53 protein-coding genes, 2 tRNA genes, 1 riboswitch and 2 other annotated features (2 of these 58 cut by a window edge) are annotated in these 57,671 nt (G+C 48.2%); of the genes, 9 read left to right on the forward strand and 46 right to left on the reverse strand.

From position 1 onward, the window contains the following. Positions 1-101, reverse strand: the start of a protein-coding gene (locus FD01_RS01105; RefSeq protein WP_054713777.1) for a ribosomal-processing cysteine protease Prp. Its footprint begins 244 nt before the window's first position; 101 of the gene's 345 nt are visible here — the first part of the coding sequence; the start codon lies at positions 99-101; the stop codon falls past the left edge of the window. 18 nt (positions 102-119) lie between these two features. After that, positions 120-431, reverse strand: a complete 312-nt coding sequence (gene rplU, locus FD01_RS01110) for a 50S ribosomal protein L21 (RefSeq protein ID WP_056962314.1) — start codon at positions 429-431, stop codon at positions 120-122. A 30-nt stretch (positions 432-461) separates the two neighbouring features. Beyond that, positions 462-531 (reverse strand) — a sequence feature (ribosomal protein L21 leader region). Between the two features lie 132 nt (positions 532-663). Between rplU and FD01_RS01115 the strand changes: the two genes are divergently transcribed. Beyond that, on the forward strand, positions 664-924 hold the full coding sequence (locus FD01_RS01115) for a hypothetical protein (RefSeq protein ID WP_054713779.1): 261 nt from the start codon (positions 664-666) through the stop codon (positions 922-924). Positions 925-974: 50 nt separating this feature from the next. Here FD01_RS01115 and FD01_RS01120 read toward each other — a convergent pair whose 3' ends face one another. The 4 genes from FD01_RS01120 to FD01_RS01130 form a co-directional block, all read right to left on the reverse strand. After that, on the reverse strand, positions 975-1,196 hold the full coding sequence (locus tag FD01_RS01120; RefSeq protein ID WP_054713781.1) for a hypothetical protein: 222 nt from the start codon (positions 1,194-1,196) through the stop codon (positions 975-977). Positions 1,197-1,313: 117 nt separating this feature from the next. After that, positions 1,314-1,436 (reverse strand): hypothetical protein, encoded by a 123-nt coding sequence (locus FD01_RS16795; protein ID WP_263853882.1) that lies wholly within the window; start codon positions 1,434-1,436, stop codon positions 1,314-1,316. A 177-nt stretch (positions 1,437-1,613) separates the two neighbouring features. Further along, positions 1,614-1,687 (reverse strand) — tRNA-Pro (locus FD01_RS01125). 84 nt (positions 1,688-1,771) lie between these two features. Continuing rightward, positions 1,772-1,845: transfer RNA gene (locus FD01_RS01130), tRNA-Arg, on the reverse strand. Between the two features lie 116 nt (positions 1,846-1,961). Here FD01_RS01130 and FD01_RS01135 point away from each other — a divergent pair. Continuing rightward, complete coding sequence (locus FD01_RS01135; protein ID WP_056962315.1) at positions 1,962-4,340, forward strand: Xaa-Pro dipeptidyl-peptidase; 2,379 nt, start codon at positions 1,962-1,964, stop codon at positions 4,338-4,340. A gap of 584 nt (positions 4,341-4,924) precedes the next feature. Here FD01_RS01135 and glnA read toward each other — a convergent pair. The 4 genes from glnA to miaA form a co-directional block, all read right to left on the reverse strand. Beyond that, positions 4,925-6,268, reverse strand: a complete 1,344-nt coding sequence (glnA, locus tag FD01_RS01140) for a type I glutamate--ammonia ligase (RefSeq protein WP_056962316.1) — start codon at positions 6,266-6,268, stop codon at positions 4,925-4,927. A 27-nt stretch (positions 6,269-6,295) separates the two neighbouring features. After that, a complete protein-coding gene (locus FD01_RS01145) occupies positions 6,296-6,655 on the reverse strand; it encodes a MerR family transcriptional regulator (protein ID WP_054713784.1) in 360 nt (119 codons plus the stop codon). A 254-nt stretch (positions 6,656-6,909) separates the two neighbouring features. After that, on the reverse strand, positions 6,910-8,169 hold the full coding sequence (locus FD01_RS01150; RefSeq protein WP_082611640.1) for a methionine gamma-lyase family protein: 1,260 nt from the start codon (positions 8,167-8,169) through the stop codon (positions 6,910-6,912). A gap of 2 nt (positions 8,170-8,171) precedes the next feature. Further along, positions 8,172-9,095, reverse strand: a complete 924-nt coding sequence (gene miaA / locus FD01_RS01155; protein ID WP_056962318.1) for a tRNA (adenosine(37)-N6)-dimethylallyltransferase MiaA — start codon at positions 9,093-9,095, stop codon at positions 8,172-8,174. Positions 9,096-9,200: 105 nt separating this feature from the next. Here miaA and FD01_RS01160 point away from each other — a divergent pair, with 105 nt between their 5' ends. After that, positions 9,201-9,380: a DUF3042 family protein gene (locus tag FD01_RS01160; RefSeq protein ID WP_054713788.1), complete on the forward strand. Its 180-nt coding sequence runs from the start codon at positions 9,201-9,203 to the stop codon at positions 9,378-9,380. A 768-nt stretch (positions 9,381-10,148) separates the two neighbouring features. Here the strand turns inward: FD01_RS01160 and FD01_RS01165 are convergent. The 5 genes from FD01_RS01165 to FD01_RS01185 all read right to left on the reverse strand — a co-directional run bounded on the left by FD01_RS01165 (position 10,149) and on the right by FD01_RS01185 (position 14,738). Continuing rightward, complete coding sequence (locus FD01_RS01165) at positions 10,149-10,556, reverse strand: rhodanese-like domain-containing protein (protein ID WP_056962352.1); 408 nt, start codon at positions 10,554-10,556, stop codon at positions 10,149-10,151. 17 nt (positions 10,557-10,573) lie between these two features. Next, positions 10,574-11,533, reverse strand: a complete 960-nt coding sequence (locus FD01_RS01170; protein ID WP_056962319.1) for an ROK family glucokinase — start codon at positions 11,531-11,533, stop codon at positions 10,574-10,576. Positions 11,534-11,550: 17 nt separating this feature from the next. Beyond that, entirely contained in the window at positions 11,551-11,757 is a 207-nt protein-coding gene (locus FD01_RS01175; RefSeq protein ID WP_054713836.1) for a YqgQ family protein, read from the reverse strand. Positions 11,758-11,779: 22 nt separating this feature from the next. Then, on the reverse strand, positions 11,780-12,463 hold the full coding sequence (locus FD01_RS01180; protein WP_056962320.1) for a rhomboid family intramembrane serine protease: 684 nt from the start codon (positions 12,461-12,463) through the stop codon (positions 11,780-11,782). A gap of 151 nt (positions 12,464-12,614) precedes the next feature. Then, a complete protein-coding gene (locus FD01_RS01185; protein ID WP_056962321.1) occupies positions 12,615-14,738 on the reverse strand; it encodes a peptidoglycan D,D-transpeptidase FtsI family protein in 2,124 nt (707 codons plus the stop codon). 160 nt (positions 14,739-14,898) lie between these two features. Here FD01_RS01185 and FD01_RS01190 point away from each other — a divergent pair, with 160 nt between their 5' ends. Then, the gene (locus FD01_RS01190; protein ID WP_056962322.1) at positions 14,899-17,520 is read left to right on the forward strand and encodes a YfhO family protein; all 2,622 of its coding nucleotides are present in this window, start codon (positions 14,899-14,901) and stop codon (positions 17,518-17,520) included. Positions 17,521-18,102: 582 nt separating this feature from the next. Here the strand turns inward: FD01_RS01190 and FD01_RS01195 are convergent. From FD01_RS01195 to FD01_RS01245, 11 genes are all read right to left on the reverse strand, one after another. Beyond that, positions 18,103-18,747, reverse strand: coding sequence for a response regulator (locus tag FD01_RS01195; protein ID WP_056962323.1), 645 nt, complete (start codon positions 18,745-18,747; stop codon positions 18,103-18,105). Continuing rightward, positions 18,740-19,804, reverse strand: a complete 1,065-nt coding sequence (locus FD01_RS01200; protein ID WP_056962353.1) for a sensor histidine kinase — start codon at positions 19,802-19,804, stop codon at positions 18,740-18,742. The genes FD01_RS01195 and FD01_RS01200 overlap by 8 nt, the downstream gene beginning before the upstream one ends. After that, positions 19,804-20,514: a cell wall-active antibiotics response protein LiaF gene (gene liaF / locus FD01_RS01205; RefSeq protein WP_054713802.1), complete on the reverse strand. Its 711-nt coding sequence runs from the start codon at positions 20,512-20,514 to the stop codon at positions 19,804-19,806. The genes FD01_RS01200 and liaF overlap by 1 nt, the downstream gene beginning before the upstream one ends. A 142-nt stretch (positions 20,515-20,656) precedes the next feature. Next, positions 20,657-21,130, reverse strand: coding sequence for a transcription elongation factor GreA (greA, locus tag FD01_RS01210; protein ID WP_056962324.1), 474 nt, complete (start codon positions 21,128-21,130; stop codon positions 20,657-20,659). A gap of 66 nt (positions 21,131-21,196) precedes the next feature. Continuing rightward, positions 21,197-21,826: a uridine kinase gene (udk, locus tag FD01_RS01215; protein WP_054713804.1), complete on the reverse strand. Its 630-nt coding sequence runs from the start codon at positions 21,824-21,826 to the stop codon at positions 21,197-21,199. Continuing rightward, on the reverse strand, positions 21,826-22,959 hold the full coding sequence (mltG, locus tag FD01_RS01220) for an endolytic transglycosylase MltG (protein ID WP_056962325.1): 1,134 nt from the start codon (positions 22,957-22,959) through the stop codon (positions 21,826-21,828). Before mltG ends, udk begins: the two co-directional genes overlap by 1 nt. Before the next feature lie 96 nt (positions 22,960-23,055). After that, positions 23,056-25,467: a phenylalanine--tRNA ligase subunit beta gene (pheT, locus tag FD01_RS01225; RefSeq protein WP_056962326.1), complete on the reverse strand. Its 2,412-nt coding sequence runs from the start codon at positions 25,465-25,467 to the stop codon at positions 23,056-23,058. A gap of 3 nt (positions 25,468-25,470) precedes the next feature. Continuing rightward, a complete protein-coding gene (gene pheS, locus FD01_RS01230; protein WP_054713806.1) occupies positions 25,471-26,517 on the reverse strand; it encodes a phenylalanine--tRNA ligase subunit alpha in 1,047 nt (348 codons plus the stop codon). Between the two features lie 645 nt (positions 26,518-27,162). After that, the gene (locus FD01_RS01235) at positions 27,163-27,528 is read right to left on the reverse strand and encodes a winged helix-turn-helix transcriptional regulator (protein WP_054713808.1); all 366 of its coding nucleotides are present in this window, start codon (positions 27,526-27,528) and stop codon (positions 27,163-27,165) included. Between the two features lie 156 nt (positions 27,529-27,684). After that, positions 27,685-28,185 carry an HD domain-containing protein gene (locus FD01_RS01240; protein ID WP_054713810.1) on the reverse strand — a complete coding sequence of 167 codons (501 nt, stop codon included), beginning with the start codon at positions 28,183-28,185 and terminating at the stop codon, positions 27,685-27,687. A gap of 85 nt (positions 28,186-28,270) precedes the next feature. Then, on the reverse strand, positions 28,271-29,029 hold the full coding sequence (locus tag FD01_RS01245; protein WP_056962327.1) for a TrmH family RNA methyltransferase: 759 nt from the start codon (positions 29,027-29,029) through the stop codon (positions 28,271-28,273). 74 nt (positions 29,030-29,103) lie between these two features. Here FD01_RS01245 and FD01_RS01250 point away from each other — a divergent pair, with 74 nt between their 5' ends. Further along, positions 29,104-29,385 carry an acylphosphatase gene (locus FD01_RS01250; RefSeq protein WP_054713812.1) on the forward strand — a complete coding sequence of 94 codons (282 nt, stop codon included), beginning with the start codon at positions 29,104-29,106 and terminating at the stop codon, positions 29,383-29,385. Between the two features lie 57 nt (positions 29,386-29,442). After that, the gene (gene yidC / locus FD01_RS01255) at positions 29,443-30,417 is read left to right on the forward strand and encodes a membrane protein insertase YidC (protein WP_082611641.1); all 975 of its coding nucleotides are present in this window, start codon (positions 29,443-29,445) and stop codon (positions 30,415-30,417) included. 44 nt (positions 30,418-30,461) lie between these two features. Here the strand turns inward: yidC and FD01_RS01260 are convergent, their stop codons facing one another. The 5 genes from FD01_RS01260 to rpsO all read right to left on the reverse strand — a co-directional run bounded on the left by FD01_RS01260 (position 30,462) and on the right by rpsO (position 36,257). Continuing rightward, positions 30,462-31,133, reverse strand: a complete 672-nt coding sequence (locus FD01_RS01260) for a type 1 glutamine amidotransferase (protein WP_056962328.1) — start codon at positions 31,131-31,133, stop codon at positions 30,462-30,464. A 405-nt stretch (positions 31,134-31,538) separates the two neighbouring features. After that, complete coding sequence (gene tuf, locus FD01_RS01265; RefSeq protein ID WP_056962329.1) at positions 31,539-32,729, reverse strand: elongation factor Tu; 1,191 nt, start codon at positions 32,727-32,729, stop codon at positions 31,539-31,541. A 204-nt stretch (positions 32,730-32,933) separates the two neighbouring features. Continuing rightward, positions 32,934-33,848, reverse strand: a complete 915-nt coding sequence (locus FD01_RS01270; protein WP_056962330.1) for a hypothetical protein — start codon at positions 33,846-33,848, stop codon at positions 32,934-32,936. Positions 33,849-33,928: 80 nt separating this feature from the next. Next, positions 33,929-35,611, reverse strand: a complete 1,683-nt coding sequence (locus tag FD01_RS01275) for a ribonuclease J (protein ID WP_056962331.1) — start codon at positions 35,609-35,611, stop codon at positions 33,929-33,931. 376 nt (positions 35,612-35,987) lie between these two features. After that, on the reverse strand, positions 35,988-36,257 hold the full coding sequence (rpsO, locus tag FD01_RS01280; protein WP_054713817.1) for a 30S ribosomal protein S15: 270 nt from the start codon (positions 36,255-36,257) through the stop codon (positions 35,988-35,990). A gap of 270 nt (positions 36,258-36,527) precedes the next feature. On the opposite strand from rpsO, the gene rpsT reads away from it, so the two are divergent. Then, positions 36,528-36,782, forward strand: a complete 255-nt coding sequence (gene rpsT, locus FD01_RS01285; protein WP_054713819.1) for a 30S ribosomal protein S20 — start codon at positions 36,528-36,530, stop codon at positions 36,780-36,782. A 331-nt stretch (positions 36,783-37,113) separates the two neighbouring features. Here rpsT and holA read toward each other — a convergent pair whose 3' ends face one another. From holA to FD01_RS01330, 9 genes are all read right to left on the reverse strand, one after another. Beyond that, positions 37,114-38,136 carry a DNA polymerase III subunit delta gene (gene holA / locus FD01_RS01290; RefSeq protein ID WP_056962332.1) on the reverse strand — a complete coding sequence of 341 codons (1,023 nt, stop codon included), beginning with the start codon at positions 38,134-38,136 and terminating at the stop codon, positions 37,114-37,116. 3 nt (positions 38,137-38,139) lie between these two features. Then, complete coding sequence (locus tag FD01_RS01295; RefSeq protein WP_056962333.1) at positions 38,140-40,293, reverse strand: ComEC/Rec2 family competence protein; 2,154 nt, start codon at positions 40,291-40,293, stop codon at positions 38,140-38,142. Continuing rightward, a complete protein-coding gene (locus FD01_RS01300; RefSeq protein WP_054713828.1) occupies positions 40,290-40,946 on the reverse strand; it encodes a helix-hairpin-helix domain-containing protein in 657 nt (218 codons plus the stop codon). The genes FD01_RS01295 and FD01_RS01300 overlap by 4 nt, the downstream gene beginning before the upstream one ends. Before the next feature lie 116 nt (positions 40,947-41,062). Beyond that, positions 41,063-42,097: a SepM family pheromone-processing serine protease gene (locus tag FD01_RS01305; RefSeq protein ID WP_054713830.1), complete on the reverse strand. Its 1,035-nt coding sequence runs from the start codon at positions 42,095-42,097 to the stop codon at positions 41,063-41,065. Beyond that, on the reverse strand, positions 42,090-42,587 hold the full coding sequence (gene coaD / locus FD01_RS01310; RefSeq protein WP_054713832.1) for a pantetheine-phosphate adenylyltransferase: 498 nt from the start codon (positions 42,585-42,587) through the stop codon (positions 42,090-42,092). Before coaD ends, FD01_RS01305 begins: the two co-directional genes overlap by 8 nt. Further along, on the reverse strand, positions 42,584-43,138 hold the full coding sequence (gene rsmD, locus FD01_RS01315) for a 16S rRNA (guanine(966)-N(2))-methyltransferase RsmD (RefSeq protein WP_056962334.1): 555 nt from the start codon (positions 43,136-43,138) through the stop codon (positions 42,584-42,586). Before rsmD ends, coaD begins: the two co-directional genes overlap by 4 nt. Beyond that, positions 43,138-43,425, reverse strand: coding sequence for a YlbG family protein (locus tag FD01_RS01320; RefSeq protein ID WP_082611642.1), 288 nt, complete (start codon positions 43,423-43,425; stop codon positions 43,138-43,140). Before FD01_RS01320 ends, rsmD begins: the two co-directional genes overlap by 1 nt. A 13-nt stretch (positions 43,426-43,438) precedes the next feature. Further along, positions 43,439-46,888: a pyruvate carboxylase gene (locus FD01_RS01325; RefSeq protein ID WP_056962335.1), complete on the reverse strand. Its 3,450-nt coding sequence runs from the start codon at positions 46,886-46,888 to the stop codon at positions 43,439-43,441. A 2-nt stretch (positions 46,889-46,890) separates the two neighbouring features. Next, positions 46,891-48,069 (reverse strand): FtsW/RodA/SpoVE family cell cycle protein, encoded by a 1,179-nt coding sequence (locus tag FD01_RS01330; RefSeq protein WP_056962336.1) that lies wholly within the window; start codon positions 48,067-48,069, stop codon positions 46,891-46,893. A gap of 375 nt (positions 48,070-48,444) precedes the next feature. Then, positions 48,445-48,696, forward strand: a binding site (T-box leader). A 110-nt stretch (positions 48,697-48,806) separates the two neighbouring features. Between FD01_RS01330 and FD01_RS01335 the strand changes: the two genes are divergently transcribed. Further along, positions 48,807-50,093 (forward strand): O-acetylhomoserine aminocarboxypropyltransferase/cysteine synthase family protein, encoded by a 1,287-nt coding sequence (locus FD01_RS01335; RefSeq protein WP_056962337.1) that lies wholly within the window; start codon positions 48,807-48,809, stop codon positions 50,091-50,093. Between the two features lie 731 nt (positions 50,094-50,824). Here FD01_RS01335 and typA read toward each other — a convergent pair. From typA to FD01_RS01360, 5 genes are all read right to left on the reverse strand, one after another. Further along, positions 50,825-52,666: a translational GTPase TypA gene (gene typA / locus FD01_RS01340; RefSeq protein WP_056962338.1), complete on the reverse strand. Its 1,842-nt coding sequence runs from the start codon at positions 52,664-52,666 to the stop codon at positions 50,825-50,827. Positions 52,667-52,794: 128 nt separating this feature from the next. Beyond that, a complete protein-coding gene (locus FD01_RS01345) occupies positions 52,795-53,571 on the reverse strand; it encodes an inositol monophosphatase family protein (protein WP_054719261.1) in 777 nt (258 codons plus the stop codon). Continuing rightward, entirely contained in the window at positions 53,568-53,849 is a 282-nt protein-coding gene (locus FD01_RS01350) for a UPF0223 family protein (RefSeq protein ID WP_056962339.1), read from the reverse strand. The genes FD01_RS01345 and FD01_RS01350 overlap by 4 nt, the downstream gene beginning before the upstream one ends. Position 53,850: 1 nt before the next feature. Further along, entirely contained in the window at positions 53,851-54,717 is an 867-nt protein-coding gene (locus FD01_RS01355; protein WP_056962340.1) for a hypothetical protein, read from the reverse strand. A 139-nt stretch (positions 54,718-54,856) separates the two neighbouring features. Beyond that, a complete protein-coding gene (locus FD01_RS01360; RefSeq protein ID WP_056962341.1) occupies positions 54,857-55,636 on the reverse strand; it encodes a hypothetical protein in 780 nt (259 codons plus the stop codon). A 231-nt stretch (positions 55,637-55,867) separates the two neighbouring features. Continuing rightward, positions 55,868-56,029: riboswitch (M-box (ykoK) riboswitch) on the reverse strand. Between the two features lie 261 nt (positions 56,030-56,290). On the opposite strand from FD01_RS01360, the gene def reads away from it, so the two are divergent. Continuing rightward, positions 56,291-56,845: a peptide deformylase gene (gene def / locus FD01_RS01365; protein WP_056962342.1), complete on the forward strand. Its 555-nt coding sequence runs from the start codon at positions 56,291-56,293 to the stop codon at positions 56,843-56,845. A 760-nt stretch (positions 56,846-57,605) separates the two neighbouring features. Here the strand turns inward: def and FD01_RS01370 are convergent. Beyond that, positions 57,606-57,671 carry the 3' portion of a hypothetical protein gene (locus tag FD01_RS01370; RefSeq protein WP_054719156.1) on the reverse strand. The gene runs 381 nt beyond the window's last position, so 66 of the gene's 447 nt are visible here — the last part of the coding sequence; its start codon lies beyond the right edge, outside the window — the gene reads right to left on this strand; the stop codon is at positions 57,606-57,608.

The following is a 57,671-nucleotide window of genomic DNA, read 5'->3' on the forward strand; positions in this document are numbered from 1 at the left end:
CAAACAATATCTTGTCCATACTCACCTGCATCGGCGTGCCCAGTCAACTTGAATTTGACCAAGTTCCCATGGCTATCACGGGTAAAGCGTGCTTTGATCATGTATTTTGCCTTTTTTAATTAAGCGTTGATCGCGTCAATGACAACTTTGGTATAAGGTTGACGATGACCCTTCTTTTGATGGGAATGCTTCTTAGGCTTGTATTTGAAGGTAACGACCTTCTTTTCACGGCCTTGCTTCTCAACTTTACCAGTAACAGTTGCGCCGTCGATCGTTGGTGTGCCGATCTTGGCGTCGCCTTCGCCTGCAACCAAGATCACTTGGTCAAAGGTAACTGTTGCACCTTGTTCTGCGTCCAGCTTTTCAACGTAGAGAGCTTCGCCCACCTGCGCTTTGTATTGCTTACCGCCAGTTTTGATAATTGCGTACATCTTGTGCACCTCCTGTTTTGCCCGTAGGCTTAATCCCCTGATGACTCGCCAAGTTAGGTGCTGTGCTTTGAAACCTAACGTTGTGCGGTTGCAGATGAGGGGTGACAAATACAACAGAAAGATTGTATCAAATAATGACCGGTGATTCAACCCTGCAAAGAAAATTCTCTTGACACGTGCTTGTCGAGTTTCGTAATCATCGGTATACTATAAGAAAAAAAGGGGGCGCACCATGCTTATCGCATTGATCGACATCTTGATCTTCGTGATCACCGCTGGGTTGTTAGTGACGATCATCGCCCGCATCCCAACGCCACTTAATCTCATCACCGGTTTGTTTACGGCCTTGATCCTCGCGTTGATTGCAGGCGCCATGTTCACTTGGCATAGCACGTTTATGATTTTATACATATTATGGATGATTCTCATTATCGCTGGGTTGTTCGGCTTGCGCTATTGGTTGCGCAGCGGACGCTCCGCCCATTCACGTTAAATCATTCTAAAATAGGAGGCTCAGATGGCATTCATCTGGGCCTCCTATTTTTAATGCCATTCAAAGCGGATCAAGTCAGAAAAATCATAATGATGGCCATCACTGGTATCAACACTGCCTTGCTTATCCCGCAATTGCTTGAAGATCTCATCATGATCCGCAAGCTTGAAGCGGTGTTGAACCGTGGTGCCATCCGTGAAGGTCAATTGCCAAGTTTCATATTGCGGTTGTTTGGCTTTTAAGAGTTTGCGTAACGCCTTTTGTGATTTCATGATTGCGCCTCCAAGTACTGGTTTACAAAAACCGGCGCGAAAGATTCTCGCGCCTGCCCCTGCCAAGGACCTTTATTTTACCGCATAAAAAAAGACCGGACAAGTCCGGCCTGAAGCTTAAGCTTTAAGTTTGGCCACAGCTTGTTCGATCGTGCGCCCAGTACCAGTGTGATGTTGGTTTTGGGTGTCGATAGCGATGAATTGTTGTGTGGTCATATCGAGTTGAATTCGATAAGTCATAAATATTACCTCCATTCGGTTAATACGTGAATGGTCTTTCGGTAGCGATGTACTTATAATACTTTATAAAAGTAAGACCGTCAAGTATTATTCGTTTAATTAACGACAAGAATCAGTTTAACAAATTTTGGCGACAAAAAAATCAGCCTGAAGTCTCAGGCTGATCTCGTTCATTAGTCGGGAAAACAGGATTCGAACCTGCGACCCCCTGGTCCCAAACCAGGTGCTCTACCAAGCTGAGCTATTTCCCGAAAAGGTCTTGGCTTATCGCCGAAATCTATCTTACCAGCTATTCATGAAAATGCCAACAACAATTTTCATGAAACCGGTAAAAATGTGCCAGGCGGGATTCGAACCCGCGACAAATGGTTTAGAAGACCATTGCTCTATCCAACTGAGCTACTAGCACGTTTTCATCATATTAGTATAAATATTCAAATCACCGCTGTCAATTCAAATCGCTTGCACCACGCCTAGGCGTTCGCTACACTAACAGTATCATGTGAACGAAATGAGGAACATGCAATGAAACTCAATCAATTCGGCCGCCTGACCCCGAATACGGCCACGCAACTTAAAGAACTCGATCTGATCGGCTTTGACGCGGATCCTGACTTACCTTTTGCCCAAAGCCTCGCCAAAAATTATCGCCTGTTGTTTCCAGAAGCGTTGAATGCTACCCAACAAGCTCAAGCACTGAAAGCTGTCGCTGTCGACGATCACCAAACCTTGGCCACTTGGTTAGACACTGAACCCACCAGCATGACGCGTACCCAATTTTATGCCGTCGCCTTGCAGTTGCTGGGCTTTCATCCTGAGTTCAAAAACTTGGCAAAGTCAATCGCCCAAATGCAAAACGCCCAATTACCAACGGTTGACGCGGATCTTGCCACCACAACGACTTTTCTTGAGGCGTTATATCTTCTATTAAATACACGCACGCCAAAACTGGTCACTTACCTCGATGATCTCGCCAACCGCGGGTTCTTCGAAGATTTTCAAGCTGACAAACAAACCCCGCAATATTTATTTTTCAACGGTAAAAGTCAAGCCGTGTTTGATCCGCGCCAGTTGATCCGCGAAGTCGTTTGGGTGGAATCCGATCTAGATACTGATGAAGATGGCCAACGCGACTTACTCGAAACCACCATTTTTCGGCCGAAAGCCACTGATCTCGGCACCAAAATGCCGGCCTTGTTCACTGCCAACCCTTACTTCCATGGCACCAACGATGAGCAAGTTGAAGCCGCAACGCATATTCCTGAACCAAACCTCGTCGTCAAAACGCAAAGTCACACTAAAGCAGACGTCACTTATCATGAACCTGAGCCTTTGGATCTGCCTCGCGCACAAGCAAGTGGTGAAACTCAAACTGCCACCAGCTACGCCAGTGAAAACGGAATCTATAGCTTAAATGATTATTTCTTAAGCCGCGGCTTTGCGACGGTTTATTCCGCAGGCGTCGGCACCCAAGGCTCTGACGGCTTGCGCAGTGTCGGCGGCCCTAGTGAAACTGCTAGTGCTGTCGCAGTGATCGAATGGCTCAATGGCTCACGCCGCGCGTTCACCGATCGTACCCGCACGACGACCATCAAAGCCTGGTGGTGCAACCACAAGATCGCCATGACTGGGAAATCTTATCTCGGGACGCTGGCCATTGCCGCTGCCACCAGCGGTGTTGAAGGACTAAAAACCGTCATTTCTGAAGCCGCTATTTCCAGTTGGTACGATTACTACCGCGAAAACGGTTTGGTCGTCGCCCCAGGCGGTTTCCAAGGTGAAGATGCGGATGTCTTAGCTGTGGATACTTTTTCTCGTTTGAAACAAGCTGGTGATATGTTAGGCATTCAAGCGAAATGGGAAGCGTCTTTGCACGCCATCAGTTCGGCCCAAGACCGCACCACTGGCGATTACAACGCCTGGTGGGATGCGCGCAACTATCGCAATCACCTCAACGATATTCGCTGTGACATTGTTTCTGTGCATGGTTTAAATGATACCAATGTCAAACCCGCCAATGTGATCCGGTTGTTCAACGGTCTCAAAAATTTACCAATCCAGAAAAAGCTGTTCTTACATCAAGGTCAGCACGTCTATTTGAACAATGTGCAGTCACTTGATTTCACTGATCAAATGAATCTGTGGTTGACCAACAAGCTGCTTGATGTCGATAACGGTGCCAACGATACGATTCCTAATGTGCAAGTGCAAGATAACGTTGAACCCCAAACTTGGCATCAATACGCCGCTTTTGGCCCTTCTCAGACACGCACTTTGAACTTGGCCAGCGACTGGACCAGCGAACGGTCCAGTTTTGCTGACAATGCCACTGCCACTTTCAAATCCGAGCACGACACCAGCGCTAGTTTTGAACAAGCAATCATTCAGCCTACCAGTGCTTATGCCGATAGTCGCTTGTGGTTGACGCAAGTGCCACTTGATCACGATTTAATCTTGGATGGGACCCCTGAAATCAGCCTGAAGCTTTGGATCGATGCGCCAACCGCCATTTTAAGTGTGCGGTTGATCGACTTAGGTGAGGCCCAACGTTTTGGTGAAACTGCCAGCATCGTTGCACGTGACGGCTATCAACTCGGCTATGATTTCAAAACCCAAGATATTGTCGAATTTGCGCCGGCCAAAGCCACTGCGGCCAAGTTGATCAGCTACGGCCACGTCAACGTCCAAAATCCTGTGAATGCTTATGAAATTCAAACTGTTACGCCAGGCGAACCCTTTAACGTTCACTTCGCCTTGCAACCCACACATTACGTGTTACCGGCAGGCCGCCAATTGGCCTTGATCATTCATGGTGCCGACATGGCGCAAACCATTCGTCCGACTGCCGTGGTCAACTATCATTTAGATTTCGCCAATTCTTTCTTGAAACTACCTTTGCGTTAACTAGTCAAACCGCTGCTCAAAAAATTTGAGTGGCGGTTTTTTTAATGCCTACAGCTGAAAGCACAACAAATCCACGAAACAGTTGCCTATTTCGTGGATCTGCGGCGTTGATGCCGATTCAGTTACGTTCATGCAGTCATCTCATGTATCCAAGCCCGTGTCTGCGTAAGCCTGGGGGATTGGCCCTAACCCACTTTAACGCCTAATCAGCTCTGCATTGCCTTTCGGATACAGGCGTCACTTGCTTCCCATGTCACCATGGGGAAATCGATCCGGTGTGATCAAATGAGCTCCTTAAGGAACCCCTCAGTGCCGGCACTTCTGATGCTAGAGATCCAATGACTACCAACAATTAAGCTGGGCCACTGCGGATCAGTCTCACGGGGTTTGCGGGGATCTGCCCCCCGTTGCGAAGAGTTTCAAGCAGCGTGCGCTAAGTTGCTTTCTCCACCTTGTTAACGCGTTTAGTTTACCACCCGCGTTCCACCCTGACAAGACTAACAGTTATAAACGTTTTTCATAAAAAATAACCTGACTGCAGCGCAGTAAAAAAGCCTCGCTTTTCAACGAGGCTTCCCCACACATTAATAAAGTTCAAGGTATTGATCGCGTTCCCATTCAGAAACGGATTGACGATATGCAGCCCATTCAAGATCCTTAGAATCTTTAAAGGATTGATACAAATGCGGGCCAAGCGCACCTTTAACCACTGGATCAGCAGCTAAAGCTTTCAAGGCGTTGTGCAAAGTGGAAGGCAAATCTTGGATATGGTTAGCTTTGCGTTCGTCGTCTTGCATCCGGTAGATGTTGCGATCGATGGCATCTTCTGGAGTCAAGCCGTTGCCGATCCCATCAAGGCCAGCTTCCAAAATAGCGGCAATGGCTAAGTATGGGTTAGCTGTTGGATCAACAGAACGCAATTCCAAACGGGTACCTAAACCGCGAGATTGTGGGACGCGGATCAATGGCGAACGGTTGGTACCAGACCAAGCGATGTAAACTGGGGCTTCAAAGCCTGGGACCAAACGCTTGTAGGAGTTGACCGTTGGGTTGTTGATGGCGGTCAAGCCACGTGCGTGTTCCAACAAGCCCGCCAAGAAGTGCTTGGAAGTGGTGGATAATTGATCTTCACCATTTTCATCAAAGAAGACGTTGGTTTTGTCATCTTTGAACAAGGACATGTTGATGTGCATGCCTGAGCCGTTGATGCCTTGTAATGGCTTTGGCATGAAGGTCGCATACAAGTTGTATTGACGCGCGATGGACTTAACCACCAGCTTGAAAGTTTGAATGTTGTCAGCAGCTTGCAAGGCGTCGGTGTACTTAAAGTCGATTTCATGTTGGCCAGGCGCAACTTCATGGTGAGAAGCTTCCACTTCAAAGCCCATCTTTTCCAGTTCCAACACGATATCACGCCGGCAGTTTTCACCTAAGTCCAATGGGGCAAAGTCGAAGTATGAGCCTTTATCGTTGAGCTTGGTGGTTGGTTGACCATTTTCGTCTAATTTGAATAAGAAGAATTCTGGTTCTGGGCCGATGTTGAAATCAGAGAAACCAGCGGCTTTCATTTTGTCGATCACACGGATCAAGTTGTTACGTGGGTCGCCGGCAAAAGGAGTCCCATCAGATTTGTGCACGGAGCAGATCAAGCGTGCGACTTTGCCGTGTTCATTGCCCCATGGGAACAATAACCAGGAATTAAAATCTGGGTACAAGCGCATATCACTTTCTTCGATGCGGACAAAGCCATCGATCGAAGACCCATCAAACGCGATCTTGTTGTTCAAGACCTTCTCAAGTTGTGAAATCGGCACTTCAACGTTTTTGATGATCCCGTTAACATCGGTGAACATCAAACGCAAAAACTTCACATTTTCATCCTTGACACTTTGTCGAATTGCTTCGGCGGTGATCGTCTTCTTTGCCATTCTTATTGAACTCCTTTGTGTGTGTTGTTACGGCCGGAAACCAAATCCCTGACGGATATTGTTGGCTTGATTCAAACGACTTTGATTCATCAATTCATCCCGTAACATCTGACGAACTTCTTCATCAGAGTTAGGCTCACGGTGACGCGGATGCATCAACTGCTTAATATCGGCAAGTGTGAAACCATCGGCCAATTGCCCTTTGATTTCAAGTAAGGTGTCGATATGATTCAACGAATACATCCGGTGATTGCCTGCCGTGCGTTCGGGGTGAACCAAGTCTTGCGCTTCGTAGTATCTGATCTGTCGCGCGGTGAGATCCGTCAACTGGATCACTGTACCAATTGGTAGGACACACCGCGTGCGTAAATCGCCGATGTCTGGCATCACTTGGCCTCCTTCCGATAACAGGGATTATACTAACAACCATACCGTTATCCGTCAACGGTCAATGTCACCTATTCTAACATCTATCCTAAAAAATGTGAATGAATCGTTTTCAATGTTCGGGTTTCGGCTGATTTTATCAAGGTTCTTGGTTGGGGTTAACATTTTCGCTTCATGATTGTGCCAGATTGACCTCATCGTTTTCCAATCAAAAAAGGTTCAACTCCATGACAAGAGTTGAACCAATCACACGATTATTTTTGATCAAAGAAGGTGGCTTGGGCGGCCCCGATGATCGCCACTTTCACATGGGCAAAGGTTAACCCGCCTTGCATGTACAAGGTGTAAGGTTCACGCAATGGGCCATCCCCGGAGAATTCTGTGGTGGAGCCAGACACAAATGACCCCCCTGCCATGATGACGGGATCTTCATACCCGGCCATGGTTTCTGGAATTGGGGTGACGAAAGAATCGATCGGCGAGTTGGCTTGGATGGCAGCGGCAAACTTGATCATGTCATCTGGATTGCCAAAGTTGACCGTTTGAATCAAGTCAGTCCGCGGCGCATCCCACTTTGGGCTGACCGATAAGCCCAATTCTTCTAATAGCGCCGCTTCAAAAATGGCGCCTTTAATGGCATTACCAGTGGTTTGTGGGGAAATGAAGAAACCTTGGAACATATCGCGCAAGGAACCAAACGTCGCCCCTTCAGCGCCACCAAGACCCGGCACCGTGAAGCGATAGCTGATGCGTTCGATCAAATCTTTGCGCCCAACAATGTAGCCACCGGTTTTAGCCATACCACCGCCGGCATTCTTGAACAAACTACCGGCGATCACATCAACGCCGACATGGGTTGGTTCTTGAGTTTCGGAGAATTCCCCATAGGCGTTATCCGCAAAGATCCACACATCAGGCTTTACGCTGCGAACCGCTTTGACCATTTCAGCAATTTTGGCGATGGTGAAGGAATCGCGCGTCGCATAACCGCGAGAGCGTTGAATAGCCACCACTTTGGTTTCGGGACGCAGGCGCTTTTTAACCGCTTCAAGATCCACTTCACCGTTAGGCAACAAATCCACATAATCGACGTTGATGCCATATTCTTTCGGCGTGCCGATCCCGTTGCCGGCCAAGCCTAAAACTTCTTGCAGCGTGTCATAAGGTTCGCCGGTGATATATAAAATTTCATCCCCTGGGCGCACCAAACCGAGCAAACCGACTCCGATGGCATGCGTCCCTGAAACAAATTGTGGACGCACTAAAGCGTCTTCGCCACCTAACACATCAGCATAAATTTCTTCAAGTTTGTCGCGGCCTTCATCGCTGTGACCGTAGCCAGTGGACCCATATAAGTCACTTTCTGAGACGTTATGTTCCTGAAAACTGCGCAATACCTTGGCTTGGTTTTCGACGATTTGCTCGTCCATTTCCGCCAAGCGTGGGGCAATTTTTTGATCGACTTTATCGACCACCGAAATTAATTTCGGATCAAAGTTATCTTTCCAACTCAAAATCATTCCTCCATCTCTCGCCAGTTTGACACCAGCGTTAAAAGCTCTTGATAAGTTTCTGGGTGACCCACTAAATCAAACCAATGCGTCGGCATTTGATGCTTGAAATACGTTAACTGGCGCTTAGCATAATGCCGAGAATTTTTTTGGATCAATTCCACGGCTTGAGCTAGCGTTGCCTCACCTTGTAAATACGGGAGCAATTCTTTATAGCCGATGGCCTTTAAAGCTTGCGCATCCGGCCCAGCACTGGCCAGCACTTGTTTGACTTCTGGAATCAGCCCCGCTTGCACCATCATATCCACGCGGGCATTGATGCGTTCATACAATACTTTGCGCTCAGTGGTCAAGCCTAGGATCAACGCATCATAAGCGGGTTTGGATTCAGGTTGCTGGGAAAATTTCACCCCAGTCGTGCGCATCACTTCCAACGCTCGGATCACGCGCCGACTGTTGGCTGGTGGGATATTTTCAGCAGCCTCTGGATCCACCGCATTCAATTGTGCCCACAACCACTGCTCGTCATGTGACGCCAACTCGGCTTGCAACTGCTCGCGATAAGCACTCGGAGGCGCTTGGCCACCTAAAGGCAGATCTAAGCGCAACGCATTCATGTAAAAGCCGGTGCCACCAACCACGATCGGCAATTTGCCGCGCACTTGAATCTCAGCGATCGCTGTTTGTGCGGCCTGTTTGAATTGCGCCACAGAAAAAGGCGTACCTGGGTCAACCACGTCTAATAAATGATGCACCACCCCATCGCGTTCTGCAAGGGTCGCTTTGGCGGTGCCAATGTCCATGCCGCGATAAATTTGATAAGCGTCAGCATTCACCACTTCCCCATCAAAGGCTTGGGCCAGGCGAATCGATAACGCCGTTTTGCCAACTGCAGTGGGCCCGCCGATCATTAAAATTTGTCCTGACATCAGGCATCCCCTTTCGTGCAAACGTTCACTTGTCCTTTGTATTGCGCCTTGGTCTTTAGTATAATAGACTTAGCAAGACAAAATCAGTAACTGGAGGAAATTCTCATGAAACATAAATTTGCCAAAGGCTTCTTCCTGGGTACCGTCATGACGATCTCTGCTGTCGCCGGCAGCGTCTTAGCATTCAAGAAGTCCTATATCGAACCAGTCGAAGACAAAGTTGAAGAAATTAACCAAAATCGCGCCAAAGCCAACCGCAAGCGCCATTCCGCACATCTTGGCTAACCCTAACCCACACGCAAACGTGTGGGTTTTTTCATGCAGCGATACCCATTGCCTAACGGCACGAAAATTTATGAGTTCCAGTGCCTTGGCGTCACTGCGGAAAGCTGGACAAGTTGCCGGTGCGGCCGGCTGCAGAGATCAGCACAAATCGCTGATGCTCTTTCGCCTAGATTTTGAACCGGAGAAAACCACTCCGTTTCAAAATCTGCCGGTAGAATCTGCGCATGCCGCCAAAAAGCGGCGTCATACTTGATTCTACTACCACGGGCAATTGTCCAGTTTTCCTCCGTTCTGCCAAGGCACTTCCGCTCACAAATTTTCTCAGTTGGTATGATTGGTTACAAATTAACCAGGCACACGCTTGGAGGTCACTCGTTTTGATGAATGACCGCATCAACATTGACATCATGCGATTCGTAGCCATCCGGTGCCAGTGGGCTAGCAGAGTGAAAGTGGTTTGAAGTTGGGACGGAAGCTGGCCGTCGATGCATAGTGAGATTTCCATGCTTTTAGCGGGCACCGCCTACGGAAAGCCACAGGTCGAGATCCACTTTTAATATGAGCAACGCGAATATTGAAAGTTAGCTCGGCCGAGGACCCTCACTATGCATCGACGAGCCAGCTGGAGTCCCAATTTCAAATCACTGAAACGCAGCTAGACCACTGGCGCCTGATGCCGGCATGAAAGACTATTCAGTCGCTTGTTAATGCCTGGTTGTGTGATTTAGACAAGCAAAGAGGCCGAGAATGTTCTCGGCCTCAAGTGGTTTAGTCCAAAGACTTCTTTTTCTTCGTCTTACCAGACCAGTTTTGGTAGCCTTTTTTCAGCCAGTTGACTTTTTGGAAACCGGCTTTTTTTAAGCGACCAGCGGCACGCACGGATAATTCACCAGCGGCATCATACAAATACACTGGCAAATCTTCGCGCAATTCGCCCATCCGTTCTTTGATCACAGAATAAGGCATGTTGCGGGCCCCTAAAATATGGCCGGCATCGAAATCCTTTTTCTCGCGCAAGTCGATGATTTGGGTTTTGCGCATGGTGGATTCAAATTCATCTGGTTCGATTTCCCCACCGATACTTTTGAGTTGCGACTTACGCCACCATAACCACAAGTAGTTGGCAGCCCAAGCAATCAGCCCGGCACCGATCAGGATCAACAAAAAACTCATAATATTCAAATTACAGCCTCCTAGTGACGGGCCAAGCTTGCGGCACCGATCACACCGGCAGTGTTACCAAGCGTTGCTAAACGTAATTTCGTGGTTTCACGAACGTTAGGGAAAGTGAATTGCTTGAAGTACTTGTCAACGCGGCTCAACAAGAAGTCTCCGGCTGCAGATACGCCGCCGCCGATCAAAATGTATTCAGGGTTGAGCATGTTGCCCAAGTTCCCTAAACCTAAACCTAAGAAGTAGCTGACGCGATCGACGATCATCAATGCCAACTTGTCGCCTTCTTTAGCACAGTCGAAAACGATCTTGGACGAAATATCATCGCCATCATCTAAGATCTGCTTCAATTGGGAATCACCGGCATATTCTTCAGCCATGTCGCGGGCCACGCGGACAACGCCAGTGGCAGAAGCAACAGTTTCCAAGCAACCTTTTTTACCGCAAGTGCACATGTAGCCATTAGGATCAACAGTGACGTGCCCGATTTCGCCAGCAGAGCCAGCAACCCCGTGCAACAAATGACCATCAGAAATGACCCCAGCACCGATCCCAGTGCCTAACGCAACCAAGGTAACGTTGTCAGAAGCATCGCCGGCACCTTTCCATTGTTCGCCCATGGCAGCGACGTTGACGTCGTTATCAATGGCAAAAGGAATGCCAGTGGCAGCTTCGATGTCGCGCTTTGGATGTTGTAAAGTCTTCCAGTTTAAGTTGTAAGCGCCGATGACCGTGCCGGCTTTGGTGTCGACAGTCCCAGGCGTACCCATGCCGATGCCTTGAAAATCAGCCGCAGTCATGTTGTACAACTTCAAATGATCTTGGATCGAAGCGATGATATCGGGAATGATATGGGCCCCTTCATCCAAAATATTCGTATCAATGCTCCAGCGTTGTTGGATCTCACCGTCTTGGGTCAAGATCGCAAATTTGGCGGTGGTGCCGCCTAAATCGACGCCTAATAATTTCTTGTCAGTCATCGTAATCCTCCAGTGGGTTAAATTAATGGGTGTTTGGCTTCTTGTTCATGGGCGTGACGCAACACGATTTTAGCGTTGGCATAGGTGTCATCTGGGATCAAGCGCAATTCATGCAAGCGATCGACTTCAGTGGCAGCCAATTCGATATCCCACAGGCGCTTGCCCAAATGAATATACGTGCCAAAACGTTTTAATAATTGCAACACGTCGTAATACGTGTACATGGTCGGATATAACTGCATTCACTCACCTACCATTCACTTGCAATAGGATCAACGCGGCGAGGCCAAACAGCAACACCAAACCGAGAATGATCTGGCGGCTGACTGGTAACTTCCCGAGCTTTGGCGCCCCAACGGTACCAGCGATCAAAAAACCGCCAACGATCCCGCCGATGTGGCCTGGCATATCGACCCCAGACATGAATAAATTCATGACCAAGTTGATCGCGGCCAACAACATAAACTGCTGAGCGAGTTGGCGCACCATCGGGTTATCTCGGAAAGCATCGCCTAACATGACGAAGGCGCCCATCAACCCAAAAATCGCCGTACTTGCCCCAGCAGACATCGAGTTCGGTGAAAAGGCAAAACTCGCGACATTACCCGCAATGGCTGACACCAAGTAAATCACCAAAAAGCGCCAATGGCCAAAGATCTTTTCACAGATGATGCCCAAATAATACAAGGACACACCGTTAAGCACCAAATGCGTGATGCCGATGTGCAAAAACGCCGGAGTGATGAAGCGCCACCATTGGCCGGCTAAAATCAAGGGGTTATAACGCGCCCCTAATTCTAGCAAAACCAAATTATTGTCACTACCACCGAGCAAAGTTTCCGCGACAAACACCAGCGCGGTGATGATGACTAAGCCATACGTCACAAATGGGGTGTTGTCTAAACGCGTTTTTAAAAACGGGTTGTGCATGCGGTCCCTTCTTCCCGAAAAATTGAACGTTGCCAACAAAAAAACAACAGGCGAACCTGTTGTTGGTGTAAACGCCCGCAAACAAGTACCACTACCCTGTCAGCTTCAACTGACATTCATTCAATAGTGTAGCATTTTTTCAGTCAAATGCCTACCCGTTAATGCTGGTTTGATGCGCACTGTAAGAGCTATCTTTCTTCACGTCATTCATGGAATAATAATCGGCAAACATTTGCTTGGCGATCAATTCGTTGTAGTTGACGTCTTCGTTGGACAAATTAGGCACCACGACGGCAATGGCGATTTGCGGATTCTTCGCTGGCGCAAAGCCGACGAAACTTAACGTCGTAGTTTCCAACAATTCGGAGTTGGTGTTCGTCGGATCTGACCGGGTAAAGGTTTGCGCCGTCCCAGTTTTACCGGCAACCCCAGGGTTTAAGGTATTGAGCATGGTAGCGGTAGTCCAACCGTTGGTCCCATGCACCACTTCCCACATCCCTTGTTTGACCAAGTCGATTTGGGCTTGGGTGTTCGGGACTTTGAGTTGTACTTGGGGACTGGTGGTGGAGATCGTGGCGCCATTGCTGCCATCAGGCAAGGTTTGAGAAATCGATTTGACGATGTATGGTTTCATGCGATAACCGTTGTTGGCGACAGTGGACACATATTGGGCCATTTGCATCAACGTATACGTATCGTAGTTCCCATAAGACAAGTCAAGTGCAGAACCAACGGCCAATGACCCATTCAACGTGGTCGACCCGGTTTGGCCTTTGACTTCGCCTGGCAGATCAACGCCGGTGGTTTGGCCTAAGCCAAATTCAGAGAAGTAACGCCGCATTTTGGTGAAAATGTTATTATCCATTACCATCGAAGTCTTCGGCACGTACTTGGCGTTACCTTCCTTCATGGCTAAGCGCATCATGTAAATGTTACTGGACACTTCAAGCGCCGTGGTGGCATTCATGGAGCTGAACGTCCCCACTGGATAAACAGATTTCTTAACTGGAGTGGATGGCAAGTAAATCGGGTCATCAGATTGGGTGTTGTTGTTCACCGTGATGACCCCATCTTGCAAGGCCCCAAGCACCATGGCAGGCTTGACGGCAGACCCCATGGCAAAACTCCGGTTGATTGCGCCTAACGCATCTTCAGTGACTTTGCCAGTTTTGACGTTATGACTTTCGCCAGCTAAGGCTAAAATCGCACCAGTTTGGGGATTCATCGCCACGGCAAAGGCCCCATCAGAGTGAGCCGCTGCGCCATTAGACAATGCTTGGTTGAAGACTGATTTGACAATTGACTGGACTTTGTTTTGATAAGCCGAGTCGATGGTCAAGTTCAAGTTCGAGCCTTGTTGGCCTTTAAAGGTTTGCACTTGTTTGACAATGTTATTGTTATTGCCTAATTCAACTTGCGTACGAGACTTGGCGCCTTTGAGGATACTTTCATACCCTTTTTCCAAATAGGAGATCCCAACGCGATCATTGCGGGCATACCCTTGAGCCAAGTAAGATTGTAACCCATCTGATGGCAAGCCTGACTTAGTAGAAGAAACCGTCCCAATAATGGCGGTCATGGAATCGCCATTTGGATAAGCGCGTTCCCAGTCTGTGCCTAAGTTGACGCCGGACATGGCCGTGAGGTTTTCCCCAACTGCGGCAGACTCTTGCGTGGTGACCCCAGAGTTTTTCAAGTAAACCGTGGTGAGTTGCGTCGCACCATTCATGATCTTATATAAAGCGATTGCTTCTTTTTGCTTGGTGGAAAAATCAGGCAAATGCTTTTGCACATAAGCGACTTCATATTTATATAATTTTGTGGCGTCGGTTTCTGATTGTTGGGACTTCGGTAATTCTTTGACCACCGCTTTGGCGGCTTTGCTGTCCGCCAAGACATAATCGGCGTAATCACGCTTTTGCAAATTATCGTGATCAACGGTGATATAGCGGACTAAGCGGTTTGCTGTGTCATACATCGACTGCGACGTCGTATTCACCGATTTGGTAAAGGTGATGGCATTGTTGGCTTTATTTTCCACCAATACCCGGCCTTGGCTGTCATAAATCAAGCCACGAGGGACCGCACCAGTGACAGTGGTTTGATCCGTGCGGTTGACTTCGGCAGCGAACTTGCCACCATTTAAGATCTGCAAATAAGCCAATTGACCGACTAATGCCGCTAACAATAAGAATACAAAAAAGAATAATAGATTCAGCCGAAAGGGAATATGAGACTTTGCCCGTTTAGGCTTTGGGGTGCGAATGTATTTCACGAATACAGCTCCTTATCAATCCGTGCCTTTTGGCGGCACGAAACCAGTGTAGCAAACTCACGGCGTCAACGCCAATCTGTCATCTATGATATAGTAAACTTACACATTCTGACACGTTTTATGCATGATTTAACCGAATTTTTGGGAACTGGAGGCGGCCATGCGAGCCTACCGCTTTTTATCAAAACATTTATTGGCTTTAGCCCTACTTGCCCCGATTTTGATCATGGGGGCTTATTTCATCGGCTGTGGGGTCTATCCTTTCGGCAAAAGCAGTTTACTGACTGTGGATATGGGCCAACAATACATTGACTTTTACAGTTATTTTAGAGAAACCGTCTTCGGCCATCCTGGACAACTCTTCTTCGCTTTCAATAAAGATCTTGGCGGGGATATGTATGGGGTGTTCGCCTATTATTTGTTGAGCCCGTTTAACTTCATTGTGTGCTTATTTCCGAAATCGATGCTCGATGTGGCCATTATGGCGATCACCTTGGCCAAATACGGTTGCGCTAGCTTGGCGATGGCGTTTTATTTAAAACATCGCGGCTGGTCAGGCTTTTGGTTGCCAGGCTTTGGTACAGTTTATGCCTTGAGTGGCTGGATGATCGCCAATCAGTTGAACTTAATGTGGTTTGATGTGGTGATCTGCTTGCCACTGGTGGCCTATGGGGTCGATTTGATCGTCGCACAACATCGGCCTTGGCCTTTCATCGGCTGGCTATTGGTGGCTTTGATCACCAATTATTATATGGCTTGGATGTTGTGTCTGTTCATCATCGGGTATTTCGGTTACGCGAACTGCCGCGACTGGGCGGGACCCAAGCACGCTTTACAAGCGATTTGGCGCTTTGCCTTAGGGGCGTTGTTGGCTGGTGGCATGGCGGCTGTCGTGTTGTTGCCAACGTTATTTCAACTCACGCAATCCAAAGGTACCTACACAGTCACCAAAATGACTTGGAAGTTTGAATACAAGCCCTATAAACTGCTCGGCAAGTTCTTCACCGGCAGTTTCAACTTTGATCAAATGCCCAGTGGCCAAGCGAATCTTTTTGTCGGCAGTTTGGTGATGATCGGCTTTATCTTATTCTTTGTCGTCGCCAAAATTAATTGGCAAGAGCGCTTGTTTGCCTTAGCTTGGACGATTTTTTTGACCTTGTCGATGATGGTCGAACCGCTGGATCTGTTCTGGCACGGGATGCAATTTCCGGTGTGGTATCCTTACCGCTTTTCCTTTGTGGTGGTATTTTGGCTGATGGTGTTGGGCACGCGCGCGTTAAAGCTGTTACCTGAAGGCATCAACTGGTGGCAGCTGATCATTTCTTTGACCGTCATCTTAGCGGTTGCGGCCTTTGTCTGGCTCCATCCAAAGGTTTTCACCTATTTAAAAGATTCACAAATTTTAACTACAGTGATTTTCTCGTTGTTTGCGCTATTGTTGTTGACGCTGCGCGACGATCAAAAGCCGATCACAGCGATCATGTTTTGCGTGTTGATGTTGGCAGAATCAGCCACCAATGCCACCATCACCTTAAATCAGCTGAGTTACGTTTCGCATTCGGACTATCACACTTATACCGAAACTTTGCGCAGCGGCGTGAATGCAATCGAGTCGAAGCACTCAGGCACTTACCGCATTGGCAAAACGATGTTGCGCACCAAAAACGATGCGATGCAAATCGGCTATATGGGCACGGATCAATTCAACTCGATGTTTGAACCGAGTGTCCCGAAACTTTTTGGCCAATTGGGCCAATCGGCTGGCGATGGCTTTGTGGCTTACACCAACGGGACTGTGATCACGGATGCCTTTTTAGATTTGAAATACTGGTTGAATCCTAAGTTTGATGCCAGCACCAGTGTTCCCTTCATTCCTCAAGTTTCTGAACGCCCCGACTTATTTGGTTACGGCAATACCGGCTACACAAAAATCGGGCACACCAAAGACTTGGCCTTGTATCAAAATCCTTATGCGCTCGGGCTAGGGTTTGCTGCTAGCACGCAGATCCTCAAAACCAAGTTGATCGACAGCATGCCGATCGTCAATCAAGAATTGTTGTTATCGGCTTTGACCGGCACCAACTTCCAAACTTTATTCCACAAGCAATATTTATCCGAACCAGTGTTAAAAGAAGCCACTTGGTCTGGTGCCACGGTGAAAAAGAAAACCGGCGAATCGCTGGCAACCGTCACTTATACCTTCACCGCCAGCTCGCGCGATCCTTACTACTTGCAAATTCCATCGACGTTTACCGATAGCGTCGTATCCCTAACGCAAAACGGCCACACAGTGCCAATTTACGACACCTTCCGCGACCCTGAATTGCTCAACGTCACCCCAAGTGCCCCAGGCAAAAAGCAAACGTTAGTCGTCACTTTACTGAAAGATTCTGCTGACTTCGGCCAATTGCAACTCTATCAATTGGATCAAGCCACTGTGTCCAAGAAACTCAAGTCTTTGCAGGCCAGTCCTTGGCACATCACCAAACGCGGTGATCGTAGCTTAAGTGGTAACATTACGATCAAACAAAACCGACAAGTTTTACAAACCACCTTACCTAATATCGCCGGCTGGCAAGTACAAGTCGATGGCAAAACGGTCAAACCTAAAACCACCCTCGGCTTGTTCATGACTATTCCGTTAACCAAAGGCAAGCATCAGATCACGATGGTTTATACGCCACCTTATCTGTGGTGGGGCTTGTTGATCACCATCATTTGCGGCAATCTTGTCGGGTTGTGGTGGTTACTCACTCCAACGGGCAAACATCGCCGCCGATAGCAATAAAGCCGAGACCACATTCAGTCTCGGCTTTTTTCATCTCCAAATGATGTCCGGCAGCGTAAGTGTGTCTTTAATCTTTCAGTTGGCTATACCAATAAGACTTGCGGCCCGAAAATCCGTGGACTCCGCACTTTTTATCTCCGCTCACAGCTTTTCTCGTTAGATATGACTAGATTACAGATTAAACACGCTAACCTTACCGAGTGTCATATCAACGTTGGCATCACGCATTGCGTAGCCATCAGGTACCAGTGGTCTAACGGAGTGGAAGTGATTTGAAATTGGGACGGAGGCTGGCCGTTGATACATAGTGAGATTTCCGTTGGCGGTTTACCGCCTACGGAAAGCCGCAGGTCGAGATCCACTTTTAATATGAGTGAAGCGAATATTGAAAGTTAGCTCGGCCGAGGACCCTCACTATGCAGCGGCGAGCCAGCTGAAGTCCCAATTTCAAAACACTGAAACGGAGCTAGGCCACTGTCACCCGATGGCGGCATGAAAGACTAATGATGCCGGACATCGTTAGTCAAAAACAGAGGCTTGGACATATCACGTCCAAACCTCTGTTTTAATATGTGGCTATTCTTTTTGATCTTTGACTAAACCATGCTTGAAGGCATAAATCGCCGCTTGCGTACGATCATCGACTTCGAGCTTGGCCAAGATGTTGGACACATGGGTCTTCACGGTTTTGAGCGTGATGAACAACTCCGTGGCGATTTCTTGATTGGATTTGCCTTGCGCGATCAGCTGTAAGACTTCGCGTTCTCGATTGGTCAAATCATCATATAACGCCGGTTGTGGTTTTTGCGTCAAACGATTCATCATTTTCGTGGTGACTTGTGGCTCCAGCACGGATTCCCCTTTGGCAGTTTGGCGGATCGCGTTGGCAATTTCTTCGGCAGTCGCAGTTTTTAAGATGTAACTGGCGGCCCCAGCTTCAATGGCTGGATATACCTTTTCATCATCAATGAAGCTGGTCAAAATAATGATCCGGGCTTCTGGCCAGGCTTTTAAAATTTTTTGGGTGGCTTCAATGCCATCCATGTGCGGCATCACCAGATCCATTAAAATCACATCTGGTCGCAGCGCCAAAGCCTGATCTAAGCCTTCTTGGCCGTCTGTGGCTTGGCCGACGACTTCGATGTCTGGCATCACGCCTAAGTATGTCGATACGCCTAAGCGCACCATTTCGTGGTCATCTACAAGTAATACCTTAATCATCTGCTACTTCCTTTGTTATCGGCACGCGGATTTCAACACTGGTCCCTTGGTTGGGAAAACTGATCACTTTAGCCGTTCCGCCGAGGCTGGCCGCGCGCTCGCGAATATTGGATAAACCGTAAGACCCGGTGGTGTCGGCATTTTCTGGTTCAAAGCCGACCCCATCATCGACCACGCGTAAAACCACCGCATTGCCGATTTGCTTTAAGTATACCTCAAGGCTTTGGGCTTTGGCATGGCGTAATGTATTGGATAATAATTCTTGCACGATCCGGAACAAATTATCTTCGATTGCCGCGCCTAATGACACATCCGCCAATTCCCAAGTGATCTTGATTTTGATTTTAGTTTGCAACTCTTGTAATAAAGCGATGATCCCAGCTTTAAGCGTTTTGCCTTCCAAAGTGGTTGGGCGCAAGTGCAATAACAACGCCCGCATTTCCGCTTGGGCTTCATTGATCACGCCTTCGATGGTGGTGATTTGCTTAAGCATCGCATTGTCTGGATCTTGTGCAGTCATCACTGAACGCACCGCTGATAACATCATCATCGCCGCAAATAATTGTTGAGAAACTGAATCATGCAATTCCCGCGCTAAGCGATGGCGTTCTTGCGTCAAAATTTCTTCTTTGGTGACGCCTGCGACCAGCACTGGCGTATTGGAATAGCGCTCGATTTCACGCTGTAGTCGGATCATTTTTTGACGCAAGGCTTCAAGCATCCCGGCGACATCTTCCCCTAAAACCGCTGAGGCTTGGGCTTGTTTGGCCAAAATCGGCGCATCGTACTGCCCAGCAGAAATCGTCGCCAAGCGTTTGGCCAATTGATTGTGCTGGCGGCGCAACATGTAATAACTGGTCGCAGCGACCAATCCTGCCACCACGATCGCCCCACCGATCAAATACAACACCAATGGCGCTGTGTACACATTGCGCACCAAAATATTGCCGAAGTTACTGTGCGTTTGGACTGTCATCATGTACACCAAACCCACTTCGAGTAATCCGGTTAAGCCTAAGGTGGCAAAAAACTGCCAAACCACGCGTTGTCCGCGTATCATACCGCCAACACCTCCACATCCCCAACTAACACGTTTGTGAGGATATGAATGTGACGGGACGCATCATCATAGTCTTCACTAAAATATTTCCGCGTTTCATTTTTCATCGGCACTTCTTCGCCGTTGACCGATAACGTACCGATCATCGCTGAGTGGTCGATCGCCACGCCGACGCCAACAGGGACTAGAATCCGCGTTTTACCGAAACCTTTGCGGATGACGACCACGTTTTCGCCTTTTGGCAACAGCGTATTCCCAAGGTCAATGATCGTATCCCCAGCGGCCACCGTCATATTGATGTCATCCCATTCAAATTGGGTTTGGCCGATGTTGGTATCGCCGAACCAAGGATGGCTGTGCATGGTGCCGGCTTTTGATTGCGGTTGGCGCGTGGTGACCGCCATAAAGTGTTTACGTGCCCAAGGACCGAGGCTGGAATTTTGCCCAGTAAACAACTTCAAGCTCGCACATGCGGCCAAAAACAGCATGATCCAAACCATCGGATTGACGAAAACCGACACCACCACACTGATGCCACCAACCGTCAGCCAAAACGTCTGCAGACGATGGACCTTGGTTCCGATCACTAACGCGACCACACCAAATATCACGCCAACTAAGACTGGCGGGTTGGTCACGATTTGAAAACATAACACGAAAAACATGGCGGCTTCAGTGAGCCAAAATAACTGCCAACGACGCGACATGACGATTCTCCTTTAATGGTATTCTAGCTTGATTATACCCGTTTGCACAAGGCCTCTCGTGGGTCGCAAGCCCGATTTCGATACCTGATCGCATCGCGCAAAAAGGAGCAAGACAACTTGTGCCTTGCTCCTGAATGAAAGCTTATTGAACCTTGACGATTTTCACGTCCATGTCACCACCTGGCGTCGTGACTTTGACCGTGTCGCCAACTTTTTTGCCGATCATAGCAGTGGCAATTGGTGATTCGTTGGAAATCTTGCCGTTGAAGGCATCGGCTTCAGCAGCACCGACGATTTCATAAGTTTCTTCTTCAGTATCGCCAACTTCAACGAAGGTCACCTTTTTGCCGATGGACACTTCATCGTTAGCCACAGCGCCGGCGTCGATGATTTCTGCATAACGCAATTGGGTTTGGATGGTGACGATGCGCGTTTCCAATTGGGATTGTTCATCTTTAGCAGATTCGTATTCAGAGTTTTCGGATAAATCACCAAAACCCCGGGCAATTTTAATGCGTTCGATCACTTCTGGACGCTTGACCGTCTTTAAGTTTTCTAATTCTTGTTCGAGTTTTTCTTTGCCCGCTGCAGTCATTGGGTATGTTTTTTCAGCCATGTAAGTCCCTCAATTCTAATTTTGTGTTGCCTCAAGATACGATGGTAAGAAGTTTTGGTGCACTTGTCAACTTATTTCACCGCGATGCCTTAACGTGGCAGCGATTTTAGTGCGAACTAAGTCAATAGCCACGCGGTTTTGCCCGCCTTCAGGAATAATCACATCAGCAAAGCGCTTGGTGGGTTCGATGAACTCCAAATAGGCCGGACGCACCGTGGTCAAATATTGATCGATCACAGAATTCAAACTGCGCCCGCGCGCTTGGGTGTCACGCTGGATCCGGCGCAAGACTCGCACATCAGCGTCGGTGTCAACGAATAACTTCACATCCATCAAGTCGCGCAACGCAGGATCTGCCAACACTAAAATGCCTTCTAAAATGATCACATCTTGCGGTTTGACATGGCGAATTTGCACTTTGCGATTATGCTCTGCGTAATCATAGATCGGCACATCGATGGCGTGACGCTGGATCAATTGTTGCAGTTGGGCCACCAATAAGTCATGGTCAAATGCGTCAGGATGATCATAATTGATTTGCTTGCGTTGTTCAAAGGGTAAGTCGCTGTGTTTGTAGTAGCTATCTTGCTGCAGCAACACCACCCCATTTTCAAAGGCTTCGCATAACGCATGAGCGACGGTAGTTTTACCAGAGGCAGAACCGCCAGCGATCCCGATCACAATTGGTTTTGCCATTAGTTTGTCCCGTTATCTGACGCAAATTTAGCCGTGTTGACTTCATGTTGATACAACGTCGTCGCATACAAGATCTCGCCAGTCTTCAAGTTGGCCACGAAGTACAAGTACCCTTTCGAGCGATCAGATGGGCTCAAAATTGCGCGAATCGAGGTTTCTGAAGGCGAGTTGAACGGGCCTGGCCCGTATCCGGTGTGCACGTATAAGTTATACGGTGAATCCACACTGGTATCCTTGTTGGTCAAATGCGTTTTGTGCGTGTTTAAGGCGTACATGACGGAAATATCAGATTGCAGTGGCATCCCCGCATCGATCCGGTTCAAAAAGACCCCAGCGATTTCGCGCCGATCATTCCCTGATACCCCTTCACGTTCAGCCAAGCTGGCTAACGTCAACACTTCTTGCACGGTGTAGCCTTGCTTTTGAATCGACGTGTAGTAACTGCTCAGCACGCTGTCAGTTTTGGCCACCATTTGAGTGATCAAGGCTTTTAAGCTTTCGCCACTGGTGACACTATAGGTTGCTGGGAATAAGTAGCCTTCCAAACGATATCGCACACCAGTCGCAGATTTAGCCGATTTCAACAGTTGGGGATATTTTTTGTACAATTCGTCAAAGAATTTTTCATCTTTGAGCAATTTAATGAAGTTGGCTTTGGTGAAGCTCGGATCTTTTGATTTCAGCTTGTCAACCGCATCGGCAATGGTTTCCGCCGTCACCCCTTCTTTGACTAACACTGTGCCAGTGGAATCCGTTGAGCCGCCGCCACGCAATTGGGCGATGATGCTTTTCAGATTTTCGGCTTTACTTAAACTGAAGTCGCCAGCTTGGAAGTTGGTGTAGTTATGGAATTTAACGTAATAGTTAAACACCATTGCTGACTTAATCACCCCTTTTTTCTCTAAAGCTTCTGCGATTTGTGCCGTGCTGGCCCCACTTGGGATCGACACGGTCACGGCTTTTTTATCGGCTGAATCCACAGCGCCTAGCGCGGAATCCAAATAACGATAGCCCATAAAACCGGTGAGGATCAACACACACACCACAATGCCGACGACCCAAGCCACAATATGATTCACTGCCCGTTTTTCTGCGGTGCGGGTGGCTTTTTTTTGCAAATCCTGCTTACTCAAAAGCGTTCCTCCTGATGACACATACTGCTTTCAGTATACAAAAACCTGCTGCAAAAAGCGACAAGCATCGCCTTTTGACAGCAGGTTTTAAAAAAATTAACGAATCGTAGCGCCTAATTCATCATGCAATGCAGTGGTGACCTTGGCAAAGGCCGCATTCACTTCGTCTTCCGTCAAGGTTTGATCATCGCGACGATAAGTCAAGGTGTAAGCCAAAGACTTCTTGTGGCCTTCAATGTTAGCCCCAGCATAGACGTCAAACAAGGTGACGTCGCGCAAGAACTTGCCACCGACTTGTTCGATGACCTTAACGATCGCCGCGTTTTCAACCGCTTGGTCGACTAAGATGGCAATATCGCGGGTCATTTCTGGGAACTTCGGTGCCGGCTTAGCGGCCATTTCTGAACGATCAGCGTTCATCAAAGCTTCCAAGTTCAATTCGAAGACATAAGTTTCTGGTAAGCCTTCTGCATGTTCGAAGCCGGGATGCAAGCGGCCGATCAAGCCGATGGTTTCACCAGCCAGCACTAACTTAGCGCTTTGGCCAGGATGCAGTTGTGGGTCATCTTTTAATGCCACATATTCAACGGGTTGGTCTAAACGATAGTCACCTAACAAGTGATCCACAACGCCTTTGACATAGTAGAAATCAACACTTTCAGCTTGTTGATGCCAGTTTTTGCTGGTCAAATTGCCCGTGAACAAGCCTGCCACATATTCATGCTCTTCAGGCCGCACATGACCTGGCTTGCGCAAGAAGACGCGACCTTGTTCATAAAGCGCCAAATCAGCCTGCTTGCGAGCCACATTATATTGTTCCGCATTGATCAACCCGGCGATCAAGTTCTCACGCAAAACGGCGTGATCTTGCGTCATTGGCCAAGAAACCTTGGTCCCTTCGCTTGATTCGATGGCAAATTGATGGGCTTCTTCTGCATTGACCAGACTATACGTGATGGCTTGGCTCAAGCCTAAGCCCTCTAAAATCTTACGGGTGCGGCGCAAACGCGCCTGTTTAGGTGTGAATTGGCCGATGGTCATGGTCGTGGTTGGCAAGGTGGATGGCAAGTTGTCGTAACCATATAAGCGGGCCACTTCTTCGATCAAATCTGAATCGATCGCAATGTCCCAACGCCGTGGAGGAACCGCAACAGCAAATTCACCATCATGCGTTTCCACGCCAAAGCCTAAGCGCTTGAACAAGTCAGTCACTAAGGCTTCGTCGAAGTCCGTGCCTAAGACATGGTTGATACGATCTAACGTGATCTTGACGATCGTGTCCTTGGGTTCAATGGCACTTGCTGAAAGGTGCCCTTTAGCCACAGTCCCATTGCCAAGTTCTGCCATCAAACGCGCGGCTTCGTCTAACGCATTGTTGATGTCGGCAACGTTGATGCCTTTTTCAAAACGTGAAGACGCTTGGGAGCGTAAGTTATACTTCAAGGCAGTTTTGCGAATGTTGGTCGGTGCAAAGCAAGCAGATTCGATCACAACTGTGGTGGTATCATCCGTGATTTCAGAATTCAAACCACCCATCACCCCTGCTAAGGCGACTGGCTTTAGGCCGTCGGTGATTACAATATCTTCTGAATCGAGTTCATGATCATTGCCATCTAACGTGGTCAAGGCTTCTTTGTCATGGGCGCGACGCACTAAGATCTCGTGGTTTTCCAACTTGTTGTAGTCAAAGGCATGTAAGGGTTGGCCGTAGCCTAACATGATCAAGTTGGTGACGTCGACGATGTTGTTGATCGGGCGCACGCCAGCATTCCACAAACGGCGTTGCAGCCACAATGGGGAATCTTGAATCTTGACGCCATCAACGACGCGCATTTGATAACTTGGCGCATCTTTCACATCGTCAACTTTAGCCGTCAAATAATCTTCAACTGGTTTGTCCCCTTCAACGACCGGTTGATCATTGAAGTGTGGCGTTTTGTTATAAGTAGCGCCGACTTCCCAAGCCACACCGCGCATGCCTAACGCATCGGCCCGGTTTGGCGTGATTTCAAAGTCTAAAATGCTATCGTCCCAACCTAATGCGACCAAGGCATCGCTACCTGGCTTTAAATCTTCGTTGAAGACATAAATGCCGTCGCTATAAGCTTTTGGTGCGATCGCATCAGAAAAGCCGAGTTCTTGTAAGGCACAGATCATGCCATCGGAAACCACGCCGCGCATTTTACCACGCTTAATTTTTTGGTTGTCCGCGATGCGGGCGCCCGGCATTGCCACGATGACCGTTTGGCCTTTTTCAATGTTAGGCGCGCCACACACGATTTGGCGAAGTTCGTCATCACCAGTATCGACTTGAGCGATGTGCAAGTGATCAGAATCCGGGTGATCGATCAAGTCCATCACTTTACCGATCACGATTTTTTTCAGGCCAGCGCCTAAATGGGTCACACTGTCGACTTCGATCCCAGTCCGGGACACTTTTTCACCTAAAGTGTCAGCGTCAACTGGCACGTCGACAAGTTCTTTTAACCATTGATAAGAAACGTCCACGATTTAACCCTCCTGTTGGAATTGGGACAAGAAACGTTGGTCCCCTTGATAAAAGCTGCGAATATCGTCGATGCCGTACTTGAGCATCGCAAAACGATCAGGGCCTAAGCCAAAGGCAAAGCCACCGTAGACTTTCGGATCCACCCCAGCATTAGTCAAAACGTTAGGATGCACCATGCCGGCACCTAAGACTTCGATCCAGCCAGAGTATTTGCAAATCGCACAACCACGGCCGCCGCAACGGAAGCAAGACACATCAACTTCAACACTAGGTTCGGTGAATGGGAAGTAACTTGGCCGCAAGCGGATCGTGCGGTCCTTACCAAAGACATGCTGGGCCACCGCTAACAAGGTCCCTTTTAAGTCGGCCATCGTAATATGCTTGTCGATCACTAAGCCTTCGACTTGATGAAATTGATGAGAGTGCGTCGCATCGTCAGTATCACGACGATAAACGCGGCCTGGCGAGATCATTTTCAACGGGCCTTTGGAGAAGTCATGAACTTCAAGCGTGCGGGCTTGTACTGGAGAAGTTTGCGAACGCATCAGCAAGTCATTGCCCATGTAGAAAGTATCTTGCATGTCGCGGGCGGGATGGTTCTTGGGGATGTTGAGCATTTCAAAGTTGTAATGATCTTCTTCGACTTCTGGGCCATCGATCACTTGATAGCCTTGGCCGATGAAGAATTCTTCAATGTCATCCATGATTTGGGTGAGGATATGCGGCGTGCCGGCTTTGACAACATCTCCGGGCAAGGTCACGTCGATGGTTTCTTGTTTGAGTTTTTGATCGATCACAGCTTGTTCAAGCACGGCCTTGCGTTCAGCGATAACATCTTGCAAGTTGTCTTTGATTTTGTTGGCATAAGCGCCAACTTTTGGCCGTTCAGTGGCGTCAAGGTCTTTCATACCGCGTAAAACTTCAGTGATCGGCCCTTTTTTACCCAGTAAGTTGATCCGGGTTTGGTTCAGTTCGTCAAGATCATGTAAACTTTTGATCTTGGCTTGATTTTGTTCAAACAGTTCTTCCAGCTTAGACTTGAGATCCATTGTGGAATCCTCCTTGTGTAATTGATGGCACAAAAAAAGCCCCGCCCCAAAAAGGGACGAAGCGATCGCGGTACCACCCTTGTTCAATGTCAAAAAGACATCACAACTCTTAGCATTAACGGCAATACCGGGTGGCAAGCCACCTACTCCAGAAATGAATACGAGCCATGATCCCATCAGCATCTTGCAGTCAATGAATGCTGTTCCCTAACTGGGCCGCCGGCTTGCGTTTCTTTCAACGTATTTAAATTGTTAAGTTAAGTTTAGGCTAGCAAAAATTTTCACGTTCGTCAAGGGGGCGCATGAAAATTGGGACTTCAGCTGGCTCGCCGATGCATAGTAAGGGTCCGAAGCCGAGCTAACTTTGCATATTCGCGACGCTCATATGCAAAGTGGATCTCGACTTGCGGAATGCAGTAGGTGATAAATCGCCAACTGCGTTCTTACTATGCACCGACGGCCAGCTTCCGTCCCAATTTCCAAACGCATTCACCCTACTTCACCGTCTTTGTGAGCCACTAGGTGTCACGTCAATATACATCGACAAACTGCACAGTACGTCGGGATTAGCCGTCGACTTCAAACTACCGGACCATCGAAGCCATCATAAAAAGCCCAGACACCATGTCCGAGCCATTGATTACTTTAGTCTTCGCATTCTTCGTCAGAGATCCAGTCGTCACCCCAAGCATGGGCCGCTTGTAAAACTGGGGCTAAGGCTTCACCTTTATCAGTGAGGACGTATTCGATCAAAGAAGAGTTCTCGTGAGTCACGCGGTTGATCAAACCTTCTTGTTCCAATTCCTTCAAACGTTCAACTAAGACGCGATCGGAGCATTTGATGATGGTTTGGGCGATGTCCTTGAAGCGAGATGCGCCATTGGTCAATAAGACTTCCAAGATCATGCCGTTCCACTTTTTGCCTAAGATCTTGAAGCTTTCAGTAAACTTCGGGCAAAGCGAGTGTTTACGGGTATTGGTACAATTGCTAGTTGCTACTGTTGTTTCCATCATGGTCACCTCATAAAATAGTGTTTTACACACTTACCTTTGTATAGTATCACTATAACGCAACCACAGAAAAATGCAACTTATTCGGCTAATTTAATGATAGCAAATTAAAAAGGCCCAGCCACAAGTGACTAGACCTCAGACGATTGACTTGTTTTAGGCCTTATTCAGGCGGTGTGCTAACGGGTGGCGCATTTTATGCAACATTGGGACCACAACTTCGTCCATCGCCGCATAATCATCCACTAACGACACCACGAAGCTTTCTTTATACTTCGGCAATGCCAAGGTCGCCCCCCACATATGCTTGATGATGATGTCTTTTTCCATCGGCGTTAGATCCGTCAACTTCTCCGCGTTGCGCAAAGCGATGCGCGGGTGGATGTAGGCATGGGTGCCTAAATCGAACTTAGTCACCCGCCAGTCATAATAAAACAAGTCATGCAACAGACCTGCTCGAGCGAGTGCGCGAACATTCAAATGCCACTTCTTGCCCAGCAAATAGCTTTGGTAAGAAACGCTGATACAGTGAGTCAGACGATCAGAATAATGGTGCTGCGTGTAGTTGGCGAGTTTTTGCACGGCAGGTTGTGCCAGCAAGTCGTCAACATAGCTGCGATATTCCGCGTCTTGAGTCCAATCAAGCTTAGTGCTCATTCAAAAGCCCCTTCTATGCGGTAATTGTTCAACACGCATTCATTATAACAGGTCTATTTTAATTTGGTAGCTAGTTTACATATTCTTAAGCAGTTAAGTGGAACATCACCACAGCCGCTGCGATCGCGACATTCAACGATTCGGCTGAACCTTTGATCGGGATGTACAAGTTCGTATCCGTTTCTTCAAGCAACGCCTTGTCCATGCCATTGCCTTCATTACCGACGATCAAGGCAAAATTGTCGCGTGGTTCGACGTCGCGATAAGACTTGGCATTGACATTCAATTCCGTCCCGAAAACTGGCATGCCAGCAGTTTGCAGATCCTTGATCACCCCGTTCAATGGCGCTTGGGTGATGTTGACATGGAACTGGCTGCCTTGCATGGCGCGCAAGACTTTGGGATTGAACGGATCTGCTGTGCCGTTGCCAAAAACCACTTGATGGATCCCAGCCGCGTCGGCAGTCCGGACCAAGGTCCCAACATTACCAGGATCTTGAATGCCGTCTAATAACAAGTATTGCCCGCTCAATTGTTCAGGCAACGAGCCAAGCTCGCGCGGCATAATGGCAAAAATACCTTGTGGCGTTGGCGTTTCAGCTAAATGCTTGGCCACTTCTGGGCTGATTTCGGTGATCAATTCATAAAAAGGCCGCAATTCGCGTTCTTCGATGAATTTTTCCGTCGCGTAGATCCGGCGTGGGGTTTGCCCAGATTTGATTGCTTCTTGGACCAAATGCCAGCCTTCCAACAAATAAGCGTCGCCGCCTTTTTGATATTTTTTAACCGTTAATTTCTTGGCGGCTTTGATGTGTTCGTTTTTTGGTGATGCAATGTATTCCATAATGACCCTCCTCAGGTTTCTTCTTGAGTATAACAGTCTTGTGGTTGTGATAAAATAGGCTTGGAGGGTTCGCAATGGTAGAAATTACAAAATCAATGCGCGTCACTGGCATGGTGCAAGGCGTCGGCTTTCGCTGGATGACTAAGCGCGTCGCTGATCAATTAAAAATCCGCGGCTTTGTCCAAAATCTTTGGGATGGCTCGGTGTATATCGAAGCGCAAGGCCCGGCGTTGAATATGGCCAAGTTTGCTGCCGCCGTCAAAGCCAGCCCAACGCCTAGTGGTCGCGTGGCAACTTACGAAGAACACGTGCTGGATAAGGACTTCCCTTATGACGAGTTTCAAGTCAAGTATTGAAACCCGCGGCCCTGTCAAGTATAGTTATTGGCAGTAACGGATGAAGGGATAGACAACATGCATAGAATAAAAAAATGGGCGACACTGGGTGGCATCGCCAGCTTAGGGTTGTTTTTAACGGCTTGTAAGCAACAAGCGACATCTGGCACCATGAAGCCACCAACAGGATTTTTCGGGATGTTTTACAACATTATCGGCAAACCTTTGCAACACTTGATGGAATGGATTGCCCAAGGTTTAAACAACCCTAACGGCTATGGGATCGCCATCTTGTTGATCACCTTGGTCGTGCGTTTGGTCTTATTGCCTGCCATGCTCAACCAACAACGCAATATGACCGCCAGCCAAGAAAAACAAAAGATTTTAAAACCGCAACTGGACATCATTCAAAAGCAAATGAAAAAGCCTGGTATCACTCAGGAAGAAACCATGCGCTTAAACCAAATGATGCAAGAAGTTTACAAGAAAAACGGCACCAGCATGATCCCGTCCATGGGTTGCTTGACTTTGCTGATCCAACTGCCAATTTTCTCAGGTTTGTATCAAGCCGTGGCCTACTCCCCTGAAATCTCCAAGAGTACCTTCTTTGGGATTCAGTTAGGACACTCTAGTTTGATCATCACCTTTGCCGCAACGGCCTTCTACTTGGTGCAAAGTTGGGTGATGCTGCAAGGCGTCGCGCCTGAACAACGCAAGGCGATGCAAACCAGCGCCTTGATCTCCCCGATCATGACTTTCGTGTTCTGTTTGATGTATAACGCCGGCTTAGGGCTTTACTTCTTGGCTGGTGGGGTGATCATCATGATTCAACAATTGATCGTCACTTACATCATCACGCCAAACATCCGCAAACGCTTGGATGCGGAAATGGAAAAGAACCCACCAGTGATCGTGGTGGATGAACACACCTTCGATGCTCCTGTTGAACCTGCTGTGTCCGCGCCACTTGATCCAGCCAAACCAGGCATCACGAAAAATAATCGTAATTCCGGTAAGCAAAACCGTAACGCCGGGAAACAACATCGTCATTAACCACGGAAACGCCTCGTCGAAATTGTAATCGACGAGGCGCTTTTTTATTTTCTTTCCGTGATAAAGTCCAAGATCTCGAAAATGGCCTGTTGGTTTTCAACCGGGACTGGTCGCTTCAAAATATCCTCCGCAGTTTGTCCAAGTACTGACCCTTCTAGGTATGGATAGTCATTGACCACCATTTCTCTGACGTTATCCGCCAACGCTTCGAGGTGAAATTGCAATCCGACAATGTGATGACCCAGCACAAAGCCTTGATTCTTCACAGCGTCACTAGAATAAAGCAATTCTGCACTTTCAGGGATCTCAAACATTTCTTCATGCCAATGTAAAGGTGTCAACTGCTCAGGAAGGCCTGCAATGGCGTGACTTCGCAAGTACACTGGTGCCCACCCAACTTCTTTAGCTGGCGCTTTAGACACAGGATAACCCAAGGCCTTGGTGATCTGTTGCGCCCCAAAACAAGCGCCAAGCATCGGCTTATCGGCATCGAGCAAGGTTTGAATCAGCTCTCGTTCTTGCAAGATCCACGGCAAGTCATCATTAGGGCTCATCGGCCCTCCTAATAACACCAAGACATCTGTCTCATCGGCAGTCGGGATTTGGCCAAATTGGTAAGGATGGTAGACAAACGTTTGATGTCCTCGCGCCTGGGTCCAAGTCAAAATCGCGCCAGGCCCTTCATTTGGTGTGTGCTGTAAAATATTAATGCGCATAGTACCCTTTCCACACTGTTCAGTGTCATCGGCAATTTGATCCGGCACCGCCGACAAGTGCCCTTAATGAGAGTCAGTATACCCGCTTCCAGCAGACGAATCAAACGAGATCGACTGCAACGCACTCAAGCAAAAGACTTTTGCGAGCGTGTTGTCTCAATTGAAAAAAGTGGCGTGGCGTGAAGCAAAATGATTGCAGCCCATCACTTCTCTTCCCAAAGACATAGACTGGACAACGTCGAGCTTTTCGAAGCAACGCACCGACGGCTTGCTACGCTCAATTGGTCGAGCAAAAAGCCGCTAAACTAATTGAGCTAGGCTACCCGCATTGCTGAGGGCGCTTCGAAAAGCTCTGGGCACAAAAAAACACCCTGCATAAGCAGAGTGTTCTTCGTGGCATCGATGTTAGTCCATGATTTCGGAAACAACACCGGCACCAACAGTACGGCCACCTTCACGAACAGTGAACTTCGTACCTTTTTCGATCGCAACTGGGCTGATCAAATCAACTTCGAAGGTCACGTTATCGCCAGGCATAACCATTTCTACGCCATCTGGTAATTCGATAACACCGGTAACGTCGGTGGTATGGAAGTAGAATTGTGGACGATAGTTGGAGAAGAATGGCGTATGACGGCCACCTTCTTCTTTAGTCAAGATATAAACTTCACCCTTGAACTTAGTGTGGAGTTGGATGGAACCTGGCTTAGCTAAAACTTGGCCACGTTCAACTTGGTCGCGGTTAACACCACGAAGCAAGACACCAACGTTATCGCCGGCTTCACCAAGATCCAAAGTCTTACGGAACATTTCCAGACCCGTAACAGTGGACTTGATCACGTCTGGCTTCAAGCCGATGATTTCGACTTCGTCACCGATCTTAACAGTACCACGGTCGATACGACCAGAAGCAACAGTACCACGACCAGTGATAGTGAAGACGTCTTCGACAGGCATCAAGAATGGCTTGTCAGTATCACGAACTGGAGTTGGGATGTATTCATCAACCGTGTCCATCAATTCCATGATAACTTTTTCTTGTTCTGGGTCGCCTTCAAGCGCTTTGAGGGCAGAACCACGGAGAACAGGAATATCGTCACCAGGGAAATCGTATTCGGACAAGAGTTCACGAACTTCCATTTCAACAAGGTCAGTTAATTCGTCATCATCAACAAGGTCAGTCTTGTTAAGGAAAACGATCAAGTAGTCAACACCAACCTGGCGAGCCAAAAGGATGTGTTCACGAGTTTGTGGCATTGGGCCATCAGTAGCCGCAACAACCAAAATCGCACCGTCCATTTGAGCAGCACCGGTAATCATGTTCTTAACGTAGTCCGCGTGCCCAGGGGCATCGATATGCGCATAGTGGCGCTTTTCGGTTTCGTATTCAACGTGCGCGGTGTTGATTGTGATACCACGTTCTTTTTCTTCAGGGGCAGCATCGATAGATGCGTAATCTTGCGCTTTAGCAAGACCCTTTTCGGAAAGTACCTTGGTGATAGCCGCGGTCAGAGTAGTCTTACCGTGGTCAACGTGCCCAATCGTACCAATGTTTACGTGGGGCTTAGTGCGTTCATAGTGTTCTTTTTCAGCCATGAAAAAACGAACCTCCTGTATTTTTGTGCAAAGTGACATAGCATACGCCATGTATACTCTACGTTATAGTGTACTACATTCACGCCGAATCTCCAAAGGGAAAATTTCGGCTGGAAATGAATTCCGAAAATGATTATATCTAGAATCCACGACTTTGTAAAGGCATAGCGTCAAGTTTTTTTCATTTACAGCAAAATCCCGTCATTATGCCATATCCATTAACTTGCCTGTTTGTTGTTGGAGCCAATTGAATAAGGCTCGCTCGGCTGGGGTCACCGTGTTTGATTCTTGATGCAAGTAACTGGCGGCAAAATGTTTCGGATCATCGATTGCCTTGTCGATAAATGGATATAAATATCCTAATTCAAAGCGCAGGGTTTCAACCGTTGCCTTCATCAGTTCGGGATCATTCAGCCCGATTTGCAGCTGAACTTGATTTAACACTGCCAGCAACGTCGGGTCACTTAACACCCCTGGCAAAACGTTTGGAACCACGGTGCCTTGGGTTTGATAGCCGAGGACTTGCACTTCACGGTCATCCCCCACTGCCGTCAGTGCATCTAATAAGCTGATGCGCACTGCGGGATGAACATCAGGATCGACTAAATTTGTTGCCGCCGATGCCATCAGCTGTGCTTTTGGCAAACGCCCCAGTGATTGCAACATGCTTTCTTGCTCATGCGCCGAGAAACCGCCTAAGTGGCGCAATTGCTTGGCCAAATCATTAATTTCATCAGCGTGAGCGGCAAGGTCTTTGGCTTCGGCAGTTTCGATGCGCGTTTGAATTTCCGCTTTTTGCGTCGGTGCCACATGATGTAACACCGCCCAGGCAAAGCGATAATCTGGTAACGCCAACAGCGTGTCGTAAATCGTGGTGGTACCAATTTCAGAGCTTAAGAAATCTTCCATGTACTCAGATAAGTATGCAACAGCTTCTTGCGGTTGTTTCAACCCATTTTCTGCCGCCACTAATAATTTCGCCACTTCAAAATCAGGGGCTTCTTTGAAGGCTTTTTCTAAATGAGCCACAGCACTGGCATAGTTTTCACTATGCAAGGCCCGTGTCCCTAAAATTAAATGCCGACTCGAGTTGTTTGGCATGGTCACAACTTTTCCCAAAACCGAGACTCCTTTCAATTTTCCCTTACTAGTGCGCAACAGCACCACCGAGCGATAGGCTCAGCAGTGCTGTTGACGGATTATTGGCGCTTGGCGCTGTTTTGGTTAACTTCCATGATCACAGGCAAGATCACCGGACGGCGCTTGGTTTGATCAAATAAGAAGTGGCTCAAATCATCGCGAACAGCTTGTTTCAAAGTGCTCCAATCAAATTCTTTATGATCGAGGTTCTTTTGGATCGATTCCGTGACCAATTTGGCAGATTCTTGCAAAAGGTCTTTGGATGTCTTCATGTAAACAAACCCACGAGATTGAATCTTGGGATGGGCGACGACTTTCTTCTTTTTGCGGTCGATAGTGACCACCGCAATAAAGATCCCGTCTTCTGCTAACATCTTGCGGTCGCGCAACACAATGTTGCCGATATCGCCAACCCCGATGCCATCGATCATGGTGTTGCCAGCATCCACGTGTCCTGCATTGTGCATCTTGCCTTTTTCAATGGACAAAATGTCGCCCATGGCAGGAATGAAAATGTGAGAATAAGGAATGCCGACTTCATGCGCGATTTCAGCGTGCGCGGCCAGCAAGCGGTATTCACCGATCACAGGCACCACAAACTTAGGCCGCAACAAGTTGAGCATTAATTGCAAGTCTTGCTTGTTGGCGTGACCGGAAGCATGCAAGGTATCGCTGACGGTTTTGACTTCCCCACCAGCGCGGTAGATCAAGTCTTTGGTTTTGGCCGCCATGGTTTCCATCGCATGCGAAATCGTGGTGGTGATGAACACCAAGTCGCCTTCATGAATATGGATCAAGCGATGCTTAGAGGTCGCCATACGTTGCAAGGACTTCAAAGGTTCGCCCATGCGCCCAGTTTCTAAAATGACGGTTTGTTCTGGGGCCAGTTCTTTGAGGTCTTTGGTCGTCGCCAAAATGTCGCTGTTTGGCAACTTGATATATTTCATCTTGATGGCCGTTTTAACGATTTTTTGCACATCGCGCCCAGTCAATACCACGCGGCGGTCGTTAGCAGCAGCTGCATCAAGCACTTGTTGGATCCGTTCAATGTTGGACGCTACACCTGCCACGATAATGCGGCCAGTGTGATATTTGAAGGTTTCTTTAATGGTGCCATAAATTTCGCGTTCAGAAGCATTGGTGTAAGGTGATTCTGCATTGGCAGAGTCAGATAACAAAGCCAAAACCCGGTTTTCGCCGATGTGGGCCAAACGCGCCAAATCAGTGCGATACATTGGGCGCGCACTTTGGTCGAACTTGAAATCGCCAGTGTAGACGATTTGGCCAGCCTGCGTTTGGATGTCGATACCCAAACTGCCAGGAATGCTGTGCGTCGTACGGAAGAAAGATACCGACACATTGCCAAAATCGATCACCGACTTTTCGTCGATGACATGGAAATCTTTGAACTTCTTGGCATCAGGATGCGAGCTGGTGGTGAGCTTGGCCAAGGCAATGGTCAATTCACTCCCAAACACGGGCACTTGATGTTCCGCCAAAAAGTATGGCAGCGCCCCGATGGCATCGGCATGGCCGTGAGTCAAGAAGATCCCTGCAATGCGATCGGCATTTTCTTCTAAGTAAGTTAAGTCTGGGATCACAATATCGATCCCTAATAATTCGTTGTCAGGATATTTTAACCCAAAATCGACAACAAAAATTTGATCGTCCACTTCGACAGCATACATGTTCTTACCGTTCTCACGCACACCACCGAGGGCAACCAGATTGATTTTCGTCATGGTTTCACCTCATATTAAATTATCACCGCATTAATTCGCGGTCACGGTTTTTCCTAACAACTAGTGTACCACACCCACATGAGAAAACCTATGCTTGCTGGATGCAAGTGTTTTCGGGAATGAATCGGTCTTTTGCCGGGAATCTTCGTCGAGTTTTGAAAAGCAACGCCACTGTGCATTGCTCAGTACACTTCAATAAGCGCTGGACATCGTCGAGCCCTTCAAATCAATGCACCTGCGTCCAGCTTCACGAGCGCATTTGAACCATAAACCAGCTCAAATGCGCTCGTGAGGCTAGCCTTGGTGCTAAGCCCGCTTTGAAGTGCTTTGCGCACAAAAAAACACCCAGGAAATTTTCCTGAGTGCTTCTTGGATATTAACGACGCAGACCTAAAGCCTTGATGAGGTCACGGTAACGGGTAATATCTTTGTTACGCAAGTAGCGTAATAAGTTACGACGTTGGCCGATTTTCTTCATCAAACCAACATATGAATGATGGTCCTTATGATGAACATCCAAGTGATCGTTTAATGCTAAGATGTCAGCAGTCAAAACCGCGATTTGGACTTCTGGTGAGCCAGTGTCGCCTTCGTGACGTGCGAACTTAGCGATGATTTCGTTCTTTTGTGTTTGTGAAATAGCCATGAGTTATTTCCACCTTTCAAATATAATTGCCTGAGACTGAGAATTGCGCGGTGAACCGCAAAGCTAAGTGACAGGTTCAAAAGTACTCGTTAACTTTACAAGACTCATGCGGAAAATGCAAGTTTTTTCCCTTTTACCTTTTTGGGAAAATTTGCTATCAAGCAATTTTCCTTTACGGTTTTTATTGCAATGCTTTCTAGGCTTAGGTATAATGTTTGCTGTTGAAGCAAAAACCATGGTATCAACTAATAAACTCCGGAGGTGAACCTCATGCCACAAATCAAATCTGCTATCAAGCGCGTGAAGACTCAAGAAGCTTCACGCCAAGCTAACGCAGCGCAATCCAGCGCTTTGCGTAGCACGATCAAGAAGTTCAAGGCTGCCCAAGCAGCTGGTGCGGACAACGCTGCTGACTTATTAAAGGATGCAACTCGCGCCATCGATAAAGCCGAAACTAAAGGCTTGATCCACAAGAACAAAGCCGGCCGCGATAAGAGCCGTCTTTCCGCATTACTGAACAAGTAATCGCGATGCTTCGCTTCGGCGGAGCTTTTTTTGTCCAGTGGTTTTCAAAACGGGTTTAGCACCAAGGATAGCCTAGCGTGAGGCTTTGAGACGCTCTTTGTCTCGAAGTCGCATACGTAGCTATTCGTAGGTGCGTTGTTTTGAAAACCACGACGCTGTGCCCAGAGTTTTGAAAAACGGGTTTAGTCGATCAGACTACCTAGACTGAGGCGTTGAGTCCGATTTTGACTCGATGTCTCAGTCGTAGCTAACTGCGTCGACGTTGCTTTTCAAAACGCGAGGATGATCCAAATCAAAAATGCGACCTCACCTTTTCTGTGAAGTCGCATTTTTAATTGCGCTTGGCCGCATATTGTAAAACAAATAACTCAAACGCCAATTCTTTATTCACTTGACCCGTCTTCATCCCCGCTTCAGTATCCACTAAGCCCAGATATGCCTGACGCAAGGCAGTTGGATTCAGCCGTTCAGCACTGCGCCAAGCCAACTTCACCCGGTATGGATGAACTTTTAGTGTTTGCGCGACACTGCCTTGAGAATAGCCTTTGTTGGCCAAGATCTTGACTTGTAACAGTAATCGGAATTGACTGATCAACAAGGGATTTAAGCGGATCGGTTCTTCTTTTTGCAGTAAAAGATCGCGATAAATACTGAGGGCTTCCGTTACATTCCTCGCTAACACCGCACTGACCAAATCAAAAACACGGTCAGATAACTGCTTAGGCACCAGTTGTGACACCGCCGAAGCATCCAAAGTAGCGCCACTAGCGGCATATAACGACAATTTCGGCAATTGCGCCATCATCACAGAATAATTCGCATTGCTACGCTGTGCCAAAGTCGCGATGCCATCTGGCGTGACGTTGATTTTTTGTTGGCGTAACGCATTAGTGACCGCAGTTTTTGCCGCACGTTCATCAAGTGGCGCCAAGTCAACGACCACCGCTGATTTTTTCAGCGCCTTCGTCAAACGTTTGCGTTCATCGAGCTTAGCATAAGATGCGACTAATACCATGATTGTCGAATCCACCGGTGCTTTAAAATAAGCTGTCAGCGCATCGAGATCGTGGACGATTTTGCTGGTCGCTTTCTCCCCGGTGAGAAAATATGGATCTTGAATCACCACTTCACGATAATCGCCAAAAAACGGTGGCGAAGCGGCATCATCAAGCGCCACAGCAACCGGGGTTTGTCGCATGTCATAAGTCGCGAAATTCATGGTTGCTTCTGACTCAGGGATCAACGCTTTTAGAGCGTCAAGGGCTTGTTGTTGCAGTGCGGATTCAGTCCCTAATAAAACCACCAATGGCGGCTTATTTTTCGTCAAGCTTTGCAAAAATTCAGGGACTCGCATAGATTACTCCTTTAAAAATTGATGTAGTTGCGCATTTTCAATCCAAAGCATCCCACTGGTTGCCGTGTTATACCAAGGATCACCCGCCGCTTCCAATGTTGCGATGGTTTGCGGCGTCGGGTGCCCATAGCGATTGTTCACGCCGGCTGAAATTAAAGCCGCTTTGAGATGCCATTGATCGATAAAGGCTGGACTTGAGCTGGTGCTAGAGCCATGATGGCCGACTTTTAAATAGTCGACGGCTAAATGTTGTGGGATTAATTCGCGAGATTCCACCCCTGCATCCGCATCACCAGTCAACAGCCAATTGCTGTTATCTATCTTACCATATAGCACGATCGAATCTGCGTTTTTCTCCGTGGCATCGGTGGATTTTGGCGCCACCACCTGCATTGAAATCAAGCCAGCATGAATGGTATCGCCAGCTAAAACTGTGCGCCACTGGTTGACCTGTCCCTGCGCCGCTTTTTGAATCACGGGTTGATCAATCGCTAATGGCGTTGAGATCATCATATTCACAGGGATTTGCTCGGTCAAAACTGCTGCATCTCCAACATGATCTGCATCGGCATGGGTCAACACCAAGGTGTCCAAGTGCGAATACCCGCGCGCATACAAATAATTGAGGATCACGCGCAATGCAGGCGGGTTGGTACTGGTGCCAAAAATTCGTCCGCCAGTGTCCACCAACATCGTGCCCGACTTGTTGGCCCCTTCGATCAAAATTGCATCGCCTTGGCCCACATCAAACACGATCACCCGCGTTTGGGGATGCCAATTCGCCGCGACATAAGCCACTGCTAACCACACGATAAAATATCTGAGTCGATGTTGCGCGGTGCTGATCAAAAAAATGATCACCCCGATGATCGCCAAAGTTCCAGGCACTGCCCCAAACACGACCAATCCCGGTAAATTTGCTAATCCAGTGAGCCCTTTTTCACCTTGAGTCAACGCCCACTCTAAGCCATTGGTCAAACCAGTTTGAGGAAAGATTATCACAAAGACCAACAACGGCATCACCGCTAATTCAAAAACCGGCATCAACAACCAATTAAACCACCCGCTTAACAAATGAATGCGATAAGTTTGCGCTACCACCACCGGCAAACTGGTGCCAACTAAACGCCAAGCCAATTGCCAGGCTGGCATTTCTGGTAACAACATCAACACACCAGTCAGCAAATAGGTCAATTGCCCACCAAACGTATGCAACACCAAGGGTCGCCACAATAAATTACCTGCCAATACGATGCTGAAAACGTCAACAGTCCCTAAATTCAAATGCAAGCGACTGTTCAAACTCAAACCTACTCGCATCCACACTGCTCGCAAAATACCAGCACCTGGCGGAATCAAGCTCAACAGTGCCGGCAAGCTAAAAATCAGCGCCCAATCGATTGCTTCTTTGGGAATCCGCAGGCGGTCGCTTAACCAATACACAGCGCCAATCAAGGCAAATAAATGTAAGCCTGAAACCGAAAATAAATGAAAAATCCCCAGCGCAATAAACGTTTGCCGCATGCCATCTGCATCCCCATCGACTTGTCCTAATAACAGGCCTTTGGCATAACGGCTGACATGTGCAGGCAAGGACTCAATTCGGCGGAGCAACCAGGCACGCACCCCGTATAACCATTCGCTTAAATTTTGAGCGGGCCGGATTCGCCAAACCAGTGGCTCAGTCGGTTGTTGATAGGCTTGATGCGCTTGCGCCCAAGCATAATTGGCATAATCAAATTCATATTCATTGCGCGCACCTGACAAGCGAATAGGTATTTTCTTGACGGTGACGCTCACAGGCTCATGTAACTGGCGCAATTGATCTGCGACTGTTTCTGACACATTCGCACTACCACTGGTGGGGACCCCATTTGCAGCAGTGCCAAAATAACGCACGAACGTTCCAGTGATTGTCCAGCTGGTCGGCATCACGAGAATTTGACCTTGGGGGAGCGGCGGCGTCTTTTGCAACTGTTGCTCATGATAACCGACTAACGCACCGCCAACCAAAGCAACCAATAACCACCAGCCCAATAAACGCCGAGTTTTGTATAAGGTCCAGCTCACCAAGATAACACCCACCCAAGCTGGCCCAACAAAAAACAAGATCCCGGCTAAAAATGCCGCAGTTAGCGGCCACACGCGCCCATTCATGGCCCCACCGTGATAAAAGGTGCCAGTTTCTCAAAGGTTTTGTCGCCAATGCCAGAGACAGATTTTAAATCATCGATCGACTGAAAACCGCCGTTGGCATCGCGATAGGCGATGATGTCTTCGGCTTTCTTCGGCCCCACGCCACTTAACGTTTGCAATTCTTCGCTGGTTGCCGTGTTGAGATTCACCAAGTCACCACTGGTATTCGTGCTTCCAGTCACGCCCCCACTACTAGCAGTTTGTGGGGTTCTTGACGCATCAGTTGTCGTTGCTCCTTTGATTGGAATCAACAAACTTTCTTGATCATGCGCCACTGCCGCTAAATTGATGGTTGACGCATCTGCGTTGCTTGCTAATCCGCCGGCGGCTTTAACGATCGCATCCCAGCGCGTGGTACTACCATCGACTGGATACAAACCGGGATGGGCCACTGCCCCTTTGATTTCGACATAGCCCGCTTGTGGGATACTGCTTGCACTCGATGAGTTGCTACTGGCACTGCTACTGACGACGATACTGCCAGATTCAGCCACCGGTGCCAAGTCATTGGTAGCAGGCGCACTTTGCCCTTGCCACCAAATAAACCCCAGGCCACCTAGCGCTAGGACAGCGATCACGCCGTATTGTTTGACCCAAATTTTGAATTGTTCCATGCCCAAACCCTCCTTACTAATAAATTTTGCAATTTAAAGGGGATTTGATACTTCACTCATCAAAATTTAATCAAAAAATCACCTGATCGAGAATCCCTCAATCAAGTGATTTTAACTTAACGCGTGCGCAAGTAGTCTAACGCGTCTTGCAAGGTATGCACTGGCACAATTTTCATCGTGCTGTGCAACTGCTTGGCGGTTTTTTTGGCGACAGCATAATTATTTTGATAGCTCGGGTCGAGTTTCAATATTTTTTTCGTGGCAGCGTCGTTCGGCGCAAAGAAAACTTTGGCATGTTCTCTATTGGCCATATAAACTTTCTTGTCGATGCCACCAATTTGACCGACCGTACCATCAGCATCGATGGTCCCAGTCCCGGCAATATTTTGACCGCGGCGCCAGTTCGAATGCGTGATCTGCGTGTAAGTTTGCACGGCAAACATCAAACCAGCGCTCGGTCCGCCGATTGATCCCGCATCAATGGTCACTTTCGGCTTCGTGGTGGTTTTCGTGTTTTCTGTCAAAGTAATGCCGATCCCGGCTTTCTTTGAACCAGGTAGTTGCATCAGCGTTCCCGTCGCATGATGAGTTTTGCCTTTGTGCAAATAAGTCAACGTAATCGAAGACCTGACTTGACGCTGTTGAATCGCCTTGACATAAGCGTCTGCGGTGGTGTAATGCTTGCCATCCAATTGGGTGATGGTGTCGCCTAAGGCCAGTTTCCCGGCAAAAGGCGAATGTTTCAGCACACTCATGACATAAATGCCTAAGTGATCGATGGTGTAAGGCTTTTTGGCAGCTTTGAAGGCAGCAGCGATCGCATTATCGGCAGCAGATTTGATGTAGTAGCGCTGCAAGGCATCATATTCTGCGCTGGAATCATCCCCCATTAAGTCGCTTTGGGCATCGACTTCAGCATAAGGTTGCAACTTGCCCCACAATAACACTGCCGGACTCGCTGGCCCGACAATACCAACTGTAGTCAACATGTAACTGCCTTTGGCGGTATCTTTTATGCCGGCGACTTTCACATAAGGTTTCAGCGATTCAGCCGAGCCTGGCACTTCAACGTATTTGCCTGTCGGCCATAAAAACAGCCAAACCAGCGCGACGATTGCCAAGCCAATGACAGCCCACCAACGTTTACGCATGATGATCCCCACCAAACTTTTCGCTCAAAGCTTGCGCGATATTTGCTGGCACCAGTTTTGACACATCCGCCCCAAAACTCGCCACTTCTTTGACCATGCTGGAGGACAAATTCCGATACTTAGGATCTGCCAACAAAAACACGGTTTCCACTTGCGGTGCTAATTGGCTGTTGATGGTGGCAACGTCGGCTTCATAGGCGAAGTCTTGCGGACTGCGCAAACCACGGACCATATACTGGGCCCCAAGCGACTGGGCAAAGGCCACGGTCAATTGATGCGGCAAAGCCACAACTTTGACATTTGGCAAGTTTGCCACTGCCGCTTGAATCAACGCTTGTTTTTCATCGGCGCTGAATAACGGGTGCTTTTTGATATTGGTCATACAAGCGATGATCACGTCATCAAATAAACTAGCCGCCCGCGTCACGGTATCCAAATGCCCGTTAGTAAACGGATCAAAACTTCCAGGAAAAATCGCCTTGCGCGTCATTTTGTCACCGCCTTTTGCAAGATCAACACTTGAGCGACGCCATAAGTTTGATGCCGCAAAATGTCATAGCCTGAAATCGCGTCTGGATATTGCAAGTCTAAACCAGTTTCCAGCAAGACGATGCCATCATCGGTTAAGAGATCCAATTCAAGAAAGCTTTGCAATTGATCCAAGACTTCTTGTTTGGCATAAGGCGGATCGGCCATGATCAAATCGAAGTGATGCCCAGCTAAATTGTGCATCGCTTTGTCCACTGGCGCTTTGATCACGGTAAAGCGATCGGCGGCATGGGTTTTTTCCAAATTTTGGTGAATAGTTTTGATCGCCGCATATTGGCGGTCGACCAATGTCCCATGACTCATTCCGCGAGACACCGCTTCGATGCCTAATGCCCCAGTGCCGGCATACAGATCCAGCACTTCACCGCCATCAAAGTAAGGGCCGATCATATTAAACATCGACTCTTTGACTTTGTCAGCCGTCGGGCGCGTCAAATTGCCTGGCACAGCTTCCAATTTCAACCCGCGAAAGTCTCCTGTGATCACACGCATTAGGCTTCCTCCTGAGCGGCCTTTTTCAGCCGATTCATCGCCGTATCTTGGTCTGGGCCGTATTCAGTGGCCAGTTCTGGGCGCATCGACACTTCCGTCGACTTTACAAAGCGCAGTTTTTGCAACTTGGCTTGCGTGTCTGCCACTTGATCTTGATCCAGATACAAGTACACATATTTCATTTTTTTTGAGACATACATCACAGTGCCGTAATGGCGCAAGGCACGGATCTGCTTTAAGGAGTAGACCCATACCACTAGCCCGACACGTTTGGTGACTGCCAACATATTCAAGACCACCTTAATCTTTGGCCACTGGTTTCAAAATGGCGAGTAATTCTTGGCTTTGGACCAAGTCGCCTGCTTCAACATACAAATGCTCGATGCGGCCAGTAAATGGCGCATGCACCGTCGTTTCCATCTTCATCGCTTCAGTGACAAACAAGTCGTCGCCTTCATGAACCGTTTGCCCACTAACAACTGCGATGGACACAATGCGACCACCCATTGGCGCACCGATTTGATTCTTGTTGGTCGGCTCTGCCAATTGATGCGCAGATGTGGAGTGTTGACTCTTCGCATCTTGGACTTGCGTTTCTTGTTTTTGCCCGTTAATGGTGAAATATAAAGTCCGCAAGCCATTGGCATCAGGTTCACCGACAGCATCTAAGCGCATGATATACATGATCCCAGGACGGACTGCCACATGAATGGTTTCACCTAAACGCATCCCTTGGAAGTACGTTGGGGAATCTAACGTCGTCACTGGTCCGTATTTGGTATGGTCTGCCAAGTATTGGTTGAAGACTTCAGGATACAAAATCGCTGACAACACATCTTCTTCAGATGGTTTTGCCAAACCGCCTTTGATCAGATCCGCTTTGACGGCTTCAAAATCCACTGGCAAAGCCTTGGAACCAGGCCGCACTGTCAATGGCTTTTGGCCTTTGAGGATTTTATCTTGCAATGGTTGTGGAAAGCCGCCAGCAGGTTGGCCTAAATCGCCTTTAAAGAAGCTGACCACAGATTCTGGGAAGTCGATGGTTTCACCGTGATCCAAGACATCTGCTGAGGTCAATTTGTTTTGTAACATGAACAATGCCATGTCGCCAACCACTTTAGAACTTGGGGTCACTTTAACGATATCGCCGAATAAGTCGTTGACTTGTTGATACATTTGCTTAACGGCACCAAAGTCCGATAAGCCCATGGATTTGGCTTGTTGTTGCAAGTTGGAGTATTGACCCCCTGGCATTTGCACGGTATAAATATCCGTTAAAGGACCGGTAACGCCATTTGAAAAGTCAGCATAATATGGGCGAATGCTTTGGAAATAAGAATTCAGCTTTTGCGCGTGATCGATATCGACTTCTGGCTGACGATTGTTGTGAGCCAAGGCGTAATACAAAGATTCCATGGAAGGCTGACTGGTCGTCCCAGAAAAGGCAGACTGCGCCACATCCACAATGTCCACGCCAGCATTGACGGCTTGCACATAAGTGGCAATGCCATTACCAGTGGTATCATGCGTATGCAAATGAATTGGCACATCGACGGCATCTTTCAAAGCAGAAACCAAGGCATAGCCAGCCTCTGGCTTCAGTAACCCAGCCATATCTTTGATTGCTAAAATATCTGCGCCGGCGTTGACCAATTCTTTGGCCAAGTTGACATAGTATGGCAAGTTATACTTCGGATGACTGTCGCCTAAAATATCCCCAGTGTAACAAAGGGTCGCTTCAGCCAATTTGCCAGTTTCTTTAACTGCGTCGATGGAATGGGTCAGTTGTGGCACCCAGTTTAAGGAATCAAAGATCCGAAAGACATCGATCCCATCTTTGGCCGCGGTTTGGATAAATTGACGAATGACGTTATCAGGATAGTTCTGATACCCGACAGCATTACTGCCACGGAACAACATTTGTAATAACGTGTTCGGCATGGCTTTGCGCAATAAGGCCAACCGTTGCCATGGATCTTCTTTCAAAAAGCGATAAGCGACATCAAAGGTCGCCCCGCCCCACATTTCCATGGAGAACAAGTTTGGTAACCCATTAGCCATATCCGGGGCAACGCGTAACATATCCCGCGTGCGCATCCGAGTGGCAAATAAGCTTTGATGGGCATCACGGAAGGTGGTGTCGGTCAACAAGACTTGTTTGTGGTTTGAAACCCAATCAGTGACCGCTTTGGGCCCTTGGTCTTTCAACAGTTGTGGCAACCCACCGTTAGCGGCAGGCAATTGGACTGGGCCTTTCGGGAATTGTTGTTGATAATGCCAGTCTGGGTAGTATTTTTGTTCGTGACGTTCAACACCTGGGAAGCCGTTGACAGTAATTTCACCGACATAAGCCATCAACTCACCAGAACGCGAACGCACTGGACGCAAGTTGAACAGTTCTGGCGTATTGTCGATAAAGGTCGTCTCTGCAGCCCCTGCTTGGAACGTTGGGTGATCCAACACGTTTTGTAAAAATGGCAAGTTGGTTTTAACGCCGGTGATGCGATATTCCCGCAAAGCCCGTTGCATCTTGCGCACAGCCCCGCCAAAAGTGGCAGAGTGCACCGAAGTTTTAACTAACAGCGAATCAAAATAAGGTGATACCACGGCACCAGCATAAGCATTGCCGACATCCAACCGGACCCCTAAGCCACCAGGTGAACGGTAAGTAGAAATCGTGCCAGTATCAGGCATGAAGTTGTTGGCAGGGTCCTCAGTGGTGATCCGGCATTGAATCGCCGCACCACGGAAGGTAATGTCTTTTTGTTGTGGGAAGTGCAGATCTTTATACAGATCAGCGCCATCAGCCACGCGCAATTGAGACTGTACGATGTCGGCATCGGTGATCAATTCCGTGATGGTGTGTTCCACTTGGACGCGCGGGTTGACTTCGATGAAGTAGAAGTTCGACCCCTCAACCAAGAATTCAACCGTGCCGGCGTTTTCGTAGTTTAACGAGCTCATCAACTTCACCGCAGCGTCGCAGATCTGTTGGCGCAATTCGATCGGCAAGCCAATGGCAGGTGCGATTTCGATCACTTTTTGATTGCGGCGTTGCACCGAGCAATCCCGTTCAAATAAGTGGATCAAATGGCCGTGTTGGTCCCCTAAGACTTGCACTTCAATGTGTTTAGCAGACCTGATGTATTTTTCAACATACATCCGGTCGTCGCCAAAACTGGCTTTGGCTTCGTTGACGGCATTTTGGTAAACTTCGCGCAATTCCGCTTCAGAATGCACGATGCGCATGCCTTTACCACCGCCACCACTGGCGGCTTTGAGCATCACTGGGAAGCCGTGTTTTTGGGTGAATTCAAGAATTTCATCGAAATCCCGCGTCGGTTCAGGTGTCCCGGGAATCGTGGTCAAACCCGCCTTGATGGCAGCAACTTTTGCGGCGACTTTATCGCCAAAAATGTCCAACAATTCAGAACGTGGGCCGACAAACGTTAAGCCTGCCGCACGGACTTTGCGAGCAAATTCTGCATTTTCAGATAATAAGCCGTAGCCGGGATGGATCGCATCGGCACCAGATTCTTTGGCGATGCGAATAATGTCGTCCATATCCAAATAAGCGGCGATCGGCGCTAATCCTGCCCCGACTTGATAAGCTTCTTGGGCTTTGAAGCGATGGATTGCCAATTCGTCTTCTTTGGCAAAGATGCCGACGGTTTTTAAACCGAGTTCTTCAGCCGCGCGGAAAATCCGAATCGCGATTTCCCCACGGTTTGCGACTAACACTTTATGCATGCTTACGCCTCTTTCTTCGCTTTTGCGCGCTGTTGTTGCGCACTAATATTTAACATGATCCCCATGGCAGCACTCAAGACCAACAGACTTGAGCCCCCATAGCTGATAAACGGTAAGGTGACCCCAGTGACTGGGATCAGCCCTAACACTGCGCCGACGTTGAACACGGTTTGAATCAACATCATCGTCGCGATACCGTATGCGATCAATGCTTGATACGTATGTTTGGCGCGAACGCCGATCAAATAAAAACGCAAGATCAAAAAGAAAATCAAGCCGACGACCACTAGTGCCCCGACCATCCCGAGTTCTTCGGAAATTACGGCCAAGATGAAGTCGGTATACGGTTCTGGCAGATAACCAAGCTTTTGACTCGAGTTGCCAAGACCAACTCCAAAAAAGCCTCCGTGTGCAATGGCAACCAAAGAGTTGACCACTTGATTACCTTCTAGTTTACGCATCGCAAATGGGTGTACCGCGGCTAATAAGCGCCGCACTTGATAGGACTGCTGCCAAGACTTAGGAAATGAAACATTGCTTAAGACCCAGTAGCCTGCTCCAAGTAAAACAGCTAACAAGCCAGCCCAAGAAACGCCGTAAATCACCTTGATACCGCTAGCGGCTAACATGACCACAGTGATGCCCAAAATAATCGCCGCACCACCAGTGTCAGGTTGAAAAAACACCAGCAAGATACAAAATCCGACCATCAATAAAGGTTGGCTCAAACGTTTAAACGTAAAATCCGGATCCACTAATGTTTTTTGGCGACTGGAAAACATATGCGCCAAATATAAAATCACGGTCATTTTGGCGAGTTCTGTTGGCTGAATATGGATCGGGCCAAGCTGAATCCAAGCCGTGGCACCATTGACTGCCGCACTAGGCCGAAAGTGACTTAAAACCGTCAAATAAATCAACAACCCAAACGTGGCGATCCACATGATCTTTTGAGCCCGCGGGTGCGTGAACACATCCAGTTTGAAGTAATAAAAAAACGCGGCAATCATAAACCCGGCGACGGCAAAAGCAATCTGACGAATCATCACTGAGGTCTCTGCTTGACCATATTGGTTTTGAATCCAATAAGCACTGGCGGAATAAACCATTACCACGCCGATCGCGATCAATATCAAGTACGGGACTAGAATGTAGTAGTCCAAATAACGCAGCTTCTTCACAACCAAATCGCCCTTTCGTGGCAAAGTTGGTTCAATTATATCACATCCCCTTGAAAAATCGCGGACCGCGAGTTGCGGCTGTGAATCCTCATTATTTTACCATTGTTTTCAGTAAATTTCCGCAACTTTAGCGAAGTTGCTGATATTTGTTACAATAAAATCCGAACTCAGTATCTGGGTCAATCGAATATTTCAGTTTAAACGCGAACCAATTTGAACTCAACAGCTTTGATTTCGTCAAAATCCGATTAATCGGCTTGGTGCCGATGCTAAGCCTGTCGGACGGCCATCAAAAACCTGCAAAACAAACTTTTTCAAAAAACATTTTAAAAAGGGGTTGCTTTTTGGTGAGGGAGCGATTAAAGTTAGTCTCAACAAATGGCAATGACGAGATAAGTAAAATGTCAAGCGTGCAAAGAGAGTCGACATTTGGTGCAAGTCGATCACGCAAGGCGTTCGAAAATGGTCTTCGAGCCAGTGATTCGGCGAACAAGTTGCAAGCCGTGTCCGGGAGCGCCCGTTAAAGCGCTAAGGTATCTGTGTCAGTGTGGCCACATGTACCTGATGAGTGGTCGTTAGCGATAACGATCAAAACAACGGGTGGTAACACGACATGTCGTCCCGGATCCAATTCATTTTGGATCCGGGATTTTTTTATCCCCGCGATCAGGCCGGCCAGCCAGCTGCCCCACTCCGATAATTCTCACACAACAAAAACTACCTATGAGGTGCAAAACATGTCAGAAAACCAATATCGCTTCGAAACCTTACAACTTCACGCCGGCCAAGAACAACCAGACCCTGCTACCGGGGCCCGTGTTACCCCAATTTATCAAACTGCTAGTTTCGTCTTTAAAGATGCCAAACAAGCCGCTGATCGTTTCGCCTTGCGTGACGCTGGGAATATCTACGGCCGCTTGACCAACTCCACAAACGCCGCCCTTGAAGCCCGCGCTGCTGCTCTTGAAGGTGGGACGGCTGCGATTTCTTTAGCCTCAGGCGCTGCTGCCGTCACGGCTTCCGTGTTAAACGTCACCGGTTCTGGTGATCACATCGTGGCTGCTTCAACTTTATATGGTGGCACAGTCGAATTATTCTCTGAAACCTTCAAGAAGCTGGGCATTACCACCACGTTTGTTGATCCCGACGATCCGCAAAACTTTGAGGATGCGATTCAAGATAACACCAAAGTGATTTTCTTTGAATCCTTAGGCAACCCTGCCATCAACATTGTCGATTTTGAAAAAGTCACTGCCTTAGCACACAAGCATGGCATTATTGTGATCGTGGACTCCACTTTTGCCACCCCTTACTTGATCCGCCCATTTGATTACGGGGTCGATGTCATTGTTCACTCTGCTACGAAATTCATCGGCGGTCATGGCGCAACGCTTGGCGGCTTAGTGATTGAAAACGGCAAGTTCGACTATGAAGCTTCCGGTCGCTACCCAGGAATTACCACCCCAGTTGCTTCTTATAATGGGATCGTTTGGAAGGACTTAGGCGACGCCGCCTTTACCACCAAGATTCGCGCGGAACATTTGCGTGACACTGGTGCCACCCTTGCCCCACAATCGGCATGGTATTTGTTGCAAGGCTTTGAAACCTTGAGCTTACGCGTTGAACGCCATGTGGAAAATGCCCGCAAAGTCGTGAAGTTCTTAGAGGATAACCCAAAAGTCGCTTGGGTTTCCTACCCAGAAGCTAAGGGCTCCAAGTATGCGGACCTCGCCAAGAAGTACTTCCCTAAAGGCACCGGCTCCATTTTCACCTTTGGTTTAAAAGCAGGCCGTGAAGGGGCGATCACCTTGATCAACCATTTGGAATTGTTCAGCTTGTTGGCTAACGTCGGGGATGCCAAGTCCTTGATCATCCACCCAGCTTCCACCACCCACGCTCAACTTAGCGATGAACAGCTCAAAGAAGCTGGCATCACCCCTGATTTGATTCGCGTTTCCATCGGGATCGAAAACAGCGACGACATTCTTGATGACTTGAAACAAGCCTTGGAATTCGTCGACTAACCTTAAAAGCGTCAGCTCATGTGCCCATGAGTTGGCGCTTTTTGCGTGGTTAATACTAAATCATCTTTAAACGCGGTTTAAATCAACTTACGCTGCCCGGCATCGTAAGCGTAGTTTTCATCTTCTAGTTAGTCATACCAATTGCTTAGCGGCCCGAAAATATGACTAACTTACAGATTGAAATGTCTAACCACCGCGCTGTCAGCTCGTGTAATCGCAGATACACGTTGGCATCACACGTTTCGTAGCCATCAGGTGTCAGTGGTCTAACGTAGTGGAAGTGATTTGAAATTGGGACGGAAGCTGGTCACCGGTACGTGGTGAGAGTGATGTTGGTGGTTTACCACCTACATCACTCCGCAGTCGGAGATCCGGCGAGTGGGGAGCGTAGCGACACATCTCGGCTAGCTCCGGCGAGGACCCTCTCCACGTACCGGTGACCAGCTGGAGTCCCAATTTCAAATCAACTGAAACGGAGATAGACCACTGGCGCCTGATGGCGGGCAAGAAACACTTACAATGCCGGACAGCAATACAATTTCAAAAGCCGGATTTAAAGATGAAAGAGTATAAGCTGCAACTTTCAATGCTTGGTTGAATCACCGCACTCAACGGAATTCAATCTCTTACGCGTGCGCTAGGCGCGATGTCTGAATGCATTTCACCTCACTGGACAAAAAAAGCTCACCGCAGATGATCTGCGATGGGCTTTTTCAAGGGAAGGCAATCAATTAGTTGGTTGCTTTCTTCTTTTTCTTGTCGGCTTTTTGACGTTCGCCGGTGTTCAAGATCTTTTTGCGTAAGCGGACAGAATCAGGCGTTACTTCGCAAAGTTCGTCTTCGTTCAAGAATTCGATGGATTCTTCAAGCGAAAGCTTCTTAGGGGTCTTGATGGCAGCGGCGTGGTCTTTACCAGAAGCACGGGTGTTGGTCAAGTTCTTACCCTTAGTGGCGTTAACGGCGATATCCATTTCACGAGAGTTGGCGCCGACGATCATGCCTTCGTAAACTTCAGTGCCGGCATCGATGAACAATTGGCCGCGATCTTCGATGGATTGCAAGGAGTAAGTCGTGGCTTGGCCAGCGTTGATGGAAACCAACGCACCAGTGTTACGACCAGGTTCCCAGTTGCGGACCACTGGCAAGTACTTTTCAAAGGTGTGGTTCATGATCCCGTAACCACCAGTAGAAGATAAGAATTCAGTGGAGTAGCCGATCAAGCCACGAGAAGGGGCAAGGAAAGTCAGGCGGGTTTGGCCGTTACCTTCGTTTTCCATGTTCTTCATTTCACCTTTACGTTGCGCCATCGCATCGATAATAGAGCCAGTGTATTGTTCTGGCGTATCGATTTGAACTTCTTCAAATGGTTCGCAAAGTTTGCCATCGATTTCGCGATAGATAACTTCTGGGCGACCCAATTGTAATTCGAAGCCGGCACGACGCATTTCTTCAACTAAGATGCCAAGGTGTAATTCACCACGGCCGGAAACCATCCAAGCACCAGCTTGGTCAGTATCGTCAACACGCAAGGACACGTCAGTTTGAAGCTTACCTTTAAGGTAGTCTTCAAGCTTACGCGCAGTGACCTTGTCGCCTTCACGCCCAGCAAAAGGAGAATCGTTTTGCATGAACATCATTTGCAGTGTTGGTGGATCGATCCGCAAGATTGGTAAGGCTTCTGGATGCGCCGCGTCAGCAACCGTTTCACCAACGTAGATATTATCCATACCGGAAACGGCGATCAAATCCCCGGCTTTGGCGGTTTGGACTTCGACCCGCTTCAAACCGAAGAAACCAAAGATCTTCGTGACGCGGAAGTTCTTGGAAGAACCGTCAAGCTTCAACACAGACACGTTGTCGCCCACGGAGATCGTGCCACGGAAGACACGGCCGATCCCGATACGACCAACATAATCATTATAATCAAGCATGGAAACTTGGAATTGTAATGGTTCGTCGGAGTTATCAACTGGCGCTGGGATGGTCTTCACGATGGTATCAAATAATGGCACCATCGTGTGTTCTTGATCAGCAGGATCGTCGGAATATGAGCTCGTGCCGTTGATAGCAGAAGCGTAAACAATTGGGAATTCCAATTGGTCTTCATCTGCACCGAGGTCGATGAACAATTCAAGCACTTCGTCAACAACTTCAGCAGGACGCGCACCTGGACGGTCAATTTTGTTGATGACCACGATTGGCGTCAAGTGTTGTTCCAAAGCTTTTTTCAAAACAAAGCGAGTTTGGGGCATGGTGCCTTCAAAAGCATCCACAACCAATAACACGCCGTCGACCATTTTCATGATCCGTTCAACTTCGCCACCGAAGTCCGCGTGTCCTGGGGTGTCCACGATGTTGATGGTGGTATCCCCATATTTAACCGCCGTGTTTTTGGACAAGATAGTGATCCCACGTTCCTTTTCGATCGCGTTAGTATCCATAGCGCGGTCTTGAAGGTCAATGTGTTCGTCCAAGGTATCTGATTGCTTCAGCATTTCGTTGACCAAGGTGGTCTTACCGTGGTCGACGTGGGCAATAATCGCAATGTTCCGAATATCGTCGCGAGTCTTCAAGTGTTCTACTTCCTTTCGAGGTGGTGCAACTATTTAATCATAAAAAAACGTGCCGACATCGACACAGTATCCGATTTGAAATTATAGCACAAAAGAACCACGCGTGTCATAATTTTCAGAAAATAAATCTACGCGTTCATCATTTCCATGATCTGCGCATGCGCTTGTGGCATCGCAGCCACCACGACACCTGGTTCTAACAATGCCAGCGCGTCGCCGTTTGGCCGGGTAACTTTCAAGCCAAATGCGGCTCCGATCGCCACGCCAGCCGCCACATCCCAAGGTTGTAAATAGGAAATATAACCGACTTGCTGACCCAAAGCCACAGATTTAAATTCGATCCCCGCACTGCCTAATAAGCGTGGACCAGATGAAGCCAACGCGATTTCGGCCACATGCAAGCGATTGTTGATGAGCATTGGGCCGTTGACCCCAAGCAAGCCATCTGCCAAAGGCGCGTCTTCTGGCTGATTGAGCCGTTGATCATTCATCATCAGCGGCACGTCTGGGCCGCCGACGATCAATTCATTTCGCCAAACATCTAAAATTGCGCCATACACAGGCGTCCCATCGCAATAAACCCCGATCATCACTGCAAAGTTGGCTTTTTGTTTGACAAAGTTCATCGTGCCATCGATGGGATCGATGATGAAAACTAAACCTTTCAGCCGATCGATTTTGGCTTCATGGCCTTCTTCGCCTTCAATATGCGCGTCAGGATAAGCTGCCAGAATTTGCGTCACTAAAAATTGTTGATTCATCCGATCCACGTTAGTCACCAGATCTTTGCGCGAGGATTTGGTATTCACCGTTAATGGGGATTGCATCGCGAGTAAAATTTGTTGGCGACTGGCCGCTAACCACTGTCTGATATTTAAGTCGAGTTGCGCTAAGTCGATTTTCATGACAAATGAACCCGTACTTTTTGTTGAACGCCGGCGCGCGCCATTTTCACAACGGTATATAAGGAATAGCCACTGACGTCTTCGAAATCGCGACCGAGTTGTTTTTCCGTGGCCTTATCTGGCACCACCGATTTGAAACCACGATATGCGGCCAATAAGTTGTCGCGGTCAACGCCATGTTCATAAGCATCTTCGACCAATTGATAAAAAGTGGTGACTTTGATCATGTCGTCAGTGGACCAATCCATGTCTAATGGGTATTGATAGTTAGGTTTCATGTTATTCTCCTTGAATCGCCGCCACTTGGGCAGCTTGAGTGGTTTGCACCGCTTCTAATGCGGCCATTTCAGCATCTGCGGCGGTCATTGGGGCTAACACTTGTGCCCCATCTTCATTGATCAACACGGGGATCGACCAAGCGGCAGCATCCGAAATCACCGTTAACGGTGCTAATAAAGGCTGACCAAAAAATCCGGCCAAGACCCGCTGCACCAAAGCCGGCCAAAAAATTGCCGCCTCACCTTGCGCATATTCAGACACCGCTTCTGAAACTTGGGTGAGCAATGGGTTGGCCATACCATCAACTGGCGGCAATAACGCCAATAACGGGGTCGCCGCCACATAGGCTCGACTCCATAATAACACCGGTTGACTGGCTGTGCCGACTGCATATGCGGTCACTTGCCGCCGGGGCACCTTTAAAGCACTGGACGCCAAGCGCTCAAAGCAAGCGCTCAGCCCAAAAGTCCCTAACCCGATCACAGTTTCTTTGGCCAATCCCGAAAAGCGCTGCGCAAAATACGTCAACACCGCATCTTCATGAGCGGCAATCAAGACCTTCCCTTGAAAGCCTGCAGCCATCGCTGTGCTCATCACTTTGCGCAGTTGCTCCAACATGGTTTGTTGAAAATCTGACCCAGTGGCATCCCCAAAGTCAGTCACCACCAACGCATCGACTTCGCCCCAGCCTTTGGCGGTCAACTTGACGATCGGGTTGTGCCCCATTTGGCTCAACAGATCTAAGCTTGCCTCTGCTGGTACGTCTGATGATAAAATGCTGAGTTCTAGTGGTAATGAACTTTCGATTAAGGTTTTAATGACGGCAGTCGTTAACTGACTTTGCCCACAAATCACGACTTTTCGCATGATCAACCTCCCAAGCTTATTATCTAGATTTTATCAAATTCTTAATCAGATTAAAAAGACACCACCGTTACAAAGTGCAGTCATTTTGACGAAAAAAACCTCATTACCTAACAATCAGGCATGAGGTTCATCACCAAAATCATCTAGACGTCCACGAGACTGGGTCTTGGTTGTATTGGAATGCAGATAACGTCGCTGCATGCCGAACATGGCCAACCAAGGAGTCTGAGTCAAAGTTCATTTCATTTTGCGTTTGTGGATCGACCGGCGTGCGGTTGCTTGACAAATGTGCAACCACTAAAGTCATTGGCGCAAACAACGCACGCAATCCGGCTTGCAAACCAGCCATGATCGCGATTGTTGGCCGGCTCATTAAAGCTGGTAGCAGTGCGTCTAAGCAAAAGCGAGACGCGCCAACTGCCGCAACCGTCACCGTAGCATCAGTCGTCAACACAGAACCGGCAATGGCAAGGTCACCTGCTGGGTTTAATCCGACTATGCTGAGCAATCCTTTAAGTAACTTTGGCATAGCCACAGCGTCATCAGTCCAAACATCAACGGGTAATACCATGCCAGCTTGGCCGACTAATTGATCCCCTGGCACTAATGCCGAAACTGGTTCGAGTCGGCTTAAGCCATCGCGGATCACCAACACTTTGGCATCTTGTTGATCAAATTGAGTAAAAAAGTGACGTAAGCTCAAGTTAGCACCCATTGCCAAGCCTAAAACCATCACCAAAAACATCACAGCCAAGCCAGTGTGACCCAATAATACAGTCACAACGCTGGCCCCTAAAGTCATCGCCAATACTGGCGTCCAAGCCAAGGAGAACTTGGCTTGAGGACTTTGGTGCAAAGCCATTTTTGCTTTGCGCACTTCTACGCGGGACAACCCGCTGTATTGTTGCATCTTCAGCATCGTTTTCACCTCTTGTCCGGAGGTTTGAGATGCGCCGATTATTTCATTAAATGAAGTGGTGGCACAATCACAAATCTTCCGGGATCTGCATTATCGGGACTACCACCATCAACTGCTGTTTGTAACATGTGCTCACCACCTTTCATTCACCGTCCGCCGGGAGCTAATTTTGCATTGCAGGTGTGCACCCCCACAATATAAAAAGCGCCCGCCGATTGAGCGCACGCAATTATTGCATCCCAATCGTGAAGTTTTAGCACTATACGCCTAGAAGAATTCTTCAGCTACATTAACACAAACCTTATCGGTAAGCGTGGTTGACTCATTGGCATCTCTGGATGTTTCTGAGCAGCAGCATTGTTCGTATAGGAGCCTCGCCTAACGGAAAGCACCGTATTTGATTTACTTTCTTATTGTAACGGTTCAAGCCGGGTGTGTCAAGTTTTGCTTGCATGTCGATTGCGATAACGGATAAATCCCAAGCCCCCAACAATCACGACGCGAATGCCTGCGATCATGATCAGTTTTGCGTGCATCGCCATGCTCCTCAGCAAATTTTAATTCTATTGTATCATCCCGACCGCGCGCCTGTGCTTTTTTCAGTCCACAGCTTGTGGTAGAGTAGATAATAAGTTATCAATGGAGGAATCAGCCGTGTATTTAATGAAAGATATCACCCGCGACGGCGCAAAAGTCTTGCGCGAACATGCCGCCAAAGTTGAATTTCCATTGTCCGAAGCCGATCAAAAATTGGCCCATGACATGATGGAATACTTGATCATCAGCCAAGATGAAGAACAAAATGCCAAATACAAATTACGTCCAGGCGTCGGCCTGGCCGCCCCTCAAGTCGGCGTCGGTGAAATGATGGCCGCCGTGCTTGTCCCAGGCGCAGACGACGAAATCTTATTCAAAGAAGTCTTGATCAATCCTGTGATCATCAGCCACTCCGTTCAACCCGCAGCCTTATCTGAAGGCGAAGGTTGCTTATCTGTCGACAAAGACATCCCCGGCTACGTTGTGCGTCATGACCGCATCACTATCCGCTACCAAAACCTGGCTGGCGAAACTAAAAAAATTCGCTTAAAGAACTACCCTGCGATCGTTTGTCAACATGAAATCGATCACTTAAACGGGATCTTGTACTACGACCACATCAATAAGGAAGAACCTTTCCATATTGAAGGCGACGCAGTTTTGATCGACTAATTACAAAAGCGCGGTTCAGACAAATGACGTCTGAACCGCGCTTTTGTTGTTAATGTCCGGCATCGTAAGTGTTTCAGGCCCGCCATCAGGCGCCAGTGGTCTTTCTCCGTTACAGTGATTTGAAATTGGGACTCCAGCTGGCCACCGGTACGTGGAGAGGGTCCTCGCCGGAGCTAGCCGAGATGTGTCGCTACGCTCCCCACTCGCCAGATCTCCGACTGCGGAGTGATGTAGGTGGTAAACCACCAACAGCACTCTCACCACGTACCGGTGGCCAGCTTCCGTCCCAATTTCAAATCACTTCCACTACGTTAGACCACTGACACCTGATGGCTACGAAACGTGTGATGCCAACGTGTATCTGCGATTACACGAGCTGACAGTGCGGTGGTGAGACATTTCAATCTGTAAGTTAGTCATACCAACTCAGAAAATATGTGAGCGGAAGCGGCTTGGCAGAACGGAGGAAAACTGGACAATTGCCTGTGGGAGTGAAATCAAGTGAGACGCCGTTTTTTGGCGGCTCGCGCGGATTTCACCGGCAAAAATAAAGACAAGCGGGCTTCTTGGCTTGATTTTTAGTCGAAAGAGCATCAGCGGTTTGTGCTGATCTCTGGAGACGGCCGCACCGGCAACTTGTCCAATTTTCCGCAGTGGTGCCAAGGCGCTTTCGCTCACATATTTTCGGCCGCAAGGCAATTGGTATGGCTAACTGGAAGATTGAAATCACACTTACGATGCCGGACATCATTAGCGATTTTTATACGCGACGCACGTCTTGAATGTACTCACGTGTAGCCGCATTAGAGACATAAGCCACGTCAAA

Origin of the sequence: Lacticaseibacillus manihotivorans DSM 13343 = JCM 12514, assembly GCF_001435035.1 — a bacterium.
GTDB lineage: Bacteria > Bacillota > Bacilli > Lactobacillales > Lactobacillaceae > Lacticaseibacillus > Lacticaseibacillus manihotivorans.

Bases quoted from the DNA above. Each gene is read 5' to 3' on its own strand.
- rplU (WP_056962314.1), bottom strand. From the start codon at position 431: ATGTACGCAATTATCAAAACTGGCGGTAAGCAATACAAAGCGCAGGTG.
- FD01_RS01115 (WP_054713779.1), top strand. From the start codon at position 664: ATGCTTATCGCATTGATCGACATCTTGATCTTCGTGATCACCGCTGGG.
- FD01_RS01120 (WP_054713781.1), bottom strand. From the start codon at position 1,196: ATGAAATCACAAAAGGCGTTACGCAAACTCTTAAAAGCCAAACAACCG.
- FD01_RS16795 (WP_263853882.1), bottom strand. From the start codon at position 1,436: ATGACTTATCGAATTCAACTCGATATGACCACACAACAATTCATCGCT.
- FD01_RS01135 (WP_056962315.1), top strand. From the start codon at position 1,962: ATGAAACTCAATCAATTCGGCCGCCTGACCCCGAATACGGCCACGCAA.
- glnA (WP_056962316.1), bottom strand. From the start codon at position 6,268: ATGGCAAAGAAGACGATCACCGCCGAAGCAATTCGACAAAGTGTCAAG.
- FD01_RS01145 (WP_054713784.1), bottom strand. From the start codon at position 6,655: ATGCCAGACATCGGCGATTTACGCACGCGGTGTGTCCTACCAATTGGT.
- miaA (WP_056962318.1), bottom strand. From the start codon at position 9,095: ATGTCAGGACAAATTTTAATGATCGGCGGGCCCACTGCAGTTGGCAAA.
- FD01_RS01160 (WP_054713788.1), top strand. From the start codon at position 9,201: ATGAAACATAAATTTGCCAAAGGCTTCTTCCTGGGTACCGTCATGACG.
- FD01_RS01170 (WP_056962319.1), bottom strand. From the start codon at position 11,533: ATGACTGACAAGAAATTATTAGGCGTCGATTTAGGCGGCACCACCGCC.
- FD01_RS01175 (WP_054713836.1), bottom strand. From the start codon at position 11,757: ATGTACACGTATTACGACGTGTTGCAATTATTAAAACGTTTTGGCACG.
- FD01_RS01180 (WP_056962320.1), bottom strand. From the start codon at position 12,463: ATGCACAACCCGTTTTTAAAAACGCGTTTAGACAACACCCCATTTGTG.
- FD01_RS01190 (WP_056962322.1), top strand. From the start codon at position 14,899: ATGCGAGCCTACCGCTTTTTATCAAAACATTTATTGGCTTTAGCCCTA.
- FD01_RS01195 (WP_056962323.1), bottom strand. From the start codon at position 18,747: ATGATTAAGGTATTACTTGTAGATGACCACGAAATGGTGCGCTTAGGC.
- liaF (WP_054713802.1), bottom strand. From the start codon at position 20,514: ATGTCGCGTCGTTGGCAGTTATTTTGGCTCACTGAAGCCGCCATGTTT.
- greA (WP_056962324.1), bottom strand. From the start codon at position 21,130: ATGGCTGAAAAAACATACCCAATGACTGCAGCGGGCAAAGAAAAACTC.
- udk (WP_054713804.1), bottom strand. From the start codon at position 21,826: ATGGCAAAACCAATTGTGATCGGGATCGCTGGCGGTTCTGCCTCTGGT.
- pheS (WP_054713806.1), bottom strand. From the start codon at position 26,517: ATGGATCTCAAGTCTAAGCTGGAAGAACTGTTTGAACAAAATCAAGCC.
- FD01_RS01235 (WP_054713808.1), bottom strand. From the start codon at position 27,528: ATGGAAACAACAGTAGCAACTAGCAATTGTACCAATACCCGTAAACAC.
- FD01_RS01240 (WP_054713810.1), bottom strand. From the start codon at position 28,185: ATGAGCACTAAGCTTGATTGGACTCAAGACGCGGAATATCGCAGCTAT.
- FD01_RS01245 (WP_056962327.1), bottom strand. From the start codon at position 29,029: ATGGAATACATTGCATCACCAAAAAACGAACACATCAAAGCCGCCAAG.
- FD01_RS01250 (WP_054713812.1), top strand. From the start codon at position 29,104: ATGGTAGAAATTACAAAATCAATGCGCGTCACTGGCATGGTGCAAGGC.
- yidC (WP_082611641.1), top strand. From the start codon at position 29,443: ATGCATAGAATAAAAAAATGGGCGACACTGGGTGGCATCGCCAGCTTA.
- FD01_RS01260 (WP_056962328.1), bottom strand. From the start codon at position 31,133: ATGCGCATTAATATTTTACAGCACACACCAAATGAAGGGCCTGGCGCG.
- tuf (WP_056962329.1), bottom strand. From the start codon at position 32,729: ATGGCTGAAAAAGAACACTATGAACGCACTAAGCCCCACGTAAACATT.
- FD01_RS01275 (WP_056962331.1), bottom strand. From the start codon at position 35,611: ATGACGAAAATCAATCTGGTTGCCCTCGGTGGTGTGCGTGAGAACGGT.
- rpsO (WP_054713817.1), bottom strand. From the start codon at position 36,257: ATGGCTATTTCACAAACACAAAAGAACGAAATCATCGCTAAGTTCGCA.
- rpsT (WP_054713819.1), top strand. From the start codon at position 36,528: ATGCCACAAATCAAATCTGCTATCAAGCGCGTGAAGACTCAAGAAGCT.
- holA (WP_056962332.1), bottom strand. From the start codon at position 38,136: ATGCGAGTCCCTGAATTTTTGCAAAGCTTGACGAAAAATAAGCCGCCA.
- FD01_RS01295 (WP_056962333.1), bottom strand. From the start codon at position 40,293: ATGAATGGGCGCGTGTGGCCGCTAACTGCGGCATTTTTAGCCGGGATC.
- FD01_RS01300 (WP_054713828.1), bottom strand. From the start codon at position 40,946: ATGGAACAATTCAAAATTTGGGTCAAACAATACGGCGTGATCGCTGTC.
- FD01_RS01305 (WP_054713830.1), bottom strand. From the start codon at position 42,097: ATGCGTAAACGTTGGTGGGCTGTCATTGGCTTGGCAATCGTCGCGCTG.
- coaD (WP_054713832.1), bottom strand. From the start codon at position 42,587: ATGACGCGCAAGGCGATTTTTCCTGGAAGTTTTGATCCGTTTACTAAC.
- rsmD (WP_056962334.1), bottom strand. From the start codon at position 43,138: ATGCGTGTGATCACAGGAGACTTTCGCGGGTTGAAATTGGAAGCTGTG.
- FD01_RS01320 (WP_082611642.1), bottom strand. From the start codon at position 43,425: ATGTTGGCAGTCACCAAACGTGTCGGGCTAGTGGTATGGGTCTACTCC.
- FD01_RS01325 (WP_056962335.1), bottom strand. From the start codon at position 46,888: ATGCATAAAGTGTTAGTCGCAAACCGTGGGGAAATCGCGATTCGGATT.
- FD01_RS01335 (WP_056962337.1), top strand. From the start codon at position 48,807: ATGTCAGAAAACCAATATCGCTTCGAAACCTTACAACTTCACGCCGGC.
- FD01_RS01345 (WP_054719261.1), bottom strand. From the start codon at position 53,571: ATGAAAATCGACTTAGCGCAACTCGACTTAAATATCAGACAGTGGTTA.
- FD01_RS01350 (WP_056962339.1), bottom strand. From the start codon at position 53,849: ATGAAACCTAACTATCAATACCCATTAGACATGGATTGGTCCACTGAC.
- FD01_RS01355 (WP_056962340.1), bottom strand. From the start codon at position 54,717: ATGCGAAAAGTCGTGATTTGTGGGCAAAGTCAGTTAACGACTGCCGTC.
- FD01_RS01360 (WP_056962341.1), bottom strand. From the start codon at position 55,636: ATGCTGAAGATGCAACAATACAGCGGGTTGTCCCGCGTAGAAGTGCGC.